This is a genomic window from Halorubrum salipaludis (assembly GCF_002286985.1).
Lineage (GTDB): Archaea > Halobacteriota > Halobacteria > Halobacteriales > Haloferacaceae > Halorubrum > Halorubrum salipaludis.
In genome coordinates this window covers 53,974-110,053 of sequence record NZ_NSKC01000003.1, presented here as the reverse complement: position 1 = coordinate 110,053, position 56,080 = coordinate 53,974, and the positions used below count along the sequence as shown (strand labels likewise).

At 71.2% G+C, this 56,080-nt stretch carries 51 protein-coding genes and 1 tRNA gene (2 of these 52 running past the window's edge); 24 read left to right on the top strand and 28 right to left on the bottom strand.

Annotated elements, in window-relative coordinates; genetic code table 11:
- On the bottom strand, window positions 1-582 hold the 5' portion of the coding sequence (locus CK500_RS06055) for a uracil-DNA glycosylase family protein (RefSeq protein ID WP_095636357.1). The gene continues 96 nt to the left of window position 1, outside the view; only the first 582 of its 678 coding nucleotides appear in the window; the start codon lies at window positions 580-582; the stop codon falls past the left edge of the window.
- A 355-nt stretch (window positions 583-937) separates the two neighbouring features.
- On the opposite strand from CK500_RS06055, the gene CK500_RS17345 reads away from it, so the two are divergent.
- Entirely contained in the window at window positions 938-1,111 is a 174-nt protein-coding gene (locus CK500_RS17345; RefSeq protein WP_198951513.1) for a hypothetical protein, read from the top strand.
- A 247-nt stretch (window positions 1,112-1,358) separates the two neighbouring features.
- Entirely contained in the window at window positions 1,359-2,090 is a 732-nt protein-coding gene (psmB, locus tag CK500_RS06050) for an archaeal proteasome endopeptidase complex subunit beta (protein ID WP_095636356.1), read from the top strand.
- A 125-nt stretch (window positions 2,091-2,215) separates the two neighbouring features.
- Here psmB and CK500_RS06045 read toward each other — a convergent pair whose 3' ends face one another.
- Window positions 2,216-3,010 carry a protein sorting system archaetidylserine synthase gene (locus tag CK500_RS06045; RefSeq protein WP_095636355.1) on the bottom strand — a complete coding sequence of 265 codons (795 nt, stop codon included), beginning with the start codon at window positions 3,008-3,010 and terminating at the stop codon, window positions 2,216-2,218.
- A gap of 136 nt (window positions 3,011-3,146) precedes the next feature.
- On the opposite strand from CK500_RS06045, the gene CK500_RS06040 reads away from it, so the two are divergent.
- Window positions 3,147-4,283 carry an SPFH domain-containing protein gene (locus CK500_RS06040; protein WP_095636354.1) on the top strand — a complete coding sequence of 379 codons (1,137 nt, stop codon included), beginning with the start codon at window positions 3,147-3,149 and terminating at the stop codon, window positions 4,281-4,283.
- Between the two features lie 177 nt (window positions 4,284-4,460).
- Window positions 4,461-5,078: a winged helix-turn-helix transcriptional regulator gene (locus CK500_RS06035; protein WP_095636353.1), complete on the top strand. Its 618-nt coding sequence runs from the start codon at window positions 4,461-4,463 to the stop codon at window positions 5,076-5,078.
- 41 nt (window positions 5,079-5,119) lie between these two features.
- Here CK500_RS06035 and CK500_RS06030 read toward each other — a convergent pair whose 3' ends face one another.
- The 3 genes from CK500_RS06030 to CK500_RS06020 all read right to left on the bottom strand — a co-directional run bounded on the left by CK500_RS06030 (window position 5,120) and on the right by CK500_RS06020 (window position 6,934).
- Window positions 5,120-5,374, bottom strand: a complete 255-nt coding sequence (locus CK500_RS06030; protein ID WP_095636352.1) for a DUF7123 family protein — start codon at window positions 5,372-5,374, stop codon at window positions 5,120-5,122.
- 190 nt (window positions 5,375-5,564) lie between these two features.
- Complete coding sequence (locus CK500_RS06025) at window positions 5,565-6,146, bottom strand: DUF84 family protein (protein WP_095636351.1); 582 nt, start codon at window positions 6,144-6,146, stop codon at window positions 5,565-5,567.
- Window positions 6,147-6,157: 11 nt separating this feature from the next.
- A complete protein-coding gene (locus CK500_RS06020) occupies window positions 6,158-6,934 on the bottom strand; it encodes a cobalamin-binding protein (RefSeq protein WP_095636350.1) in 777 nt (258 codons plus the stop codon).
- Between the two features lie 201 nt (window positions 6,935-7,135).
- On the opposite strand from CK500_RS06020, the gene CK500_RS06015 reads away from it, so the two are divergent.
- From CK500_RS06015 to CK500_RS05995, 5 genes are all read left to right on the top strand, one after another.
- Window positions 7,136-8,110 (top strand): transcription initiation factor IIB, encoded by a 975-nt coding sequence (locus CK500_RS06015; RefSeq protein WP_095636349.1) that lies wholly within the window; start codon window positions 7,136-7,138, stop codon window positions 8,108-8,110.
- A gap of 72 nt (window positions 8,111-8,182) precedes the next feature.
- Window positions 8,183-8,893, top strand: a complete 711-nt coding sequence (locus tag CK500_RS06010; RefSeq protein ID WP_095636348.1) for a type I 3-dehydroquinate dehydratase — start codon at window positions 8,183-8,185, stop codon at window positions 8,891-8,893.
- A 507-nt stretch (window positions 8,894-9,400) separates the two neighbouring features.
- Window positions 9,401-10,375 (top strand): rhomboid family intramembrane serine protease, encoded by a 975-nt coding sequence (locus tag CK500_RS06005; RefSeq protein WP_095636347.1) that lies wholly within the window; start codon window positions 9,401-9,403, stop codon window positions 10,373-10,375.
- The gene (locus CK500_RS06000; RefSeq protein ID WP_095636346.1) at window positions 10,376-11,299 is read left to right on the top strand and encodes an endonuclease V; all 924 of its coding nucleotides are present in this window, start codon (window positions 10,376-10,378) and stop codon (window positions 11,297-11,299) included.
- A gap of 86 nt (window positions 11,300-11,385) precedes the next feature.
- The gene (locus CK500_RS05995) at window positions 11,386-11,658 is read left to right on the top strand and encodes a DUF7385 family protein (protein ID WP_095636345.1); all 273 of its coding nucleotides are present in this window, start codon (window positions 11,386-11,388) and stop codon (window positions 11,656-11,658) included.
- Between the two features lie 66 nt (window positions 11,659-11,724).
- On the opposite strand, the gene CK500_RS05990 is transcribed toward CK500_RS05995, so the two are convergent.
- Entirely contained in the window at window positions 11,725-13,056 is a 1,332-nt protein-coding gene (locus tag CK500_RS05990; protein ID WP_095636344.1) for an MBL fold metallo-hydrolase, read from the bottom strand.
- A 136-nt stretch (window positions 13,057-13,192) separates the two neighbouring features.
- Between CK500_RS05990 and CK500_RS05985 the strand changes: the two genes are divergently transcribed.
- The 3 genes from CK500_RS05985 to CK500_RS05975 all read left to right on the top strand — a co-directional run bounded on the left by CK500_RS05985 (window position 13,193) and on the right by CK500_RS05975 (window position 15,335).
- Window positions 13,193-13,960, top strand: a complete 768-nt coding sequence (locus CK500_RS05985; RefSeq protein WP_095636343.1) for a nucleotide-binding protein — start codon at window positions 13,193-13,195, stop codon at window positions 13,958-13,960.
- Window positions 13,957-14,568: a hypothetical protein gene (locus CK500_RS05980; RefSeq protein WP_095636342.1), complete on the top strand. Its 612-nt coding sequence runs from the start codon at window positions 13,957-13,959 to the stop codon at window positions 14,566-14,568. The genes CK500_RS05985 and CK500_RS05980 overlap by 4 nt, the downstream gene beginning before the upstream one ends.
- A 137-nt stretch (window positions 14,569-14,705) precedes the next feature.
- Window positions 14,706-15,335: a hypothetical protein gene (locus tag CK500_RS05975; RefSeq protein ID WP_095636341.1), complete on the top strand. Its 630-nt coding sequence runs from the start codon at window positions 14,706-14,708 to the stop codon at window positions 15,333-15,335.
- A gap of 263 nt (window positions 15,336-15,598) precedes the next feature.
- Here CK500_RS05975 and CK500_RS05970 read toward each other — a convergent pair whose 3' ends face one another.
- Together CK500_RS05970 and CK500_RS05965 are read right to left on the bottom strand one after the other, a co-directional pair.
- Window positions 15,599-16,939: a PGF-pre-PGF domain-containing protein gene (locus CK500_RS05970; protein WP_095636340.1), complete on the bottom strand. Its 1,341-nt coding sequence runs from the start codon at window positions 16,937-16,939 to the stop codon at window positions 15,599-15,601.
- Between the two features lie 183 nt (window positions 16,940-17,122).
- Window positions 17,123-21,280: a S8 family serine peptidase gene (locus CK500_RS05965; RefSeq protein WP_095636339.1), complete on the bottom strand. Its 4,158-nt coding sequence runs from the start codon at window positions 21,278-21,280 to the stop codon at window positions 17,123-17,125.
- Between the two features lie 322 nt (window positions 21,281-21,602).
- Between CK500_RS05965 and ppsA the strand changes: the two genes are divergently transcribed.
- The 3 genes from ppsA (at window position 21,603) to CK500_RS05950 (ending at window position 25,956) form a co-directional block, all read left to right on the top strand.
- The gene (ppsA, locus tag CK500_RS05960; protein WP_095636338.1) at window positions 21,603-23,924 is read left to right on the top strand and encodes a phosphoenolpyruvate synthase; all 2,322 of its coding nucleotides are present in this window, start codon (window positions 21,603-21,605) and stop codon (window positions 23,922-23,924) included.
- Between the two features lie 80 nt (window positions 23,925-24,004).
- Window positions 24,005-25,072: a tyrosine decarboxylase MfnA gene (mfnA, locus tag CK500_RS05955; RefSeq protein ID WP_095636337.1), complete on the top strand. Its 1,068-nt coding sequence runs from the start codon at window positions 24,005-24,007 to the stop codon at window positions 25,070-25,072.
- Window positions 25,073-25,293: 221 nt separating this feature from the next.
- The gene (locus tag CK500_RS05950) at window positions 25,294-25,956 is read left to right on the top strand and encodes a Dna2/Cas4 domain-containing protein (protein WP_095636336.1); all 663 of its coding nucleotides are present in this window, start codon (window positions 25,294-25,296) and stop codon (window positions 25,954-25,956) included.
- A gap of 6 nt (window positions 25,957-25,962) precedes the next feature.
- Here CK500_RS05950 and CK500_RS05945 read toward each other — a convergent pair whose 3' ends face one another.
- On the bottom strand, window positions 25,963-26,451 hold the full coding sequence (locus CK500_RS05945; RefSeq protein ID WP_095636335.1) for a cupin domain-containing protein: 489 nt from the start codon (window positions 26,449-26,451) through the stop codon (window positions 25,963-25,965).
- 281 nt (window positions 26,452-26,732) lie between these two features.
- Between CK500_RS05945 and CK500_RS05940 the strand changes: the two genes are divergently transcribed.
- Together CK500_RS05940 and CK500_RS05935 are read left to right on the top strand one after the other, a co-directional pair.
- The gene (locus CK500_RS05940) at window positions 26,733-28,280 is read left to right on the top strand and encodes a (R)-citramalate synthase (RefSeq protein ID WP_198951512.1); all 1,548 of its coding nucleotides are present in this window, start codon (window positions 26,733-26,735) and stop codon (window positions 28,278-28,280) included.
- A gap of 85 nt (window positions 28,281-28,365) precedes the next feature.
- Window positions 28,366-28,677, top strand: a complete 312-nt coding sequence (locus tag CK500_RS05935; RefSeq protein WP_050026694.1) for a hypothetical protein — start codon at window positions 28,366-28,368, stop codon at window positions 28,675-28,677.
- A gap of 61 nt (window positions 28,678-28,738) precedes the next feature.
- On the opposite strand, the gene CK500_RS05930 is transcribed toward CK500_RS05935, so the two are convergent.
- Window positions 28,739-28,823, bottom strand: a tRNA-Ser gene (locus CK500_RS05930).
- Between the two features lie 141 nt (window positions 28,824-28,964).
- Here CK500_RS05930 and CK500_RS05925 point away from each other — a divergent pair.
- On the top strand, window positions 28,965-29,927 hold the full coding sequence (locus CK500_RS05925) for an AAA family ATPase (protein WP_095636333.1): 963 nt from the start codon (window positions 28,965-28,967) through the stop codon (window positions 29,925-29,927).
- Window positions 29,928-29,946: 19 nt separating this feature from the next.
- On the opposite strand, the gene pyrE is transcribed toward CK500_RS05925, so the two are convergent.
- The 5 genes from pyrE to CK500_RS05900 form a co-directional block, all read right to left on the bottom strand.
- On the bottom strand, window positions 29,947-30,495 hold the full coding sequence (pyrE, locus tag CK500_RS05920; RefSeq protein WP_198951511.1) for an orotate phosphoribosyltransferase: 549 nt from the start codon (window positions 30,493-30,495) through the stop codon (window positions 29,947-29,949).
- Window positions 30,496-30,635: 140 nt separating this feature from the next.
- Window positions 30,636-31,571, bottom strand: coding sequence for an aminotransferase class IV (locus tag CK500_RS05915; RefSeq protein WP_095636331.1), 936 nt, complete (start codon window positions 31,569-31,571; stop codon window positions 30,636-30,638).
- On the bottom strand, window positions 31,564-32,220 hold the full coding sequence (locus CK500_RS05910; RefSeq protein ID WP_095636330.1) for an anthranilate synthase component II: 657 nt from the start codon (window positions 32,218-32,220) through the stop codon (window positions 31,564-31,566). Before CK500_RS05910 ends, CK500_RS05915 begins: the two co-directional genes overlap by 8 nt.
- Window positions 32,217-33,929, bottom strand: coding sequence for an anthranilate synthase component I family protein (locus CK500_RS05905; RefSeq protein ID WP_095636329.1), 1,713 nt, complete (start codon window positions 33,927-33,929; stop codon window positions 32,217-32,219). The genes CK500_RS05910 and CK500_RS05905 overlap by 4 nt, the downstream gene beginning before the upstream one ends.
- Window positions 33,930-34,011: 82 nt before the next feature.
- Window positions 34,012-34,551, bottom strand: a complete 540-nt coding sequence (locus CK500_RS05900) for a helix-hairpin-helix domain-containing protein (protein ID WP_095636328.1) — start codon at window positions 34,549-34,551, stop codon at window positions 34,012-34,014.
- Between the two features lie 104 nt (window positions 34,552-34,655).
- Between CK500_RS05900 and CK500_RS05895 the strand changes: the two genes are divergently transcribed.
- The gene (locus CK500_RS05895) at window positions 34,656-35,114 is read left to right on the top strand and encodes a transporter (RefSeq protein ID WP_095636327.1); all 459 of its coding nucleotides are present in this window, start codon (window positions 34,656-34,658) and stop codon (window positions 35,112-35,114) included.
- 31 nt (window positions 35,115-35,145) lie between these two features.
- Here the strand turns inward: CK500_RS05895 and CK500_RS05890 are convergent, their stop codons facing one another.
- The 3 genes from CK500_RS05890 to sppA all read right to left on the bottom strand — a co-directional run bounded on the left by CK500_RS05890 (window position 35,146) and on the right by sppA (window position 38,195).
- On the bottom strand, window positions 35,146-35,970 hold the full coding sequence (locus tag CK500_RS05890) for a shikimate dehydrogenase (protein WP_095636326.1): 825 nt from the start codon (window positions 35,968-35,970) through the stop codon (window positions 35,146-35,148).
- 95 nt (window positions 35,971-36,065) lie between these two features.
- Window positions 36,066-37,193, bottom strand: a complete 1,128-nt coding sequence (locus CK500_RS05885) for a DUF373 family protein (RefSeq protein ID WP_095636325.1) — start codon at window positions 37,191-37,193, stop codon at window positions 36,066-36,068.
- Window positions 37,194-37,259: 66 nt separating this feature from the next.
- Window positions 37,260-38,195: a signal peptide peptidase SppA gene (sppA, locus tag CK500_RS05880; protein ID WP_095636324.1), complete on the bottom strand. Its 936-nt coding sequence runs from the start codon at window positions 38,193-38,195 to the stop codon at window positions 37,260-37,262.
- A 169-nt stretch (window positions 38,196-38,364) separates the two neighbouring features.
- Here sppA and CK500_RS05875 point away from each other — a divergent pair, with 169 nt between their 5' ends.
- A complete protein-coding gene (locus CK500_RS05875; protein ID WP_095636323.1) occupies window positions 38,365-39,870 on the top strand; it encodes a uracil-xanthine permease family protein in 1,506 nt (501 codons plus the stop codon).
- Window positions 39,871-40,081: 211 nt separating this feature from the next.
- Here the strand turns inward: CK500_RS05875 and CK500_RS05870 are convergent, their stop codons facing one another.
- The 3 genes from CK500_RS05870 to CK500_RS05860 all read right to left on the bottom strand — a co-directional run bounded on the left by CK500_RS05870 (window position 40,082) and on the right by CK500_RS05860 (window position 43,238).
- Window positions 40,082-41,005 carry a coiled-coil protein gene (locus CK500_RS05870; RefSeq protein ID WP_095636322.1) on the bottom strand — a complete coding sequence of 308 codons (924 nt, stop codon included), beginning with the start codon at window positions 41,003-41,005 and terminating at the stop codon, window positions 40,082-40,084.
- Window positions 41,006-41,241: 236 nt separating this feature from the next.
- Window positions 41,242-41,937: a 2,5-diamino-6-(ribosylamino)-4(3H)-pyrimidinone 5'-phosphate reductase gene (locus CK500_RS05865; RefSeq protein WP_095636321.1), complete on the bottom strand. Its 696-nt coding sequence runs from the start codon at window positions 41,935-41,937 to the stop codon at window positions 41,242-41,244.
- Between the two features lie 74 nt (window positions 41,938-42,011).
- Window positions 42,012-43,238, bottom strand: coding sequence for an MFS transporter (locus CK500_RS05860; protein WP_095636320.1), 1,227 nt, complete (start codon window positions 43,236-43,238; stop codon window positions 42,012-42,014).
- A gap of 437 nt (window positions 43,239-43,675) precedes the next feature.
- Here CK500_RS05860 and CK500_RS05855 point away from each other — a divergent pair, with 437 nt between their 5' ends.
- Window positions 43,676-44,095, top strand: coding sequence for a VOC family protein (locus CK500_RS05855; protein ID WP_095636319.1), 420 nt, complete (start codon window positions 43,676-43,678; stop codon window positions 44,093-44,095).
- Window positions 44,096-44,124: 29 nt separating this feature from the next.
- On the opposite strand, the gene metG is transcribed toward CK500_RS05855, so the two are convergent.
- The 6 genes from metG to fmdA all read right to left on the bottom strand — a co-directional run bounded on the left by metG (window position 44,125) and on the right by fmdA (window position 51,740).
- Window positions 44,125-46,281, bottom strand: a complete 2,157-nt coding sequence (gene metG / locus CK500_RS05850; RefSeq protein WP_095636318.1) for a methionine--tRNA ligase — start codon at window positions 46,279-46,281, stop codon at window positions 44,125-44,127.
- A 211-nt stretch (window positions 46,282-46,492) separates the two neighbouring features.
- On the bottom strand, window positions 46,493-46,945 hold the full coding sequence (locus CK500_RS05845; RefSeq protein ID WP_095636317.1) for a pyridoxamine 5'-phosphate oxidase family protein: 453 nt from the start codon (window positions 46,943-46,945) through the stop codon (window positions 46,493-46,495).
- An 81-nt stretch (window positions 46,946-47,026) separates the two neighbouring features.
- Window positions 47,027-47,965, bottom strand: a complete 939-nt coding sequence (locus tag CK500_RS05840; protein WP_095636316.1) for a thiamine-phosphate synthase family protein — start codon at window positions 47,963-47,965, stop codon at window positions 47,027-47,029.
- Window positions 47,962-48,603: a dCTP deaminase gene (dcd, locus tag CK500_RS05835; RefSeq protein WP_095636315.1), complete on the bottom strand. Its 642-nt coding sequence runs from the start codon at window positions 48,601-48,603 to the stop codon at window positions 47,962-47,964. The genes CK500_RS05840 and dcd overlap by 4 nt, the downstream gene beginning before the upstream one ends.
- A 128-nt stretch (window positions 48,604-48,731) precedes the next feature.
- A complete protein-coding gene (gene thsB, locus CK500_RS05830) occupies window positions 48,732-50,411 on the bottom strand; it encodes a thermosome subunit beta (RefSeq protein ID WP_095636314.1) in 1,680 nt (559 codons plus the stop codon).
- A 60-nt stretch (window positions 50,412-50,471) separates the two neighbouring features.
- Entirely contained in the window at window positions 50,472-51,740 is a 1,269-nt protein-coding gene (fmdA, locus tag CK500_RS05825) for a formamidase (protein ID WP_095636313.1), read from the bottom strand.
- Between the two features lie 239 nt (window positions 51,741-51,979).
- On the opposite strand from fmdA, the gene CK500_RS05820 reads away from it, so the two are divergent.
- Entirely contained in the window at window positions 51,980-52,504 is a 525-nt protein-coding gene (locus CK500_RS05820; protein ID WP_198951510.1) for an AmiS/UreI family transporter, read from the top strand.
- 30 nt (window positions 52,505-52,534) lie between these two features.
- Here the strand turns inward: CK500_RS05820 and CK500_RS05815 are convergent, their stop codons facing one another.
- Window positions 52,535-53,284: a YIP1 family protein gene (locus CK500_RS05815; protein ID WP_095636311.1), complete on the bottom strand. Its 750-nt coding sequence runs from the start codon at window positions 53,282-53,284 to the stop codon at window positions 52,535-52,537.
- 524 nt (window positions 53,285-53,808) lie between these two features.
- Between CK500_RS05815 and polX the strand changes: the two genes are divergently transcribed.
- Window positions 53,809-55,566, top strand: coding sequence for a DNA polymerase/3'-5' exonuclease PolX (gene polX / locus CK500_RS05810; protein WP_095636310.1), 1,758 nt, complete (start codon window positions 53,809-53,811; stop codon window positions 55,564-55,566).
- Window positions 55,566-56,080, top strand: the 5' portion of a protein-coding gene (locus tag CK500_RS05805) for a Mut7-C RNAse domain-containing protein (protein ID WP_095636309.1). The gene runs 7 nt beyond the window's last position; only the first 515 of its 522 coding nucleotides appear in the window; its start codon is at window positions 55,566-55,568; its stop codon lies beyond the right edge, outside the window. Before polX ends, CK500_RS05805 begins: the two co-directional genes overlap by 1 nt.

Here is a 56,080-nt window from a genome sequence, read left to right as displayed (position 1 = left end):
GAGCCGGTCGCCGTCGCCCGCGACCCACTCGGCGGGGTCCTTGATCGGGAGGACGAGCCACCCGGACCCGAGCAGCTCCTCGGCGTGGAGCGCGTCCATGTCGAGCTCCGTCTTGTGCGCCCGCGAGGTGTACTCCCGGAGGACGTGGTCGGTGGCGCGGGCGCCGACGGGGAGGAGGACGTGAGCGGCGATCGCCCGGAGCTCCGCGTCGAAGAACCGCTCCATGTCGTCGTACGCCGCCTCGTCCGGGACGCCGTCGGCGACGCACATGTGGAGGTACGAGAAGAACGTCCGGTCGGCGGCGATCGGGTCCGCCGCCCGGGTGTCGTCTATCAGGTCGTCGTCGGCCGCCGGCCCCTCGTCGAACCCGGCGATCAGCCCGCCATCGACCAGCGCCGAGAGGAACGCGTCCGACCACGGCTCGCCGGTGAACGGGACGCCGGCGTCGGCGCCGCCGTGGGCCCCGGGGTGATCGCCGATCACGTGGAAGTCGGCGTTGGCGTCGCCGTAGCCGGGGACGAACGACTCGCAGTCCGGGCGCATCCCGAACGGGTTCCGCGTCCTGTCCGTGACGTTCTGCACGCCGCGAGGTAGGCGACGGACCGGTTAAATCCCGTTCGGTCCGCGGCGGGACCCGGTCGGGTTTCACCCCGAACTCCGGACGCGGTTCCGGGGAACCCCGAGATACCGATCGGAACGCCGCCGAGGCCCGCGGGGACCGCACGGATGCGAGGCGCACGAGGCGCGATGGATACGCATAACTTATGGAAAAGAGTCGGATTCGCACCGCCGTGGATATCCCGAACGCGACGGCCGCCCGGTTATATTTCATAATCGTTAATCTACGACCCGAAACCGCATTACTGCGCCGGGGTCGGCGAGCCGGTAGCCCCGGAAAGTATTTATACACACCTCCGCTCGGGTCGTTCGAAGACCCATGTTCGACCGCATCCGTACGGCGGCCCTCTTCGGGCTGCACCAGGCGACCGTCGCCGTCGGGATCTCGCTGTTCCCGGTGGCCGTCTTCGCCCGCCAGCGACTCGGTATCAACGTCCCCATCGGCCGGCTCGTCGAGACCACCGGCGAGGCGTACGAGGCCACCGAGGAGTGAGCGCGCCGGCACCGTCGTGACGGTCTCGTTTTCGACCGCGTCCCTTTTCGAGAGCGCCCGCTTCGAGCGCGTCGCCGCCGGAGAGCGATCGGCGCGACAGCCGAGCTCCCGACAGAGCGAGGGCTTCCAACGGCCCGACTGCGATGGCTTTCAGCGGCCCGACCGCGACGACGAATAGACCCGTCGGAACCGGCGGTCGGTCCCCGAAGGGTTGCCTTTATCAGCGCGCCGAGCCAACGGAGGCGTAATGCGAACACCGACTGGCGACCTCTCCGACGGACCGGCCCAGGAGCTCGGCCGCGACCAGCCCGTCTTCGGACCCGAGATCGGCGAGTTCGAACACAGCGAACGCCGCGCGGCGCAGGCCGACGGCGAGGGCGAGATGAAGACCGGCACCACGACCGTCGGCATCAAGACCGCCGACGGCGTCGTGATGGCGACCGACATGCGCGCCTCTCTCGGCGGCATGGTCTCCTCGAAGGACGTCCAGAAGGTCGAGGAAGTCCACCCGCGCGGCGCCCTGACCATCGCCGGCTCCGTCTCCGCCGCTCAGAACCTCATCTCGACGCTGAAAGCCGAGACGAGCCTCTACGAGACCCGCCGCGGCAAGGACATGTCCATGGAGGCGCTGTCGACGCTCACCGGGAACCTCCTCCGTTCCGGCGCGTTCTACATCGTCCAGCCGATCCTCGGCGGCGTCGACGACGAGGGCGCCCACATCTACTCCATCGACGCTCTCGGCGGCACCACCGAGGAGGAGTACACCGTCACCGGCTCCGGCTCGCAGTACGCACTCGGTGTCTTAGAGCAGGAGTACCACGACGACGTGACCGTCGACGAGGCGACCGAGATCGCCGCGAAGGCGATCCAGTCCGCGGTCGAACGCGACCTCGCGTCCGGTAACGGGATCAACGTCGCCGTCGTCACCGACGAGGGCGTCGACATCACCCGCTACAAAGACTTCGACGACCTGCTTTAAACGCGGTCATCCGGTCGCGATCGACGCCGATTCCGCTTCTGTCGGCCTTTTTCCCCGTTTCGGTCCTCATCGTTAGAGCCGACCGGACCGATCGAACCGACCGGACGACCGGTCGACCCGACGACTCAGGCACCGCGATCCTCGACAGCGTCGGCGTCTTTCGCGTCGGTCCCCTCCTTCGCGTCCCTCACGTCCGTCGGCGACCGGATCCCGTCGCCCCAGTAGAACCGCGGGCCGAGGACGAGGTAGCCGACGGAGAGGAACAGCAGCGCGAACGCGAACCCCTCGCCGATCCACGCCGGGAGGATCGAGGTGGCCATGTGGCCGACCGGCGTCAGGATGACGGCGGCCTGGACGACGCCCATCACGAGCGCGTCCTGCGCGTGGAGGTCGGGGTACGTGACCGTCGATCCCATCAGCAGGGCGAACGCGGCGGTCCCCGCGACGAGCAGCGCGGGAGCGGTGTAGCCGGCGATGACCGCTGCCGCGAGCACCGTGGCCGCCAGCGTCGTCGGCACGCCCACCGTCACCCGCTCGTCGGTGTCGTAGGCCGTGTACATCCCGAGCCGGGCGACCGCCATGGAGACGAACAGGGCCGCGACGCCGACGGCCGCCGCGACGAAGACCGGATCGGCCGCGAACGACCGCGCGTCGAGGACGACGAACGCCACGAGCGCGGCGGGCGCGACGCCGAACGACGCCACGTCGGCCAGCGAGTCGAGGTACGGCCCGGCGTCGGTGGAGCCGCGGTGGCGCGCCACGACGCCGTCGAGCCCGTCCGCGACCGCGGCGAGCAGGATGAGGCGGGCCGCGAGCCGGACGTCGACAGCGGCGGCGACGACCGCGAGGAAGCCGACCGCGGCGTTCGCCACGGTCACCGCGTCGGCGAGCCCGAGCCGCCCGACGAACCGCAAATGCATACGGGATCGGTCTCCGAGCCGGGTTTTAGGGTTTGTTATCTGCGGAGCATCGACCGGGGGCGGCCGAGGCCGCGCCGTTCGCGGGGTTTCCCTCGTCGGGCGAAGTATTAACAACGGGATGGCCCAAGGTTGGTGCATGGACCCAATTACCCTCCAACTCGGTTTCGGCCTGGTGAGCGTCGGGCTGCTCTTCCTGTTGCTCGTGGTCGTCACGCTCTGGCAGTCGTTCGAGATCGTCGACGCCTACGAGAAGAAGACGCTCACGGTGTTCGGCGAGTACCGGAAGCTGCTCGAACCCGGGATCAACCTCATCCCGCCGTTCGTCTCCCGCACCTACCCGTTCGACATGCGGACCCAGACGCTGGACGTTCCCCGCCAGGAGGCGATCACGCGGGACAACTCGCCGGTGACGGCGGACGCGGTCGTCTACATCAAGGTGATGGACGCCAAGAAGGCCTTCCTCGAAGTGGACGACTACAAGAAGGCCGTCTCGAACCTCGCGCAGACGACCCTCCGCGCCGTCCTCGGCGACATGGAGCTCGACGACACGCTGAACAAGCGACAGGAGATCAACGCGAAGATCCGCAAGGAGCTCGACGAGCCGACCGACGAGTGGGGGATCCGCGTCGAGAGCGTCGAGGTCCGCGAGGTCAACCCCTCGAAGGACGTCCAGCAGGCGATGGAACAGCAGACCTCCGCCGAGCGCCGGCGCCGCGCGATGATCCTCGAAGCGCAGGGGGAACGCCGCTCCGCGGTCGAGCAGGCGGAGGGTGACAAGCAGTCGAACATCATCCGCGCGCAGGGGGAAAAGCAGAGCCAGATCCTCGAAGCGCAGGGGGACGCGATCTCGACCGTCCTCCGCGCCCGCTCGGCCGAGTCGATGGGCGAACGCGCCATCATCGAGCGCGGCATGGAGACCTTAGAAGAGATCGGCAAGGGCGAGTCCACGACCTTCGTCCTCCCGCAGGAGCTGACGAGTCTGGTCGGCCGCTACGGCAAGGCGCTGTCCGGCTCCGACGTGCAACAGATGGAGGGGCTCGACGGCAAAGAGTTCGACGACGACACCCGGAAGATGCTCGGACTCGACGACATCGACGAGATCCTCGGCCAGATCGAGGAGTCGGCGGAGATGGACGTCGAGGAGTTAGAGAAGGAGGCCGAAGCAGTCAAGGCCGGCGGCGCCGGCGCCGACATCAAGTCGGCCGACGAAGTCATCCAGGAGATGGACGAGGAAGCGGTCGACGGCGACGTGGAGACCGAGCGCGAGGGGTGATCGGCGGACCGGGACGGCAGGGTTCCATACCCCGGCGCGGCGCCGGCGGCCGCTCCGGTCCCGCGCGAGTGCCCGAGTAGTCGCTGTCCGCGGCCTCGCGGTCGGTACGCGTCCCCGAAACGGTCCGATACCGCCCCGAACGAAGTGCTTTTGTCGGGGCGACAACTACTTCGGTTCGTGACCGACGAGATCGACGGACGGAAACGCGAGACGCTCCGACGGTTCGCCGCCATCGGGGCCGCCGCGCCGTTCGTCGGGACCGCGAGCGCCGACTCCGGGGACGCCGGGGGCGACGCGAACGAGACCCGCGAGGCGATCCGCGGGTACGTGCCGACGACGCCCGGCGCCCACTTCTCCAAGCTCCGCGACGACCTCCGGCTCGGAACCGGCGAGGCGCAGCACCACCTCCGGAAGCTGGAGGAGGCCGGCGAGATCGAGTCGGCGAAGGACGCCGACTACCGGCGGTACTTCCCGGCCGGCCGGTTCGACGATCTCGACAAGCGCGCGCTCGGGTACCTCCGGCGCGACACGCCCCGGGGGATGATCCTCGCGCTGTTGCGCGACCCGACGGCGACCGGCGCGGAGCTGGCCGCCGAGCTCGACGTCTCTCGACCGACCGTGAGCACCGCCGCCGCCGACCTCGAAGCGGCCGGACTCCTCGACCGGTCCGACGGGTACGCGCTGACCGAGCCGGAGCGCCTGCTCACGCTCGCGATCCGGTACGCCGACTCCTTCGACGCCGACGCCGTGGCCCTCGCCGACGACGCGGCGTCGCTGGTGGCGTACGACCCGTAACCGCTCGCCTATTGTGGGGTAAGAGAGTCAGTACGATCCGGTCAGGCCGTGACCATCCACGTCGTCCCCGACGAGTACCCCCACTTCTCGACGTCGATGTCGGCCGCCGCGTCGGCGACCGCGCTCATGTTCGCGCCGACCTCCTTCGCCGAGAGGTCGAGCTCGTCGGCGATCAGTCGCGACTTGAAGTAGGTCTGATCGGCGGCGTTCTCGCGGAGGTACCGCAGGATACGCGCCTGTTTCGCGGAGAGGCCGGCTGACTCGACGGCGACCGCGTCGGGTTGGACCGTGCTCATACGGGACACAAGTCGTATCACCACATAAGGCGGTTGGTAGGTCGGGTTAACACGCCGCAGTCGTGCGGTTTTCTCGGTGAGAGGGAGCGTGGAGACGGAGCGATCCCCGCGTTTCGGTACGATCCTCGAACGCCCCAGTCGGGACCGGACGGATCCGTTCCCCGAACAGATCCGTTCCGGGCCGTCCCGATCAGTACAGGTCGGAGACGAACGGGCCCAGCGCGCCGGCGACCGCCGTCGCGAGGGCGTCGGCGCGGTCGACGCGGCCGTTCGTGAGCGCGCCCGCGGCGCCGCCGCGTTTCGCGACCCCGTTCGTGTCGAGGACGTGGTCCATCACCGGGCCGAGCTCCTCGCCGTCGTCGATCCGGTCGGCGACGGCGGCGGGGAGTTCGAGGCTCGGGCCCGCGCTGCGACCGACCCGCGAGCCGTCGGAGACGGCGGCCCACATGACGAGGAAGAGTCCGTCTGTACCATCGAATCGGGCGACGCCGCCCTCGATGCCGATTCCGAGGTCGTACTCGTCTCCCGCCGCGTCGAGAACGGCCGCGGCCCGATTCTCTGCGCCGGCGACCGTCTCGGCGTGGCCGGTCGGCTGTTCGCTCACCCCCGAGGGGACGGGGACCGCTTCGACCGCGACCGCCTCCGGGTCGCCGGGGAGCCCGTCGACGAGCGAGGGCTCGGAGTCATGTTCCGCGGCGACGCCGAGCGCCTGTTCGACCGCGCGCCGCTTCACCGGGTTGCCGCTGCCGACGCCGACTCGCATACCGACCATCGAGCGACGGGCTACGAATAGCTCTCGATATCGGGATAGAACAGTCCGGCCAGCCGCTCGACGCCGTCGATCAGGGCGGGGCTCGGCTGGTTGAGGAGGGAGTCGTCGATCACGTGGACGGGGGCATCGACGGCCCAGTCGCGTCCCTCGACGGTCGCCGGATCGATCCGGTCCCCGTGCCCGCAGACGTGGACGATCACGTGGTCGGGATCGGCTCGCTCGACGCTCGCGAGGTCGACCTCGCGGGAGCGCTCGCCCGGGTCGACGAAGGGATACCGGCCGCCGGCGGCGCGCACGGCGTCGGGGACCCAATTGCCGGCGGCCATCGGGGGGTCCGACCACTCCTCGCAGTAGACGGTCGGGCGGGGGCGGTCCGCGACCGCGTCGGCGACCGCGTCGAGGCGGGCTCGCGCGTCGGCCGCGAGGCGCTCGCCGGCGTCGGGGCGCCCCACGTCGGCGCCGCGGGCGGCGAAGGCCGAAATCGCCTCGTCGAGGGTCGACGGCTCGCGGTGGGCCACGTCGAACCCGCGGTCGCGGCAGTCGGCCGCGAGCTCCGACTGCAGCCCGTCGCTCGTGAGGACGATGTCGGGCGCGAGGTCGGCGACGCGGTCGAGGTCCGGGTTCAGCCAGCCGCCGACGGCGACGGGAGCGTCGGCCTCGTGGGCCGCGCCGGCGTCCGCCGGGAGATCGCAGTGGTGCGTGACGCCGACGAGGGTCTCGGCGGCGCCGAGGGCCGTCACGGTCGCCGTCGCGCTCGGCGCGAGCGAGACGACGCGAGGGGCGTTCATCGCGAACCGATCGGAGCGCCACCGTGCCAAGCGTTTCGGTCGGCGGGCGGGCGATCGGGCCGGTCGCCGAAAACACGTGATAGATCGTGTTCTTTCGTCGGGATTCGAGCGACACGTTCCGGTCGTTTTAAGTTCGGTTCCGCCGTCTATCGGACAAGATCGCTCTCGGGCCGTGTTCAGTTACCGAGAGGGGGTTTAGCCATGAGTGAACGATTACACACGCGGGGGAGTCGCTCCCGAACGGAGACGGACGAGACGGAATCGGAACAGACCGACGAGACGCTGAACTGTCCGGAGTGCGGCGGGAACGTCATCAACGACGAGGAGCACGGGGAGAGCGTCTGTGCGGACTGCGGGCTCGTCGTCGAGGCGGACTCGGTCGACCGCGGGCCGGAGTGGCGCGCGTTCGACTCCCGCGAGAAGGACGAGAAGAGCCGCGTCGGCGCCCCGACGACCAACACGATGCACGACAAGGGGCTCTCGACGAACATCGACTGGCGCGACAAGGACGCGTACGGCCGGTCGCTCGGCGCGCGCCAGCGCCAGAAGATGCAGCGGCTCCGCAAGTGGAACGAGCGCTTCCGCACCCGCGACTCCAAGGAGCGGAACCTCAAGCAGGCACTCGGCGAGATCGACCGGATGGCGTCGGCACAGGGGCTCCCGGACAACGTCCGCGAGACCGCCTCCGTCATCTACCGCCGCGCGCTCGACGAGGACCTCCTCCCCGGGCGCTCCATCGAGGGCGTCTCCACCTCCTGCGTGTACGCCGCCGCCCGGATGGCCGGCGTCCCGCGCAGCCTCGACGAGATCGCCGACGTGTCGCGCGTCGAGAAGGCCGAGATCGCGCGGACGTACCGCTACGTCGTCCGCGAGCTCAAGCTCGAAGTGAAGCCGGCCGACCCCGAGCAGTATGTCCCCCGGTTCGCCTCGGACCTCGAACTCTCCGAGGAGTCCGAGATGCGCGCGAAGAGCCTCCTGCGAAACGCCAAGGAGAAGGGCGTCCACTCCGGCAAGTCGCCCGTGGGCCTCGCGGCCGCCGCCGTCTACGCCGCCGCGCTCCTCACCAACGAGAAGACGACGCAGGCCGCGGTCTCCGAGGTCGCCGACATCTCCGAGGTCACCATCCGGAACCGCTACCACGAGCTGCTCGAAGCCGAGGACGGCCTCGTCGCGTAAGCGCCTCGTTTTTCGCAGGTCCGTTCCCGCCGGACGCACACACATAAGTTCCCGCCCGCGGAAGCCCCGCGTATGTTCGAGGAGTTCGTCCTGACTGCGAGCACGGCCGACCTCTCGGAGGAGCCGGCCGCCCGCGAGCACGCCGACGCGGTGGAGTTCCGGATGGACCTGGCGAGCGACCCGCTCGACCAGATCGACGACTACGGGGGCGAGCTCCCGCTGCTCGTCACGAACCGCGCGTCGTGGGAGGGGGGCGAGGCCGAGGGGATCGGGCGGTACGACGCGCTCTCGACCGCGGTCAGCCACGAGGCGGTCGCCGCCGTCGACGTCGAGCTCGCGGCGCTGCGCGGGACGCACCCCGACGGCGCCGAGGAGTCGCACGCGACCGCGCTGCGAGAGACCGCCCGCGAGGCGGGCGTGTCGGTGGTCGCGTCCGTCCACGACTTCGAGTCGACGCCGGAGCCGGGGGCCCTCGTCGACCTGCTCGCGGACGCGGCGAGCGAGGGCGACGTGGGGAAGCTGGCGACGACGGCGACCGCCCCGGCCGACGCGCTCGCGATGCTGGAGGCCACCCACGAGGCGACCGCGGCCGGCCACCGCGTCGCGACGATGTGCATGGGCGAGCCCGGGCGCCACACCCGCGCGGTCGCGCCCGTCTACGGCTCGAAGATCGGCTACGCCCCCGTCGATCCCGCGAACGCGACCGCGCCCGGCCAGTACCCGCTCGCGACGCTCCGACGGCTCGTGGACGGGCTGCGCGGCGACGGCGAAGCGGACGAGTGATCCATTTATAAGTCGTTTCCCTCGGATGCGGTGACTGTTTATAAGTGAATACGGTGCGGTGGCGCGTGCCGACGAGCGCCCGCAGGGCGCGAGTCGCACGCGCGAGGGAGTCGCTGGCGGCTATTGCCGCCAGCGACGAGGCTGGGGAGGCGTGAGGTGCGGTCGCTGTGCGGTACGGGGCGGGACTCGAAGGGGCAGTCGCGAGGCGAGCGCAGGCGAAGCAAGGACCGCAACGAGAGAGCGAACGCAGTGAGCGACCGAGTGAGGACCGCAGCGAGCGTGCGCCCGCCTCGCGACTGGGGCTTCGGTGGTGTCCGTACCGATCGACTGCTTATAAGCGGCAACGTATCGCCGAGCGACTGGGGCTTCGGTGGTGTTCTGGTCAAAGCCGATGTCACGGTCAGCGATCGGGGCCCGTCCGACTCCGAGGTCGTCGAGGGCCACCGCAAGGAACCCGATCGCGTAAAGAGCCAAACCGCTTTACGACCGCCGCCGTAAGAGCCGCCAATGGCGACGTGCGACGTGTGTGGGGAGTACGAGAACCTCCCGTACCAGTGTAAACGGTGCGGCAAGACGTTCTGCGCCGAGCACCGCCTGCCCGAGAACCACGACTGTCCGGGGCTCGCCGAGTGGAACGACCCCGGCGGCGTCTTCGACAGCGGGTTCGACGAGAGCGTCGAGGGCGGCGGCGCGGGTGGCTCGGGAAGCGGGAACGCCGGCGCGTCCGCCGGCGTCGCGGGCCGCGTCAAGCGTCGGATCGACCGCGAGACGAGCACCGGCGGGCTGGTGAGCTATTTCCGCAACAACGCGACGTACGCGATCCTGCTCGCGATGTGGGTCACCTTCCTCGCGCAGTGGGCCGTGACCATCCTCTTCGGCGAGGCCGTCCACAGCCAGATCTTCGTCCTCCGGTCTGACGCGATCGGTCGGGTCTGGACGTGGGGCACGTCGGTGCTCTCGCACTCCCGGATCCAGCTGTTCCACATCATCGGGAACAGCATCGTCATCCTGTTCTTCGGCCCGCTCGTCGAGCGCGCGGTCGGCTCGAAGCGCTTCGTCGGATTCTTCTTCGGGGCAGGGATCCTCGCCGGGCTCGGCCACGTCCTCTTCGCGATCGGGACCGGCGCGCCGACGACCGGCGTGCTCGGGGCCAGCGGCGCCGGGTTCGCGATCCTCGGCGTGCTCACCGTCTGGCGGCCGAACATGCAGGTGCTCCTCTTCTTCGTCATCCCGATGAAGATCAAGTACCTGACGTGGGGGATCGCGCTCGTCTCGGCGGTGCTCGTGATCCAGAGCGGCACCGGCGGCGTCGGCGGGATCGCGCACCTCGCGCACCTGATCGGCTTCGCGATCGGGCTCGCGTTCGGCAAGCGCAACGAGGGCCTCGCGCGGTCCGCCGGCGGGGCGGGCGGCGTCTCGATGGGGGGCGCGCGCGGGCCCCGCGGACCCGGCGGGCCGGGCGGTCCCGGCGGGCGGTTTTAAATGTCGCCGGCGGTCGATCCGGACGCAGTCGCTCGCCCGAAGTTCCTCCCGGACCCCGCACTCTCGCGCGCGGAGATGGAATCGCTCCAGCGCGAGCTGGCGGCGACGGCGACGTTCGCGGACGACCACGACCTCGACCCGAGAGCGGTCGCGATCGACGAGCCCGCGGACCTGACCGACGGGGTTCCGGACCCGCGTCAGGAGACGCTTCCGGGCACCTCGGACGCAGGCGGGTCGGCCGCCGGCAACTCCGACGCGCCGGTCGTCGTCGGGATCGATCAGGCGTTCCTGACGCCCGACGACGGCGAGGACCGCGCCGTCTCCGCCGCGGTCGCGATCCGCGGCGGCGACGTGATCGAGTACGCGAGCGCCGTCACGCCCCTCTCGATCCCGTACGTCCCGGGCCTGCTCGCGTTCCGAGAGGGGGAGCCGATGCTCGCGGCGCTCGAGGCCCTCGACGCCGAGCCCGACCTGCTGGTCTGTGACGGCTCCGGCCGGATCCACTTTCGGGAGGCCGGCGTCGCGACCCACGTCGGCGTCCTGCTCGACGTGCCGAGCGTCGGCGTCGCAAAGAGCCTGCTGTGCGGGACGCCCGACGAGTCCACCGACGGGCGGCCAGAGGGCTGGCGGACCCCGATCCGCGCGGACGAGTCGGTGGAGACGGCGAGTGCGGGCGGCGGGGCCGGCGACGCCGCCGACGCCGCCGACGGCGACACCCCCGCCGCCGTCATCGGCCACGCCTATCAGTCCCGCCAGTACCCGAACAGCCGGCGCGTGAACCCCCTGTACGTGAGCCCCGGCCACCGCGTGTCGGCCGCGACGACCGTCGAGTTCGTCGCGGCGCTGTGTGCGGGCTACAAGCTCCCGGAGCCGACCCGGATCGCGGACGCCTACGCGGACGTCGCGAAGCGGGACGCCGAGTGAAGCGAGTCGTCCCGACCCGATCCCGTGCGTGCCATCAGTTGCCACAGACACGCGGTTTTTATACGGTCCGCCGCGAATCCGAACGCATGGGAGACGAGGAGACCGAGGGCCCGATGACTGCCGAGGAGTTCCGCTCGCTGACGGACGGACTGGTTCGACAGAGCTCCGGCGGCGGGACCACCGTGTACAAGAACGCCGCGGGGGTCGGCTGTCCGAACCCGGACTGCGACCGCGGCGTCTTTCAGACGCTGTTCGTCAGCGACCACGGCTGGCAGCAGATCGGTGCGACCCGCGACGGGATCGATCTCTGCCTCTGTAACACCGAGTCGAAGCGGCTCGTCTTCATCCACGACGAGTAGCCGCCCGTCCCGTCGACGAGCGATCCAACGGCTCCGGAGGGAGGCCTAGGCCGACCGGGAGTCCGCTCAGTCGTCGTCGGCCGTCGATTCGGTCCCGGCGTCGGCGGCGCACCGGTTCGGTCCGAGCTCTAACTCGATCGCCGCCGTCTCGTCCGGCGGCGACTCGACGCCGCGGTTCGCCACGATGACCGACTCGTAGTTCGGCGGCTTCTCCGGCAGCGTCGCCGTAATCTTCTCCACGAACGACTCGCGGTCGAGTCCGAGCACGTCGAGCCCCCGGCGCGCCGCGCCCACCGTCGTCGTCACCGGTTCCCCGGGAACGACCTCCCCGGTCGTCCCGTCGTTCGCGACCGCGAAGTGACCGGGGCAGACGACGAGGTCGTCGGGCTCCGCGAGCAGCGTCCCGTGGAGCGACTCGTAGAGCCGCTCGGCGCCCGCCGCGGCGCCGGCGGGTTCGGCCTCTGGGTCGGTCGCGTCGCCGTCGGTAGCGTCACCGCCGCTCGCGTCGCCGCCCGCCTCGAACTGCAGCTCCGTTCGACCGACGCTGTCGGTGAACAGCGTGTCGCCGGTGAGCAGCGCCGACCGCCCGACGAGGTAGCTCGCGCCGTCGTCGGTGTGGCCGGGCGTCGCGAGCGCCTTCACACTGATCCCGCCGACGTCAAGCGCCTCGTTGCGGGCGAGCGGCTCGAACGCGTACGCCACGTCTCGCTCGGCGGCCGCCGCCGGGAGGAAGTAGGGAACCCCGAGCTCGTCGGCGAGGTCCCTCCCGCCGGAGAGGTGGTCGGCGTGGACGTGGGTGTCGAGGACCGCCGCGATCGACGCGTCGTGCGCGGCGGCCGCCTCCCGCCACTCGTCGCCGTGACGGGAGACGTCGACGGCGATGGCGACGCGGTCGGAGCCGTCGGAATTGGCGACGGCGACGCGGTCGGAGCCGTCGGAATCGGTTCGCTCCTCGGACGCCCGCCCGCCGACCACGAGGTACCCGAGACACCCCTTCGCGCGCCGCTGGATCTGGACGATATCGAGCGGTTCGTCGACCGCGTCGGGGAGCGAGACCGCGGTCCGATCGTACACGCCCGACCAGCCGCGCATTCCGTCGGCGACGACCGCCACGTCGTCGTAGCCCGCCGCTTCGAGCGCCTCGGCGAAGGCGAGCGAGGACTTCCCCTTCGCGCACGTCGTGACGATCGCGTCGTCCGCGGAGAGCCCGGTCGCAGCCTCGAAGTCGTCGACATCGAACTCGTGAACCGGCTTGTAGAAGTAGTGGATCGAGTCCGCGATCCGCCAGCTCTCGTAGCTCTCGCGAGGGCGCGTGTCGACGAGGGCGAACGACCGGTCGCCGCGGCGGCGCTCGTCGATCCTGTCGCGGAGCGCGTCCGCGTCGATGACGGTCGGCATGGCCGATAGTTGGAACCGAGGGGCAAAACGCTGTTCGGTGGGATCGGGTCCGGGTCGCGCGGCCCGTTCCGGGGTGGCGTCCCCCGGCCCGCCCGCGATGGACAGCTTTTAGCCCGGCGACCGGACACGTCGGCGCATGGTCGAGGCGTTCGCGGTCGCCAGCGGGAAGGGCGGCACGGGGAAGACGACGAGCACGCTCGCGCTGGGAATGGCGCTCGCCGAGGAGCACGACGTCACCGTCGTCGACGCCGACACGGGGATGGCGAACCTCCTCTTTCACGCCGGGCTCGACGACGCCGCGGTCACCCTCCACGACCTCCTCGTCGGGGGGACCGCGACGGCCGTCTCCGAGGCGACGTACGACCGGTTCGGGCTCTCCGTCGTCCCCTGCGGCACGTCGCTCGCGGGGTTCGAGGCGGCCGAACCGGGTCGCCTCCGCGAGGTCGTCGCCGAGCTCGCGAGCGACACGGACGTGCTGCTGCTGGACTCGCCGGCCGCGCTCGGCTCGAAGTCGGCGGTGCTCCCGGTCGTCCTCGCCGACCGCGTCGTGGTCGTCGTCGAGCCGACGATCCCCGCGCTCTCCGACGGGCTGAAAGTCCAGGAGTACGCGCGCTCGTACGGCACGGAGACCGCCGGCGTGCTGTTCAACAAGGTCCGCGACGACGCCGCCGACGTGGCCGAGCAGGCGGAGCGTCGCTTCGGCGGTCCCGTCCTCGCCAACGTCCCCGACAGCGACGCCGTCAGGGGCGCGAGGCGCGCCGGGAAGCCCCTGCTCGCGCACGCCCCGGAGAGCGAGCCGGCCGCCAGCTACAGGCGGGCCGCGGCCCGGCTCGACGTGCGCGACGGCGACGAGGGGGCCGTCGCCGACCGCTTCCGGAGCGCGGTCGTCCCCGACACGCCATGACCGGGACCGCGGAGCCCCCGGAGCTGCGGATCCCCCGCGGGGACCTGCTGCGCTCGCGCGTCGTCTCGGACGTGGGCACGACGCTCGCCCGGGCGCTCGACCGGGAGCTGACCGGCTACGCGACGCTCGTCCCCCAAGAGACGCTCCTGCTGGAGGGCGACGCCCGCGGCGTCGTCACCTTCGCGGACGGCGTCCCCGTGCTCGCGTACAACACGGTGAGCGACAGCGGCGGTCCGGACGCACTCGCCGAGCTCGCGGTCCCCGGCCCCTACCGGGTCGAGCTGTACGCGGTCGCGGACGGTGCGCTCGAGACCGCCCACGAGGAGGCGGCGCTCCGCGTCGCGCCCGGCGCCGCGGCGACCGAGCTCGCGGACGACCAGGCGCTCGCCGACCGCACCCGCGAGGCGGCGCCCGAGGAGCGGCTGGACGCGGGCGACGACGACGGCGACGCGGTCGCCGCGTTCCTCGAGGACGACGAGCGGATCGAGGCGATCCGCGAACAGGCGCGCTCCGAGGCGGCCGAGCGCGCGTCGAAGTGGGGACTCGACGACGCGCTGGCGGACGGGAGCGAGGCGGGGAAAAGCCGGCTCGACAACTTCGACAGCTGAACCGCCACAGCAGTTAGGTCGCTCCGCCCCGTACCGCTGTCATCACCGTCCTCCGCCTCCTCCGCCTGACGGCGCCGAACGACTTCGCCGACTGGTACGCCGCGAGCCGCGCGTACACCCGCCACGTCGCCGAGGGCATGGGGTTCGCGGGGACCGACGCCCTCGACGGGACGCGGGTCGTCGCCGACCTCCGCGAGGGCCCGTCGGCGCTGTCGCCGGCGGCGGCCCGCTCCGTGGCAGCGACGCTGCTCGCCGACGGCCGGTTCTCCGAGCCGTACTGCGAGTGGCTTCCGACGTGGTACGAGCTCGCCCTGATCGCGCCGGTCCGGTACGGGGAGTGGCGGCTCCGGCGCGTCGCCGGCGCGGTCGCGGAGGCCGCGAGCGTGACCGTGACCGCGCCGCGCTTCTCCCGGCCGCGGGACGTGACCGTCGACGGCGAGCCGGCGCTCGCACGCGTCTCCGGCTTCGGGGAGCGGTTCCTGCTCGCCGACGCGCTGTTGCACCTGGAGTGGTTCGAGCACGTCGCGGCCGCGGACGGCATCGAGGTCCCGACGGCGCTCGTCGAGCGGACCCGAGCGGAGTCGCTGTCGTATTACGGCGGCGACCGCGAGCGGCTCTCCGAGCCGGTGCGGCGGTTCCAGCGGCTGCTGTTCGCCGACGACGCCTGGGTCCGACGAGTGGACGAGGACTACGGACTGGACAGCAGCCTGTTCGGCCTCTGGGAGCGGATCCTCCGCGCGGAGCGAGAGCGGCTCGCGCCGGCGTGACGGCGGTCGAGACCCGGAGATCGGCGCCCGTCGACGAGATCCCCTGGTTTGTGCCGGGCGAACGCGACCGCCTCGCGGTCGAGAGGTGGTGTTACAGGCCCTGTAACACGTTGTCGGTGGTGTTGTTCGATCGGGAGGTAAGTATTCCAGTGAGTGACCCGTGAAGAGATGTACGAGCCGTCGACCGGTTCGTCGTTCCCCGAGACGCTTCGGCCCTCTACCACGTTTCGGACCGCCGCGTCGGAAACGGAGACGGACGCCGCTCAGCGGCGCCCGAGCGCGACCCCTGCGACCGCGAGCACGACGAGAGCGAAGAGCCCGGCGAGCGCGACGAGGCTCCCGCCGAACTGCTCGACGACGGCCTCGCCGCTGGTGCTCCCGACGGTCTGATCGGACGCCGCAGAGCCGTCCTCTCCTCCGTCAGTACCGTCCGCGTCGGCGTTCGCTCCGTCGTCCCCATCGGTCCCGTCGTCGCCGGACGCGGCGCCGTCCTGGTTCGTCGCGCCGTCGGACCCCGACCCGACCGCGAACACGGAGAACCCGGGCGTCGCGGCGGTGTACGTCCCGTCATCCTCCGCGGTCGTCTCCAGCTCGTTCCACTCGCCGTCGGCGAACCGGAACAGCGTCACGTCCTCCGGGGCGGCGCCGATCGCCTCCGCGTCGGCGGTGAACGCGACGGTCGCCGAGGAAACGTCCTCGCTGTCGAAGCCGGCCGTCTCGAACTCGACGTACGAGACGGAGCCGGCGCCGTCGAGCGCCGGCGTTCCGTCCGGGAGGTCGGCCGCGTCGAGCGCGCGGGCGTCGACAGTCACCGAGTCGAGGTCGCTCGCCGTCTCTATCGAGAGGCCGTCGACGGTGACGGCGTCGTCGCCGACCGCGTCGCCGAAGTCCGCCTCGACGGTCGCGCCCGCGGCGACGTCGGTCGCCGAGAGGCTGGCGCCGGCGGCCGTCGCGGTCACGTCGGCCTCAACCGACGGCGCCGCGTCGTCGCCGGACGGCGCGCCGCCGGTCCCGCCGTCGCCGCCGTCAGCGCCGCCGGTCCCGCCACCGGGACCTCCGGCGTCGCCGCCGTCGCCGCCGTCTCCCCCGCCGTCGAGCGTGACGCCGTCCCGTCGGAGATCGGTGACGGCCTCGGCCTCGCTGGTCGCGACGAGCGAGTCCGCCGCGACGAACGTCACGTTGGTCGGGGCGTCGGCCGCCTCGAAGGTGATCGTCGCCATCGTCGGCGCGTCCGTGCCGACGGAGCTGTCGTCGGCGACCTGATTGAGGTGCACGGAGCCGTTCTCGTTGTCGACGGTGGCGACCGGATCGGCCGAGAAGGGGGGTTCGCCGCCGGAGACGCTCTGGACGGCGGTCGCCTCGGGGTCGAACTGGAGGTGCGCCTGATACCCCGCGACGTTCTCGGCCGTCGTCGAGAGCGTCAGGGTCACCGTGTCGTCGGTCTCGTTCGTTACGTCCAAGGTCAGTTCGCCCGCCGGATCCGCCTGTTCGACCGTCGTCGAGCCCGTCGCGGCCGCGGCGGGACCGGCAGTGAGCGCGGCCATCGCGACCGCCGCGACGACGAGACAGGCGACCGGGCGTTCGAGTGGCGTGTGTGGCGTCATTCGTTGGTGTGTGTCGGCGTCCGGGGCGGAACCCGGACCGGGTCCGCGGCGTCGAAAAGCCGTTTCGGCTACCGCCGTACGAAAATCGCCGCGCGAGCGGCGACGGGTGCGCGGTAGCGTGCGGTACCGAAGCGCGGAGCGTGCGACCGCGCTACGAGGCGGTCACGCGGATCGCGAGCCCCGTTACGCCGGCGAGGCGGCCAGCGAGGCCGCGCCGGTACCGTTCACCCCCGTTCCGGCCGCTCCCGGCGAGGTCGAGTCGTTGCCGGCGGTGACTTCGTCGAGGATGGCGATCACGTCGGCGATGTCGACCGAGCCGTCGCCGTTGACGTCGGCCAGCGCCGCGTTGAAGTCGCCGGCCGGCTCCTGGTCGGCGAGGTACTGCTGCGTCAGGATGGCGTCGGCGACGGTGATCTCCCCGTCGAGGTTGACATCGCCGAGTTCGCCGCTCGTGACCGTGCCGTCGCTGTAATCGACGTCCAGCGTCTCGGTGTCGGCGTTCAGCACCTCGGAGTCCTCGCCGTCGAACGCGAGCTCGGCCGATTCGCCCTCGTCGCCCACGTAGGTGACGTCGAGTTCGAAGAGGACCGGCTCGGAGACGCCGTTCGCCGCCGCTTCCGCGACGGTGACGGTGCCGTTCTCGTTGTCGATGTTCCGCGAGATCGATCCGGAGAGGTTCGCGCTCTCGGCGCTCTCGACCTCGATCTTCGCCGGATCGAACTCGAGTTGGAGCTCGTAGCCGGCCACGTCTTCCGCGTCTGCCTCGACGGTCAGCGTGGTCGTCTCCTCGGGACCGACCACGTACTCGTCCTCTCCGAACCGGACCGTTCCGTCGCCCTCGGGGGCGGCGTGCCGGACCGAGTTCGCGAGGATCGCGTCGGCGGCGCCCGTGTACTCCGCGTCGCCGGCGAACGTCGAGTAGCCGAGCGAGGAGGCGAGCACCGTGTTGTTCGCCTCGTCGACGGCGAACGCGTCGCCGGCGACCGTCGCGCCGCCGTCGGCGGCGACCGACGCGAGCACGTCGGCGTCGGTGCCGTTGAACCACGTGTGGTCGCCGAACGACCCGGTGTGGATCGGAACCGACTCGCCCGGCTCGGCGACGCCGTCGAAGATCGGGTGGTCAGCCTGGACGGTGTAGGCGATCGGCGTCGGCACGCCGTCGCCCTCGAACGTCTCGGCCGGGTCGCCCGTGACGGACGACCGCGCGGGGACGCCGTTGCTTTCGCCGCCCCACTGGTCGAGCCAGACGGCGCCGACGCCGCTCCCCTCGACCGCGTCGACGAGGGCGGGCGCGGACGTCGGCGCGACGTTCTGGACCACGACCACGTCGGCGTCGGCGTCGCCGTTCGCGACCGCGTCCGCCGTCGTCGTCGAGACGTCGTAGTTCGCCGGAAGCCGGTCGTCGAGCGTGCCGGCGACGCCGTCGCCGAACTCGCCCGCGTCGTCGACGACGGCGACGGTCCGCGTCGGCACGTCGCCGACGACGATCGGTGCGGTCTGCCCGTCGTCCGCGGTGAACACGCCGTGTTCGAACGTCCCGTCGGTGTCCGGCAGCCCCACGTCTTCGAAGGTGACCGTCCGGGTCTCCTGCGAGTCGAGCGAGACGTTCCGGCTCGCGGCGACGGCGCCGTCGAACACGAAGTCGACGGACTGCTCACCGCTCGCCTCACCGACGTTCGTCACGTCGGCGCTCACGTCGATCGAGGCGCCGGCGTCGGCGCTCTCGGGCGCCGTGAGGTTACTGACCCGGAAGGACGTTCCCTCCGCGACGACCGCGAACGGAGCGGTCGCCTCGTCCTCGACGACCGGGTCCGGAGGCGCCGTCGGGTCGAGGCTCTCGCCGACCTGCTGGACCGCCTCCAGCTCGTCGCCCGGACCGAACTCCGTACCGAGCGCGGCGTTGATGGCCGCGATCGAGCCGAAGTTGGTCTCGAACGTCTGCGTCTCACCCGGCGCGAGGTCCGAGACGTCGCTCGGCGGGAAGAAGACGAAGTTCTCGTCGCCGCCGGTCTCGGCGTCCTGAATCGCCGTCAGCGTCTGCGTCGAGCCGGTCTGGTCGCCGACGTTCTCGACGGTCGCCGTGATGAGGATCGACTCCTCGGGCGTGACCGCGTCCTGAACGTCGATCGACGTGACCTCGAACTCCGGCCCCTGCAGTTCGTCGACCGTCTCCGTGGGACCGGTCTGAACCGTCACCTCGTCGCCGAGGCCGGCGAAGGTGTGTTCGAGCGCGAACGTCTCGCCGGTCGGCGCGTCGTCCGCGATCTCGACCGTGACCGGAACGGCGTCGGCGGAGAGCCCGCCGAGTTCCGTCTCGTTGCCCAGATCGACCTCGTCGCCAGCGACCGAGACCGTCAGGTCGGACTCGTTGAGCCCGGAGTCGTCGGAGAGATCGATCGTCAGCGAGTCGAGGTTGCGCACGTCGACGACGAGTTCGACCGATCCGCCGGTCTCCGCGAACGCCGGTTGTCCCTCGATCAGGTCGACGGCGAGTTCGGGCTCGAGCGCGACATCGGTCGTCGCGCCCCCGCTCGCCTCGGTCGTCTGCGCGGCGTAGCCGAACTGGTCGACCGTGACCGTCGCCGGCTCTTCGGTGGTTTCGAGGACGTACGAGCCGTTCTCGTCCGTCGTCGTCAGGGCGCCGGCGTCGGTGCCGACGGTCGCGCCGACGATCGGCTCGCCGGTCGCGTTGTCGGTGACGGTCCCCGCGACCGTCTGCGTCTCGTTCAGCGCCTGCGCGGCCGCGTGCACGTCCACGACGCCGGTTCCGTACCGGATGTCGCGTCCGTCGGCGCTCGGGAACTCGTTGTCGGGCTTCTCTGCGGTCTCCGCGAGCGCCGCCTGTATCACCCCGGGCGAGAGGTCCTCGTCCGTGGCCGACTGCAGCAGCGCGACGGCGCCCGCGTAGTGGGGGGCCGCCATCGACGTGCCGCTGGCGGTGGAGTACGTCGCGTTCGGGTCGCCGATGTCGCCGCCGAGCGGCCCGGAGCTCAACACGTCCTGTCCGGGGGCCGAAACGTCCGGCTTGACGTACTCGTGCGGGAAGGTGTCAGGGAGCTCCCCCTCGCCGACGACCTCGACGCGGTCGTCGGTGACGACGGCGCCGCTTGAGAACGCCGCGATGTCGCCCGCGGCGGTCGAAGCGCCGACCGTGGCCGACCGGAAGTTCGTGGCCGGCGAGGTGACCGGCCCGCCGGCGTCGCCGCTGCCGGAGTTGCCCGCCGAGACGACCGCGACCGTTCCGGCCGCGTTCACGTCCTCGATCGTCTCGACGTAGGCGGGCTGGAACGTCGACTGCCCGGTCGAGGAGGGGAGGCCGAGGCTGAAGCTCGCGGCGTCGGCGTCGTTTTCGGCCGCCCACTCCATCGACGCGATGATGTCCTCGGTGTACGCGCCGCCGCCCGCGAACACGTCGGCCATCAGCAGGTCGGCCTCGGGCGCGACGCCGTACCGCGGCACGTCGCCGGCCGGATGCGCCGCGCCGGTCGCGGTGCCCGCGGTGTGTTCGCCGTGCGCGCCCTCGGTGCCGCCGACGAGGGTCCCCTCGTCGACGGTCCCGTTCGCGACGATCGCCTCCTCGGCGAACTCGAGATCGGGATGCCCCTCCTCGGGGTTGCTGATCCCGTCGTCGCCGATCATGACGGTGGCGCCCTCGCCCTGGACGCCGAACTCGTCTTCGAACTCGGGGACCTCGATCTGATCGAGGCCGTAGGTGACCTCGTCGTCGTGGCTCGCGGCGTCGACACCGCCCTCCGCGCCGGCCGGCGGATCGGGCCGCACGTATCTGACGTTCGGCGACACAGCTTTGACGCCCTCGATGGCCGTTAATCGCTCGGCGTCGGTCGCGTCGAAGTCGACCTCGGCGGTGACGACGTTCCCCGCCCAGAACTGGTTCCGGACGTCGGCGCCGAGGGTGTTCAGCGCGTCCACGACCGGTCGTTGGGTCGCCCGTGAATCGGCCTTGATCCGGTCGAGCGCCGCCGACTCGTCGGCCGACAGCGTCCGCGGATCGAGACCCCGCTCGACGGTGATCACGACCACCGTCTCGCCGCTGGCCGACCGGAGGGCTGGATGGATTCCCGACCGGTCCGACCCGGGTGCGAGCCGCGTCCCGCGGTCGAACGCCTCGGCCTTCCGCTCGGCTCGCTCGCTCTGGTTCGTCGCCGGTGTGGTTTCTGTCTGTGGCTGTACGTCTGCGTCGATAGCGGACGGTCCGGCGTCGAGCACGTCGCCGCCGTCCTGGTCCATGACCGCCGCCGCACCCGCTGTCGGCGCGAACATGGACGCGACCATCACGGCCGCGAAGAGGGTGGCAAAGACTCGTTTCGTGGTGTGTGTCATCGATGGGTCGCCTCCGCTGTCGGAGGTAGCGAACAAATAGCACGATTAGAATATGATTATTGAGTGAATACGGCGTTTTCACTCGGATGGAACGGGAGTATAGACGGATTTCGCGGCATGGCTTTGAACATCTCGGTGACGGACAACCGGTCGGCCGGCGGAACGGCGCGGCTTCCCGGCCGGGGGAGCGCGTCGGCTCGGAGCGATCGTATCGGAGACGCGTCCGGGTGGCGGCGATCACTCGACCGCGAGTAATCTTTTATTCACAGTTGCGCAGTCCGGAAGCTTCATACGTCGGCTCGCGGATCCTCCGAGCACACGAATGGCAGTACTCTGGCTCGAGGATGTCGACGCCGACGACGTGGGAACCGTCGGCGGGAAGGCGGCTTCGCTCGGCGAACTCATCGGCGCGGGACTCCCGGTTCCCCCGGGGTTCACCGTCACGGCGGGCACGTACCGCACCTTCATCGAGGAGGCGGAAATCGACGAGGAGCTGTTCGCCGCGGTCGACGTCGACCCAGAGGACTCCGCCGCGCTCCGGGAGGCCGAGGAGACCGCGGCGGAGCTGATCTTGGAGACGCCGCTCCCAGACGACGTCCGCGAGGAGATCATCGAGCGGTACCGGGCGATGGGCGACGACGGCGAGGAGGCGTTCGTCGCCGTTCGTTCCTCCGCGACCGCCGAGGACCTCCCCGACTCCTCGTTCGCCGGCCAGCAGGAGACCTTTCTCAACGTCCGAGAGCAGGACCTGATCCGGCGGGTGAAGGAGTGTTGGGCCTCGCTTTTCACCCAGCGCGCGATCTACTACCGCCAGCAGCGGGGGTTCCCGCACGCGGAGGTCGACATCGCGGTCGTCGTTCAGCGGATGGTCGACGCCGAGAAGTCCGGCGTGATGTTCACTAGCCACCCCTCGACCGGCGATCCGCAGATCACGATCGAGGCGGCGTGGGGGCTCGGCGAGGCGGTCGTCTCCGGAACGGTCTCGCCCGACAACTACGTGTACGACCGCGAACGCGGCGTCGTCGACGAGGTGACGGTCGCGGACAAGAAGGTGGAGATGGTCAAAGACGACGAGACGGGCGAGACCGTCACGCTGGACGTCGACGACGACCGCCGGAACAGTCGGGTGCTCTCGGACGCGGAGATCGGGGAACTCGTCGAACTCGGCAAGCGCGTCGAGGACCACTACGGGACGCCACAGGACGTGGAGTGGGCGATCTACGACGGCGAGGTGTACATGCTGCAGTCGCGTCCGATCACGACGATCCGGGCTGACGACGAGGGCGACGACGAGAGCGACGCGGCCGGGAGGAGGACGGACGCTTCCGACGACCGGGGCGCGGGTGACGCGGACGGCGACGACGCCGACGTGCTCGTCGACGGCCTCGGTGCCAGTCCGGGCGTCGTCTCCGGGACCGTCCGGATCGTGCACAAGCTCGACCACCTCGACCAGGTGCAGGAGGGAGACGTGATGGTGACCGAGATGACGATGCCGGACATGGTCCCCGCGATGAAACGGGCCGCCGGGATCGTCACGGACGAGGGCGGGATGACGAGCCACGCCGCGATCATCTCGCGGGAGCTCGGCGTCCCGGCCGTCGTCGGCACCGGAAACGGGACCCGACTCCTGAGCGACGGGCAGAACGTCACGATCGACGGCGACAAGGGCACCGTCCGCGCCGGCGCCGACGAGGACGCCGAGTCCGGCGAGGAGTTCGAGCCGGTCGAGGCCGCGCGGCCGGAGACCCCCGTCAAGCCGATGACGGCGACGGAAGTGAAGGTGAACGTCTCGATCCCGGAGGCCGCCGAGCGCGCCGCGGCGACGGGCGCCGACGGCGTCGGGCTGCTCCGGATCGAACACATGGTGCTGTCGCTCGGCAAGACCCCCGAGAAGTACATCGCCGACCACGGCGCCCGCGCGTATCAGGACGAGCTCATCGAGGGCGTTCGGCGGGTCGCCGACGAGTTCTATCCCCGACCGGTCAGGGTCCGGACCATCGACGCCCCGACCGACGAGTTCCGAGAGCTGGAGGGGGGCGAAGGCGAGCCCGCCGAACACAACCCGATGCTCGGGTGGCGCGGGATCCGCCGGAGTCTCGACAAGCCCGAGCCGTTCCGCCAGGAGCTGGCCGCGTTCGCCCGGCTCTACGAGATGGGATACGACAACCTGGAGGTGATGTTCCCCCTCGTCAACGACGCGAAGGACATCGAGGGGATCAAACGCCACATGCGCGAGGCCGGGATCGACCCCGAGACGCACCGGTGGGGCGTGATGATCGAGACGCCCGCGAGTGCGCTGCAGATCGATGAGCTGGCGGCCGCCGGGATCGACTTCGCCTCCTTCGGGACGAACGACCTCACGCAGTACACGCTGGCGGTCGACCGCAACAACGAGCACGTCGCCGACCGGTTCGACGAGCTGCACCCCGCGGTGTTACAGCTCATCGGCGACACGATCGAGACGTGCCGGGAACTCGGCGTCGACACCAGCATCTGCGGACAGGCCGGGTCGAAGCCGGAGATGGTCGACTTCCTCGTCGAGGAGGGCGTCTCCTCCATCTCGGCGAACATCGACGCGGTGCGAGACGTGCAACACGAGGTGAAGCGGACCGAACAGCGGCTCCTCCTCGACTCGGTCCGCTGACGCCGTCGCGGGGGCGAGCCGTCCGAGCGGGGGCGCCCGGAGCGGAACGGGTAAGACCCTCCGCGGCAACGTTCGGTCGAATGCAGCAGCCCGAGCCGCAGTCGTTCGACCGGGTGCTCTCCTCGATGTGCACCGAGCCGCATCCCGCGGCCCGGGAGGCGGCCGAGCGCTTTCTCGCGACGAACCCGGGAGATCCGGCCACGTACGAGGCAGTGGCGTCGCTGGAGGAGCGCGCGGTCGAACTGCTCGCGACGCTCGCGGACCACCCGACCCCCACCGATGCCGCGGGCTACGTCACCTCCGGCGGCACCGAGGCGAACGTACAGGCGGTCCGGTCGGCGCGGAACCGCCACGACGCGGGTGACGTTAACGTCGTCGTCCCCGAGAGCGGCCACTTCTCGTTTCACAAGGCCGCGGAGCTGCTCGACGTCGAGCTGCGAACGGTCCCCGTCGACGACGACTTCCGGGCCCGAACCGACGCCGTCGAGGCGGCCGTCGACGACGCGACGGCGCTGGTCGTCGGCGTCGCCGGGAGCACCGAGTACGGCCGAGTGGACCCGATTCCGGAGCTCGCCAGAATCGCACACGAGGCGGGCGCGCGGATGCACGTCGACGCGGCGTGGGGCGGGTTCGTGCTCCCCTTCGCAGACGCCGAGTGGTCGTTCGGCGACGCCGCCGTCGACACGCTGACGATCGACCCCCACAAGTTCGGGCAGGCGGCGGTGCCGGCCGGCGGGCTCCTCGCCCGCGACGACGCCGCGCTGGACGCGCTCGCGGTCGACACGCCCTACCTCGAGACGCGATCGCAGGCGACCCTGACCGGGACCCGGAGCGGCGCTGGCGTCGCCGGAGCGGTCGCCGCGATGGAGGCGCTGTGGCCGGACGGCTACCTCGACGCGGTCGAGCGCGCGACCGCCAACGCCGAGTGGCTCGCGGCAGCGCTCGGCGATCGCGGGTACGACGTGGTCGACCCGGAGCTGCCGCTCGTCGCCGCGGCGCTCCCCGAGTCGGAGTTCGACGCGCTGCGGGAGGCGGGCTGGAAGGTCTCGCGGACGGGCCGCGGCGAACTCCGCGTCGTCTGTATGCCCCACGTGACGCGGGAGGCGCTCCGGGCGTTCGTGGCGGACCTCGATCGGATCCGGGAGTGATCGGCGGGGGCGGTGCGGTGGCCGACGGGGAACCGCTCGGCGGCGCGGTCGATATGGCGAACAGGCGGCGCTCGTCGGTCCCGGGCGGCTCGCCGCGCGACCGCCTCGACCGCGCCGGGACGGGGGTCAGATCACGAGGGGGTTGGTTCCGGTATCCCGGATAAGGGATCGGAGTCACCGTCGTCCCGACCCTTTTCACCCGAACCGCGGCCATCCCCGCCGTGATCCCCTTCAGCGACCTCGCCCGCGCCGCCTACTGCCCGCGACAGCTCTACTACGCGCGCCGCGACGACGGCCGGGAGGTTCCGGACGACGCGCGCGCCCGCATCGATCTCGCCTTTCGGTATCCGGCGCTCGTCGGCGCGCCGGACGCGACGCTCCGGCGGCTCCCGATCCGCCGGTCGCCCGCCGCGTACCGCCGGAACCTCTCGCGGCTCCGCGAGCGCGACGACTACGAACAGCTCGCGGAGCCGGAGCGCGAACGCCCCTTTCGGTCCGGAAAGGACTGCCACGGGACGGTGCACAAGATTCTCTCCGGAGAATCGGGCTCCGATCCGCCGGTCCCCACCGTGGTCTCACCGGGCGAGCCGCCGAAGAACGGCGTCTGGGAGCCGCAGGCGGTCAGGGCCGTCGCCGTCGCCAAGGCGGTGGCGTGGGAGCGCGGGCGCGAGGTGCCGCGCGCGCTCGTCGAGTACCCGAGCGTCGGGACCGTCCGCGAGGTCCGGCTCACGACCCGGAAGAAGGCCGCCTACCGGCGGGCGCTGCGGGCCGCCCGCGCGATCGACGGCCCGCCGTCGCGCGTCGACGACGACCGGTGTTCGGCCTGCGACTACCGGGACCGATGCGGCACCGGTCGGCGGTCGTTCCGGTCGCTGTTGGGCTGAGCGCTCCTACGGCGAGAAGGAGGTGCCGCACTCGTTGCACGTGAACCGGAACCGTCCGTCGTCGGTCAGTTCGGTGGCGTGTGTGCGCTCCTCCCCGCACTCGCGGCACTCGATCACCGACTCGATCTGGTCCCAGTCGTGGCGCGCGCCGGGCGCCCCGAACGCCCACGCGACGACCTCCTCGTCCGCGTCCTCGCGCACGAAGCCGGACTGGAACTCACCCGGCGCGAACCGGATCAGCTCGCCGGCCTCCACGTCGACCTGCTCGCGCTCGCGGCCCACCTCGAACGTGGCGGTCCCAGAGAGCACGTAGAAGATCTCCTCCTGATCGCCGTGCGTGTGGAGCCCGCCCGAGAAGGCGTCGCCGGGGGCGAGCTCGAAGTAGTTCATCGCGACGTGGTCGGCCCCGAGCGCTCGGGAAACCGGCTTCCGCACGTCGTGGACGCCCATCGGATTCGTGACGACGTCGACGTCGTCGATCGCGGTTTTCCGCATACCGATCCGTCCGAGGGCGGCCGTATAACCGTGTCCCCGGCAGGAGAGCGAGCGCGTCGTGACCTCTGCCCGGCCAAAGCTGTCGCGACCCGACGACTTATCCGTGTGAGACTCGTCGGCACGGACACGAATGACACGAGACGATCGTGATCGTTCGGGGGATAGAGGAAGTCGCCTCGCGGCGGCTGGCCGCGAAATTCTCCGACGATAACGACTCCGGGGCGCGACCGCCCCGCGGCGGTACCGGCCCCGAACCCACCGACGAGCCGACGGACACCCTTTTGACCCGAACACAACTCACCGCACTCGACGAGGTACAGCTGTTAGACACCACCCTGCGCGACGGCGAGCAGATGCCCGGCGTCTCGCTGACGCCGGCCGAGAAAGTCGACATCGCCCGCGAGCTCGACGCGGCCGGGATGCACCTGATCGAGGCCGGCTCGGCGTGCACCTCGGAGGGCGAACGCGAGGCGATCCGCCGAGTCGCCGACGAGGGGCTCGACGCGACCGTGACGAGTTTCGCCCGCGGCGTGAAGCGAGACATCGACCACGCGCTCGACTGCGGCGTCGACGGGATCAACCTCGTCGTCCCCGCCTCGGACAAACACGTCGAGACGAAGGTCGGCTCGACCCGCGACGACGTGGTCGAAACGACGGTCGAGCTCGTCGAGTACGCCAAAGACCACGGGCTGTGGGTCGAGGTGCTCGGCGAGGACGGCTCCCGCGCCGACCTCGACTACCTCGAACGCCTGCTCGGCGCGGGGCTCGACGCCGGCGCCGACCGGATCTGCTACTGCGACACCGTCGGCGCGGCCGACCCGGAGCGCACCGCGGAGGTCGTCTCCCGGCTCGCCGACCGCGGCCCGACGAGCCTCCACACGCACGACGACCTCGGCTTCGGCGTGGCGAACGTCCACGCCGGCCTGAAGGCGGGCGCCGACACCGTCCACGGAACCGTCATGGGCGTCGGCGAGCGCGCCGGCAACGTCGCCCTAGAGGAAGTCGCCATCGCGCTCGACCAGTCGTACGACGTCGACACGGTCGAACTGGAGCGGCTCTACCGGCTCTGCCGGACCGTGAGCGAGGCGACCGGCGTCGCGCTCCCGCCGAACAAGGCGGTCTGCGGCGCCAACGCCTTCGCCCACGAGTCGGGGATCCACACCGACGGAACCCTGAAGGACGGGACGATGTACGAGCCGTACCCGCCCGAGACGGTGGGGCGCGAGCGGCGGCTCGTCCTCGGCAAACACGCCGGGCGCGCGGGGGTCAAGGCGGCCCTCGCGGAGCACGACGTGGCGGTCGACGACGACGAGCTGAGCGAGGTCGTGAGCCGCGTGAAGGAGCTCGGCGACCGCGGGAAGCGCGTCACCGACGCCGACCTGCTCGCGATCACCGAGGACGTGCAGGGCCGCGAGCGCGACCGACACGTCGAGCTCGTCGACCTGTCTGCCACCTCCGGCGGGAACCTCCCGACGGCCTCGGTCCGGCTCCGCGTCGGCGACGAGGAACGCGTCGCCTCCGGCACCGGGTCCGGCCCCGTCGACGCCGGACTGGAGGCGGTTCGGGCCGCGCTGGCCGGCGACGGCGCCGGCGAGGGCGTCTCCTTCGAGCTCGACTCCTACCACGTCGACGCGATCACGGGCGGCACCGACGCCGTCGTCACCGTCGAGGTCGACCTCTCGCGGGGCGACCGGTCCGTGAGCGTTTCCTCGACCGACGCCGACATCACCCGCGCCAGCGTCGTCGCGATGGTCGACGGGCTCGACCGCCTGCTGGCGGCGGCCGCCGACGCCGCGGACGCGGATCCGGGCGCGGTCGCGGACGACTGACGGCGGCAACGCCGCAGGGACTGACCGGCCCGCCGGCCGCCGCCGTCTGACGAGGTTTTTAAGCGATGCCGCCCGAACGGCGTCCGTGAGCGTCGTCGTCGCGGTGAAACCCTCAGCCCGCAAGCGCAACGCGAAGGTGGGCCGACTCGTCTTCGAGGACGGCTCCCGCCACGCGTTCGAGAGCCGCGCGGCCGCCGAGCGCTGGGCCGACGACCTCTCGACGGGCGACGGCCACGTCTGGGTCGCGAGCGCGCACCCCCGCGACGGCGACGACGCCGACCTCTACCTCGTCTCGCGGGCGACCAACGCGAAGCTCGAAGCGGCCTACGACAAGCGCCGCCGGCGGCTCCGGGGCGACACCGCGCCCGAGCAGGAGTCGCTGGGCGGGGAGCCGTAGGCGGCCGTCGCGATCGGCAGAACGAGCGCCGTCGCTCGCGGGTTGAGCGTCCGGAGAGAAGCGCCGAGGCGGAGATTTGAACTCCGGTGTCCGAATGGACAGTAGATTTCGAATCTACCGCCTTGGCCAGGCTAGGCTACCTCGGCTCATTCATCGGTTGGCCGGTTCCGCTGTTATGCGTTTCGATCGCCGACGGCGGTGTCGGCGCCGTCCCGCGACCGGGGTACCCGCCGGCAACGGGGCGACCCGCCGGCAACGCTTTTCGGCGCGGATCGCGTGGTGGCGGTATGGACGTCCCCGAAGCCGCGGCGGCCTGCTCCCGCGTCGTCGACGAGGTCGGCGGCGCGGTCGTGGCCGACCGCGAGTTCCTCGACCGCGTCACCCTCGGCATCCTCGCTCGCGGCCACGTCCTCCTGGAAGACGTGCCCGGCACCGGAAAGACCCTCTCGGCGCGCTCGTTCGCGGCCGCGCTCGGACTGGAGTTCTCGCGGGTCCAGTTCACGCCCGACCTCCTCCCGAGCGACGTGACCGGGACCAACGTGTTCGACGAGCGCGACGGCTCCTTCTCGTTTTCCCCCGGGCCGATCTTCGCGAACGTCGTGCTCGCCGACGAGATCAACCGCGCGCCGCCGAAGACGCAGGCGGCCCTGCTGGAGGCGATGGAGGAGGGACAGGTGACCGTCGACGGCGAGACCCACGACCTTCCGGACCCGTTCTACGTCATCGCGACCCAGAACCCCGTCGAGAGCGAGGGCGCGTTCCCCCTCCCAGAGGCCCAGCTCGACCGGTTCGCGATCAAGACGTCGATCGGCTACCCCGACGACGAGGGAGAGGTCGAGCTGCTCCGTCGGCGGGCGGGCCGCGTCGCGCAGGCCCCGACGGTCGAGCGCGTGCTCGATCCGGACGCCGTGGCCGACCTCCGCGAGGTGCCCGAGACGGTCCGCGTCGACGACGACCTGCTGGAGTACGCGGCGTCGGTCGCCCGGGCGACCCGGACGGATCGTCGCGTCGACGTCGGCGTCTCCCCCCGCGGCACGCAGCGGCTCTTCGAGACGGCGCGGGCGGCCGCGGTGATCGCCGGCCGGGAGTTCGTCACGCCGGACGACGTGAAACGCGTCGCGGAGCCGACGCTCGCCCACCGGCTCGTGTTGACGCCGGACGCCGCCGTCAACGACGCCGACAAGCGCGACGTGATCGCCGACGTGCTCGACCGGGTCGCGGTGCCGACGGTGGACGCCGCCGAGGCGTGAACCAGAAAGAAGGCGCGGATTACTCCGCGTCCCGCTCCGCCAGCAGTTCCGTCGCCGTCAGCAGCGACTCCAGTTCGATGTCGTGCTCGGCCAGCAGTTCCTCGGCGCCCTCCTCGCGGTCGACGACCACGAGCACGCGGTTCACCGTCGCGCCCGCCTCGCGGAGCGCCTCGACGGCGTCGACCGCGGACTGCCCGGTCGTGGCGATGTCCTCTAACACGACGACCTCCTCGCCCTCGTCGAGCCGGCCCTCGATGCGGTTCCCCGTGCCGTACTCCTTCGCCTGCTTGCGCGCGATGACGTAGGGGCGGCCCATCTCGGCGGCCGTGACGGCCACGAGGGGGACCGCGCCGAGCGCGACGCCCGCGAGCTTCGCGTCCGTGTCGGCGAGCCGGGCCGCGAACGCCTCGCTCACGAGCCGGAGCGCGTCCGGATCGGTCTCGAAGAGGTACTTGTCGACGTAGTAGTCGCTCGTTCCGCCGTGCGAGAGCTCGAACTCGCCGAACCGGACGGCGTCGGCCGCCCGCAGCGCGGCGATGAGCTCGCTCCGTCGCTCGTCGTCGGTCATACCGAGACAGGGCGGGTCGGTGACCATAAACGGGTCGGAACGCGGGCGGGGCGACGTCGCGGGGCGGTGTCGGGGGTCGCCGACCGGAGGAACGACGCCGACACCGTCGTCGAGCCCGCCACCGGAGCCGCGGAGCCCCCTCACAACCGTTCGCCGTCGTAGTGCCGCGCTTCCACGCGGCGGTCGAACAGCCGCGAGAACAGCGCGGTGAGAGGGCCCTCGACGCCCTCGCCGTCGCCGCCGACCGCGATGCCGTCGACCGTCTCGACGGGCCGGATCTCCCACGTCGAGTTGGTGAGAAAGACCTCGTCGGCCTCGCGCACCGCGTCCGGGGCGTACGTGCCCTCCTCGACCGGGATCTCCTCTTCCTCGGCGATCTCGATCACGGTGCGCCGCGTCACGCCCGGGAGGATCGGCCCGTCCAGCGAGGGGGTCTTGAGCGCGGTGCCGTCGACGAAAAAGAGGTTCGAGGTCGCCCCCTCGGCGACGTTGCCCGCCGGGTCGAGCATCAGCGCCTCGTCGGCCCCGGTCACGCGCAGCTCCAGCCGCGCGAGGATTCCGTTGAGGTAGTTGTGCGTCTTCGCGTCGGCCGGGAGCGCCCGCGAGTCGGGTTTGCGGGTCTTCGTCGTCTGGAGCGCGGCGGGGCCGTCGTGGACCGGCTCCGAGTCGACGCCGCCGCGGGGGAGCGGCTTCGCGATCACGACGACGGTGGGGTCGACCTCGGGCCGCGGGTCGAGGGTGCCGGGCTGGACCCCGCGGGTGACGGAGAGCTTCACGTACGCGTCGGCGAGGTCGTTGGCCGCGAGCGTCTCGTCGATCCGGGCCTTCAACTCCGAGTCCGAGAGGCCGTGGTCGAGCCCGAGCGTCTCGCAGGTGTCCGCGAGCCGCGCGGCGTGGTCGTCCCACCGGAAGACCTCCCCACCGTACGCGCGCAGGGTCTCGAAGGCGGCGTCGCCGTAGGCGAACCCGCGGTCCTCGACGGAGACGGTCGCCTCCGAGGCGGGCACGATCTCTCCGTCGACGTGGTATCGAAGCTCCTCGCCCTCGCTCCCCGCACCGCCTCGTTCCTCACTCATCCCCGCACGCCTCCACGAAGTTCTCCACCATCGCCTTCCCGCGCGGCGTCAGGATGCTCTCGGGGTGGAACTGGACGCCGACGTGGGGCTTCTCGCGGTGGCGCACGCCCATCACGACCTCGCGTTCGTCCTCCGTGCGCGCGGTCTCCACCAGCTCGTCGGGGAGGTCCTCGCGCTCGACGCAAAGCGAGTGGTACCGCCCCACTCGGAGCCGGTCCGGGAGCCCGGCGAACACGCCCTCGCCGTCGTGGGCGATCGTCGACGGCTTCCCGTGGACGACTTCGGGCGCGTGACCCACCCGACTCCCGCGGCTGGCGCACAGCGCCTGGTGGCCGAGACAGACCCCGAACACGGGGCGGTCGAGCGCGAAGGCGTCGATCGAGACGCCGGCCTCCGCGGGGGTGCCCGGACCCGGAGAGACGACGACGCCGTCCGGATCGAGCGCCCGGATCCCGGCCAGGTCGACCGCGTCGTTGCGCCGCACCGCGACCGCGCCGGCGACCTCGCCGACGTACTGGACGAGGTTGTACGCGAACGAGTCGTAGTTGTCGACGACGAGGATCCGGGCCTCGGCGTCGCCCGCGCCGGAGCGCCAGCCGTCGCCGGCGCGGTCCTCGCCGACCTCGCGCGCCGCCTCGCCGCCCGTCATCGCTTGCCCTCCTCGACCGCCATCCCGCCCGCGGCGAGCGCCTCGTCGACCGCGGTCACGAGCGCCCGGGCCTTCGCGAGCGTCTCCTCGTACTCCGCGTCGGGCTCGGAGTCGTGGACGATCCCCGCGCCGACGCGGAGGTGGTACTCGGCCGCCCGCCGCACCAGCGTGCGGATGACAATGTTGAGCGTCGCCCGCCCGTCGAAGCCGGCCGCGAGCATCGAGCCGGTGTAGGGACCGCGCCGCGTCGCCTCCAGCTCGTCGATGATCTCCATCGTCCGCGGCTTGGGCGCGCCCGTGATCGTCCCGCCGGGGAAACACGCCGCGATCGCGTCGGCGAGGCCCACGTCCGGCCGCGCCTCCCCCTCGACCAGACTCACGAGGTGCATCACCTCGCTGTACCGGTCCACGCGGCGGTACTCCGCCACGTCGACGGTGCCGAACCGCGAGACCTTCCCGAGGTCGTTGCGCTCCAAGTCCACGAGCATGGCGTGTTCCGCGCGCTCCTTCGCGTCGCCGGTCAGCTCCGCCTCCAGGTCGGCGTCCGCCGCCGGCGTGTCGCCCCGCGCTCGGGTGCCCGCGATGGGCTCCGTGACGAGGCGGGCGCCCGAGTCGGGGTCCGGGCTCGGCTCGCGCTCCAAGAGCAGCTCCGGACTCGCGCTCACGAGGTCGACGCCGGACGGGGGATCGTCGCCGTCGGCGGCGTCGTTGCCGTCGCCCTCGCCGTCCTCGTTGTCGTTGTCTTCGCCGTCCTCGCCCGCCTCTCCCTCCCGCGAGAACTCGATCAGTCCGGAGTACGGCGCCGGGTTCACCCGCCGGAGCGCGTCGTACGCCTCGACCGGGTGGACCGCGGCCGGGGCGCGCAGCCGCTGGGAGACGTTCGCCTGAAAGGTGTCGCCGTCGCGGACGTACGCCTTCACCCGCCGGACCGCCTCGGCGTACCCCTCCCGTCCCGCGTCGCTCTCGAAGGTCGCCGTCGACGCGTCCGGGTCGGGAGCCGGACCGACCGCGGGGTCGCCCGACTCGATCCGGTCGATCAGGTCGGCCGCGCGGGACGCCCCCTCGTCGAAAACGCCGTCGAGCGCGTCGCGGTCCGCATCGGGGTCGTCGAGCCCCTCGGGGACCCGCGGGCAGGCGGTCACGCGGAGGGTGACGGCGTCGGCCGAGTCGTCGCCGTCCGCGGATACCGGACACTCCCACGCCGCCACCCGGTCGAAGAGGGCGACTTGGAGCCGCGGGAGCCCCCGGTCGTCGACCGCGCCGGGACCCGCCGGCGCCGGCTCCGGGAACGACTCCAGCTCGCGGGCGGCGTCGTACGAGAGCCACCCGAACGCGCCGCACGGATAGGGAACGTCGCAGTCGCCGCGCGCCAGAGTCTCGCCGTCGATCAGGCCCTCCAGCGCCGCGAGGGTGGGACTCGGACGCCGGTAGTCGCCGGCGGAGCCCTCCCCGTCCGCCCCGCCCGCCGCGACCGCCGCGTCCGCGGAGACGGTGAGCCGCTCCACCGGGTCGACGCCGAAGTACCCCCAGCCGGACTGGCCGCCGGTGGTCTCGTAGAAGACCCCGCCCGGCCCGTCGCGGGCGCGTCGGTAAGCCGCGAAGGGGTCGTCGACGGCGACCCGGCGCTCGACTGGGACGCGGGCGCCCGCGGGCGCCGCGGCGGCGACCTCGCGGAACCGGTCCCGGTCGGTGTGTACCGATCGCTGCATGCCTTCCGGTTCGGCGGCGCCGACGAAACAGTTGCGGTCGGCGGTGTCGGCGGCAACCGCGGAACCGGTCGCGGTCGCGGCGTCAGAACTCCTTGGCGCGGTCGATCCACGTCGCGGCCCGCTTCTCGCCGACGCTCGCTCCCTCGGCGACCGCCTCGGCGTCGGCTGCCGCCAGCTCCGCGACGGTCTCGATCCCGATCTCGGCGAGCCGCTCCGCGTAGGCCGGCCCGATCCCCTTCAGCTCCTCGACGTCGGCGCCCGCGTCGTCGCCGTCGACCGCGACCTCCTCCTCGCCGGTCTCCGCGGCCTCCGCCGGCTCGGCCGCCTCGGCCGGGTCCTCGGCGGCTTCCTCGTCGACCATCGACTCGGTCGAGGCGGCCGCCTCCGTCTCGGTTGCGACCGGTTCGTCGACGCTCGGTTCGTCGTCCGACTCCTCGTCCGCCGCGTCGTCGGCGTCGTCCGTCGGTTCCGGTTCCGCCTCCGGCTCCGACTCTCCGTCCGACTCGACCTCCGACTCCGGTTCCGGTTCGTGCTCGACGGTCACTTCCGGGTCCGTCTCCTCGCGTTCGGCGCGACCGCTCCCGAACCCGAGCTTCTCTTTGAGCTTCTGCAGTAGGGCCATCGTCGGCAGGTACGAACGTCGGATATTTAAAAGCCGTCGCCGCCGGAACGGCTCACCGAGCGCGTCCCGCCGGTTTATAAGGATCACCGGCGCGTACGGGTGGTATGAACGCTCTCAACCCGGTCATGTGGTCGGTCCACGTCGCCTTCGCGGTGCTGTGGACCGGCGGCGTGTTGTTCGTGGCGCTGGCGGTGCTTCCGCCCGCGCTCCGCGGCGAGATCGACGGCGGCGCCCTCGGATCGATCGTCGGCCGGCTCCGGTGGATCAGCCGGATCGCCGCGCTCGCCTTCATCGCCACCGGCGGCCACATGGCGGGCACGCTGTACACCTTCGAGTCGCTCACCGGGAGCGCCCGCGGCTACCTCGTGGTGACGATGATCGTCCTGTGGTTCCTGATCACCGGCCTCGTCGAGGTCGGCAGCGGGAAGCTCCTCGACGGGATCGACGCCGGGAAGCTCCGCGAGCCCGCCCGCGACGCGAAACCGTTCCTCTACGGCGCCGCCGGACTCTCGGTGGCGCTCATCGTCGCGGCCGGCCTGCTCGCGAGCCCGACGCTGTTCTGAGGCGGTCGCGGACCGCTCGTTTTCCGATCGATTACTCCAACTCCGCCCGCAGCGCCGCGTTCATCGTCTCGACCGGCGCGTCGGCGCCGGTCCAGATCTCGAACGCCTCGACGCCCTGGAACAGCAGCATCCACGCCCCGTCGATCGCCGTCGCGCCCGCGTCCGCCGCCTCCCGCAGGAGCCGGGTCTCGATCGGCGCGTACACCGCGTCGAGCACGGCGAGGTCGCCGTGGAGGTGGTCTGCGGGCACCGGCGTCGCCTCGGGCTCGTCCATCCCGACGCTGGTCGCGTTGACCAGCACGTCGGCGCCGGCGACGCGGTCGCCCAGGTCGTCGAGCCCGCCGCCGGTCGCGCCGGGGACCGCCTCGGCCAGCTCGACCGCGCGCTCCGCGGTGCGGTTCGCGACGTGGACCGTCGCGCCCGCGTCGGCCAGCGCGAACGCGGCCGCCCGCCCGGCGCCGCCCGCCCCGACGACGACCGCGTCGCGCCCGTCCAGCTCGACGCCGTGATGAGAGAACGCGCGTTTCACGCCCGCGGCGTCCGTGTTGTGGCCGCGCGGGCGGTCGGCGTCGCCGTCGCGGACCGGCGCGAAGTCGACCGTGTTGACCGCCCCGATCCGTTCGGCGAGCGGCGCGGGATCGACCGCCTCCAGCGCGTCCTCCTTGAACGGGACCGTGACGTTGAGCCCGGCGACCCCGAGCGCGCCGGCGCCCTCGATCGCCGCGGCGGCGTCGTCGGGATCCGGTTCGAACGTCACGTAGCGCGCGTCGATTCCGAGCGCCCCGTAGCCGGCCTCGTGCATCGGCGGCGACAGCGAGTGACCGACCGGGTTCCCGATCAGTCCGTACACGTCCATGCCCGCCCACGCGGCCGCGACCGACTAAAGAGGCGCGGTCGCCCAGAGCGACCCCGAGAAACTGGGGCACGGTCGGCTCATCCACGCCGTGCGCCTCACTCCCCGTCCGTCTCGCGGTCCGCGTCGATCACGTCCTCCAGCGTCTCCGTGCCCACGTCGCTCGCGACCTTGACGCCCGCGAGCGAGACCACGATACCGCCGACGATGAACGCCGCGAGCTGCTGGACCGGGGTGACGGCGACGCCGGCCAGCTCGAACGGGTCGAGGATCGCCTCCTGCGCGAGGAAGTAGCCGGCGAACCCTCGGACGACGAGGGCGACCGCGGCGATGACGAAGGGGAGGTTGAGGTACGGCGTCCGGATCCCCTCGTCGCGGATCAGCTCGTCGAGCAGCCGCCCGACCGCCGCGGTCACGCCCGCGACCGCGAACCACGGGACCGCCGCGTAGACGAACTCGACCGCCCCCACGAGCCCCGGGGCGTCGCCCAGGTCCGACGCGGAGAGCACGCCGAAGAAGCCGCCGACCAGCGCGAGCCCCCCGGCGACCACGTAGGTCACGATCGACACCTGGCCGGCGTACAGCGCCTCGCGGACACGCTCCGGCATCCCCGCGACGAACCGGTCGATCGCGAGCCCCTTGTATAAGAGCGCGGCCCCGAGCAGCCCGGCGACGCCCGCGACCGCCTCGGCCGCGGAGAACCGGTAGAACAGCGCCGGCAACAGCAGCAGCGCCACGCCGAACGGGACGAGGATCGTCGACCGGAGCTGCTCGTCGGCGAGGAACTGCTTGAGCAGGTAGTAGGTCGACTCGATGTCGCGGGCCTGTCGGACCACCACGCGGTCGACGGAGTCGACCGGGATCCGCGACTCGACGATCGGGAGCACCTGCTCGTCCTCGGCGGAGTCGACGACCGCGATCGCGGCCCGGGGGTCGTAGCGGTCCACGAGGTCGTCGAGCTGGGCCGCGATCGAGCGGTCAGCGCCGACCGCGCTGTCGCTCTCGGCCGACACGACCGCGACGACCGCCTCCTCGCGCTCGTCGCGGAGGTCGCGGGCGACCCGCAGCGATTCGAGCAGGCAGTTGACGCTGGCGTCCTCCGGGTCGCTCAGCCCGGCGTCCGTGACGAGCGAGCGGACCGCCTCCCAGCCGGCGACCGGCATCGGGACGTTGGTGGCCCGCCCGATCGCCCCGGACCGGTCGATACAGATGACCAGCGTCGTCACGTTTCGACCCTCTATCCGCCCGGATAAAAAGCTCCCCGTCGCGGGGATCGCGGGAACCGACTCGGGTTACCGCAGCTCGACGTCCACGTCGCCGCCCTCGCTCGCGAACACGCTCGCGACGCCGCTCCCGGCCGCGTACGCGACGCGCTCGGCGCCGATCCCGAGCCGCTCGGCGATCCCCCGCTCCGGCGTGAACTCGCGGACCTCCGGCTCCGCGCCGATCAGCGCTTCGAGCCGGTCCTCCACGTCGTCCTCGGTGCCGAGCTCGTCGACGAGGCCGATCTCGGCCGCGTCGCTGCCGAGGTAGACCCGCGCTTCCGTCTCCCGGATCGCCTCCGGGTCCATGTCCCGACCCTCGCTGACCGTCTCGACGAACTGCTCGTAGTAGCCGTCGATGATCCCCTGGAGGTACTCGCGCTCGTCCTCCTCGATCTCCCGGAGGGGAACGCCGGCGTCCTTGTACTCGCCGGCGGTGAACTGCTCGTAGGAGATGCCGAGCTTGTCGGCGAGCCCGGCCGCGTTCGGCCGGGAGCCGACGACGCCGATCGAGCCGACGAGGCTCGCGTCGCGCGCCCACAGCTCGTCGCAGCCGCTCGCGATCCAGTAGCCGCCGGACGCGCAGGTGTCGGTGGCGTACGCCAGCGTGGGGCCGTCGAAGTCGGCCGCCGCGCGCCGGATGTCGTCGCTCGGGAGCACCTCGCCGCCCGGGGTGTTGAGCTCGACGACGAGCGCCTCCACGTCCTCGTCCTCGTCGGCCGCCTCGATCTGTTCGACCACGTCGTCCGCGGTCGTCCCGCCCGGTCCCGAGAGGGGGGACGGGCGGCCAGCGTCGCGGGTGATCGGTCCCGAGACCCTCACCTTCGCCGCGTTGTACTCCTCCGCGTCGCCGAATCGACCGCGGGTGAGTCGAGCGATGAGCCGCTTGCCGGCCATCGTCGCGGTCGCGCCCACCACGGCGGCCGCGAAGAGACGCTTCCCGTTCGAGCGGGGGTTGCCTTCCATGCCTCCGATTACGCGCGTGGCCGTTTATAAGCTGTCGACGGCGCGCGCCTCGTCGCGGGCGGCGTCGCAGACCCGCCTCGTCGCGGCGGCGACCCAGCGCGACGCGGCCGGTGGCGCTCCGCGCTCCATAGCGGAGTTTTTGTAGCCCTGTACTGACCGACTCACAAGGATGGCAGAGAGCGAGGACGAGAACGCGTTCGTCGAGTACGGTATCAACGATAAACCCCCGCTCGGGAAGTCGCTCCTCCTGGGCGCCCAGCACTACCTCACGATGGTGGGCGCGAACATCGCCGTCCCCCTCATCCTCGCCGGCGCGATGGGGATGCCGGACGCGGTCATTCCCCGCTTCGTCGGCACGTTCTTCGTCGTGTCGGGAATCGCGACCCTCGCGCAGACGACGTTCGGCAATCGCTACCCGATCGTGCAGGGGGCGCCGTTCTCGATGCTCGCGCCCGCACTGGCGGTCATCGGCGTCGTGACGGCGAACCCGCCGGAGGGGATCGTTGCTTGGCGGGCGGCGCTCCTCCAGCTCCAAGGCGCGATCATCGTCGCCGCGCTCGCCGAGGTCGCGATCGGCTATCTGGGACTCGTCGGCCGGCTGCGAAGGTACCTCTCACCGGTCGTCATCGCGCCGGTCATCGCGCTCATCGGACTGTCGCTGTTCAACTCCCCCGACATCGCGACGGCGGATCAGAACTGGTGGCTCCTCGGGCTGACGCTGGTCGCCATCGTGTGGTTCTCGCAGTACCTCGGCGACGCGCACACGATCTTCCGACTGTTCCCGGTCCTGCTCGGTATCGTCGTCGCGTGGGCGATCGCCGCGGCCCTCTCGGCGCTCGGGGTCTTCGCACCCGACGCGCCCGGCTACATCGACCTGGCGAGCGTCGCCGCGGCCGACCCGGTCTACCCCATCTATCCGCTCCAGTGGGGCGTCCCGACCGTGACGCCGGCGTTCGTCATCGGGATGCTCGCCGGCGTCGCCGCCTCGATCGTCGAGTCCATCGGCGATTACCACGCCGTCGCCCGCCTCTCCGGGATGGGGGCGCCAAGCAGCGAGCGCATGAGTCACGGCATCGGCATGGAGGGACTCATGAACGTCTTCTCCGGGCTGATGGGCACCGGCGGGTCGACCTCCTACTCGGAGAACATCGGCGCCATCGGCCTCACCGGCGTGGCCTCGCGCTACGTCGTCCAGATCGGTGCCGCGCTCATGATACTCGTCGGCTTCGTCGGCTACTTCGGCCAGCTCGTCGCCACGATCCCCGGCCCGATCATCGGCGGCCTCTACGTCGCGATGTTCGGTCAGATCATCGGCGTCGGCGTCTCGAACCTCAAATACGTCGACCTCGACTCGTCGCGGAACATCTTCATCATCGGCATCTCGCTCTTCTCCGGACTGGCCGTTCCGGAGTACATGCGGAGCGTCGGGAGCGCGAACGCCTTACAACAGGGACTGGCCGAAAGCTTCCTCGTCGGCCCCCTCCTCGGGGCCGACGTCGTCGCGAACACCGTCTACGTCATCGGAACGACGGGGATGGCCGTCGGGGGACTCGTCGCGCTCGTCCTCGACAACACCATCGACGGGACGGCCACGGAGCGCGGCCTCGCCGCGTGGGAGGACGCGACCGAATCCGACGCCGACTTCGACTCCGCTTACGAGCGCTTCTTCGGGTGAGAAACCGGTCCGGGCGGGCTGAGGTCGTTCGAAGCGGGCCTCCTCGAACCCGACCTCCTCGAACCTGACCTCCTCGAGCCCGACCGAGCGCGACGACCTCGCCGGAGTCCGGTTCGTCGAAGGGCACCCGCGGGCCCTGAGCCGACCGCTCTTCCGCGAGCCGGTCGCTGGGGGCCTCTCGAAAGAACCGCAGAAAATCGATTGGACCGAACTACAGCAGGCCGGTCTTCTGCAGCTTCATCAGGTCCTCGGTGTCGAGCGTCTCGCCCTCCTTGAACTTCTGGTAGATCTCCTCGGCCTCTTCCTTCTCCTCCTCGCGCTTCTCGGCGCGCTCGTCCTTGCGCTCCTCCTCCTCTTCCTTGTCGAGCTCGCGCAGGCGCTTCTGGACGCGCACGAAGTCCTCGTGGTGCTGGTCGGCGGCCTCCTGGGCCTCGACGAACAGCTCGTGCATCTCGTCGGCCTCGTCCCGGATGTCGTCGGCCTCGCGGTAGGCCTCGATCATCTGGTTGTGGTGCTCCTGGGCCTTGTCGGCGAGCTCCGTCACCTTCTGGTGGTGCTGGGACGCCTCGGAGCGGACCTCCTCGGCCTCCTCGACGAGCTCGTCGAGCTCGCTGGTGTCGTCGACCTTCTCCTTCTTCTCGGCGAGCTTCTCGCGCTTCTCGTCGATCTTCTCGATGAGCTCGCGCTCGTCCTCGGCGTCGAGGACCTCCGTCTGCTGACGGAACTCGAGGTCCTCGATCTCCTCTTTGAGCTCCTCGATGGACTTGCCGGAGCCGAGCTCCATGTCCGATTTGAGCTCCTCGACCTCGTCGAACAGCTCGTTGGCCTCGGCGTTGAGCTCGTTGCGCTTGTCCTTGTGCTCCTGGACCTGCTCGTTGAGCTCGTCGCGCTTCTCGCGGTGTTCCTGGGCCTCGTCGACCTTCTCGCGCGTCTTCGCGTTGAGGTCGTCGCGCTTGGAGGCGCGCTCGGAGGCCATCTGGTTCAGCTCGTTGCGTCGGTCTCGCAGCTGACCGGCGCGTTTGATGAGCTGACCCTTCGACCCGTTCTCAAGGTCGTCCTCAGAAAGGTCCACGTTGTCCGCCTCGTCCATCGCCTCGATATCGTACTGTTCGATGACTTCTTCTTTCGTTACCATTTTTTATCTCTCCATCACCGCTCCGGGGATGGCGAGCGCTCGCCGTCGTGCGTCGAGCCGTTCACAAGAGCTCCCGTTCATTTCAGCGTGCGATCCCACCAGCGCCGGAGGCGTTCTGGTACCAGATCCTACCACGGGCCGACATATAAAGACTTCGGTGAATCGAGTGTAAGACGGTAGCACGGACCGTCTACTCCCGGATCCGTGATTAACGATCACACACCTATCGCTCCGTATCAGCCGTCCCCGACCTCGTACGAGAGCACGATCCCGTCGTCGAGCCGCTCGGTGTCGACCAGATCGAGCCGCGGAAACGACTCGGTGAACCCCTCGCCGTCGGCGAGGGTCGGCGCGTCCCGGCCGCCGATCACCATCGACCCCACGTAGGCGTGGAGCTCGTCGACGACGCCGGCCTCGAAACACGAGTAGATCACCTCGCCGCCGCCCTCGACCATCAGCCGGTCGATCCCGCGCTCCGCCAGCGCGTCGATCCCCGCGGCGAGGTCGACGTGGTCCGCTTCACCGTCGGATTCGTCGGCTCCGCCCTCGACCACCACGACCTCGGCGCCGGCGGCATCGAGCGCCTCGCGTCGCTCCTGGGGGGTCGCCGGGGAGACGAGCAGGTAGGTCGTCGCCGCGTCGTCGAGGATCCGGGCGTCGGTCGGCGTCCGCCCGGTCGAGTCGACGACGACGCGGGCGGGGTTGCCGGGGCGGCCGTTTCGGAGGCGCTCGACGCGGCGGTCCTCCTCGTCGAGCGTGAGGTGCGGGTCGTCCGCGAGGACGGTCCCGACCCCGACCAATACCGCGTCCGCGGCCGCCCTGACGCGGTCGACCCGGTCGAAGTCCTCCGGGCCGGATATCCGGAGCTGCTCCCGGCGTCGGGTCGCGAGCTTCCCGTCGACGCTCTGGGCCGCGTTGACGACGACGTGCATACCCGAGGGTCACGCGGGCGGGGAATGGTCGTTTCGGTCGGCGTTTCGGCTGACTGCGAGTCGGTCGCTCCGCCCTACTCGGTGACCCACAGCCCCGCGGTCACACCCGCCGCAAGCGCCAGGGCTCCGGCGAGCAGGCCGAACGCGGGCCGGAAGCCGGACGCGTCGGCGACGGCGCCCACGGTCGCGGGGGCGAGCGCGCCGGCCGCCATCAGCAGGGTGCGGACCACGCCGAGCCCGCCGCCGGCCAGCCGGTCGGGGAGCGCCTCGATCAGGTACGCGCCCCGGACCGGGCGGAACCCGTGCGAGCCGAGCCCGAACGCGACGACGAGTCCCCCGAGGGCGACCGGTCCCGCCGCCGCGAAGGCGACGACGCCGACGAGCGACGACGCCGCCAGCGCGAGCGCGGCGACCATCACGGGGAACCGGCCGAGGCGGTCGGAGAGGTCCCCGGAGACGAGCTGGACGAAGGTGACCGCGAACAGCGCGGAGTACAGCAGGTTCGCGGTCGCGCTCGACAGCCCGCCGGCCCGCGAGAGGTACAGCGGGAGGAAGGCGACGGCCCCGTTGTACGCGAACGAGCCGGCGACCGTCGCGAACACGAACGCACCGAGCCGCCGGTCCTCGAACAGCGCGAGGTAGTCGCGCGCGTCCGGCGTCGGGCCGTCGCGCTCCGGGCCGCGGTCGGCGTCGGCCGGGAGTCGCTCCGGGACGCGGAGCGAGAACGCCGCCGCCAGCGCGAGCGCCGCGGCGCCCGTGACGACGAACAGGCCGCGCCACGCCGCGCCCGGGAGCCGCGCGAGGAGCGCGGCGAGGGCGGGCGGCGCGGCGACGAAGAGGGTGACCGCCGCCGGCGCGGCCACCCCGCCCAGCGCGCCGAGGGTGTCGTGGGCACCGAGCGCGCGCCCGGTCCGGACCGGGTACACCCGCGAGAGCAGCCGCACCGCGACCGTCTTGTGCGCGCCCGTCCCCGCGCCGATCACGAGCATCACCCCCGCCAGCACCGCGAAGGGGGTGTCGACGACCAGCGAGAGGGCGCCGACGCCCGCCACGGCCGCCCCCGCCGCGATCACCCGAACCGCGCCGACCCGGTCGGCGATCGCCCCGCTCGGGAACTGGAGGAGGGCGTAGACGGCCATGAAGCCCGAAAAGGCCGCGCCGACCGCGGCGTTGCTCACCCCGTAGCTCGCCTGCAGGGGCTCGAACAGCGGCGGGAACGCGTACCGGACGAACTTCCCGAGGAACCAGATCAGGGCCGTGAGCACGAGCACGTCGTACTCCTGGGCCCGGCCGAGGTTCATCGACCATGGGTTCCGCGGTGACGCGTATAAACGGACGGAACCGCCCGAATGGTGCCGGTCGTCGATCGGCGAGGGGACGGCGACGGGGGGCTCTTTATAAACCACTGCGGTGGCGCGTGCCGAGGAGCGCCCGGAGGGCGCGACTCGCACGCGCGAGGGAGTCGCTGGCGCCTTATAAGGCGCCAGCGACGAGGCTGGGGAGGTGTGAGGCGCGGTGCGGTACGGGTGGGACTCAAAGGGACAGTCGCGAGGACGAAGACGCGCGACGTAAGGACCGCAGGGAGGGAGCGCTAGCGACCGACAGAGGACCGCAACGAGCGCATCGAGTCCTCGCGGCTGGGGCTTTGGAGGTGTTCCCTGCCGGGCCATCGACCACGCGGGTACGCTTCACGTACGGGGTCGACACCGTTTTCTCGCCGACCGCCGATCCACCGAGCGTGTCCGACCCAACCGCGCACCACGTCGGGATCACCGTCGCCGACCTCGACCGCGCCGTCGACTTCTACACCGAGACGTTCGACCTCGACCTCCTCTCGGAGTTTGCCGTCGGCGGCGAGGCCTTCGCCGAAGCGGTCGCCGTCGAGGGCACGTCGGCCGCGTTCGCGCACCTCGACGCCGACGGCGTCCGCGTCGAGCTCGTCGAATACGACCCCGCGGGCGACGGGGACGCCGACCCGGAACTGAACCGCGCCGGCGCGACGCACCTCGGGCTGTCGGTCGACGATGTCGAGGCGTTCTACGACGGCCTCGACGACGAGGTGGAGACGCTGAGCCCGCCGCGGACCACCGAGAGCGGGACGACGATCCTGTTCGTCAGGGACCCGGAGGGGAACCTGATCGAAGTGCTCGACGCCTGAGAGGTGCGGAGTCGGCGACGACTACGGCCTCACTTCACCTTCGTGCCCGGCCCGGCGTCCTCGTAGGTCGTGAGGAGGTCGGCCTCCTCGCCGGCGGCCAGCACCATCCCGTTCGACTCGACGCCGAACAGCTCGGCCTTCTCCATGTTCGCGAGCACGACGACCTTCGTGCCGGGCAGCTCGTCGACATCGTGGAGCTGCTTGAGCCCCGCGACGATCGTCCGGGTCTCGGCGCCGAGGTCGACGCCGAGCTTCAGGAGGTCGTCGGCGCCCTCGATGCCCTCCGCCTCCTCGATCCGGCCGATCCGGATGTCCAGTTCCTGGAAGTCGTCGAAGCTGATTCGGTCGTCGCTGAGGGGTTCGATGTCGGTCATGTCGTCGGTGTCGGTGTCGGTGTCGTCCGCGGTGTCCTCGGTGTCGTCGCTCTCGTCGCCATTCTCACCGCTCTCACCGCCGTCCTCACTGCTCTCGCCGTCGGCCTCCGCGTCGGCGACGCGCGCTTCGAGCTTCTCGTTGAGCGCCTCGACGCGCTCGTCTTCGATCTGCTCGAACAGCTCCGTCGGCTCCGCGAGGTCGCCGTCGGGGCCCTCGCGGGCCGCCTCGACGGTGGCCTCGTGGACCGAACCGTCCTCGCCGAGCTGGTCCCAGAGGCGCTCGGCCTTCTCGGGCGCGATCGGCTCGAACAGGACCGCGATCGCCTTCGCGATCGCGACGCAGTCGTGGATGACCTGTTCGGCCTCCTCGGGGTCGTCGTCCACCAGGTTCCACGGCTCGCTCCGCTGGATGTACTCGTTGCCGAACCGGGCGAGGTCGGTGACAGCGTCGCCGACCGCGCGCACGGAGTAGTCGTTGACGGCGGCCTCGAAGTCGGCGATCGCCTCCTCGATCCGCTCGTCGACCTCCTCGCTCGTCGCGTCCGAGATCGGCGCGTCGTCGTAGTTTCGGTGGGCGAAGAGGAGGGATCGGTAGAGGAAGTTCCCGACGGTCCCCACCAGTTCGGTGTTGACGCGGTCGCGGAACTTCTCCCACGAGAAGTCCACGTCCTGCTGGAACCCGCCGTTGGTCGCGAGGTAGTAGCGCAGCGGGTCCGGGTGGAACCCCTCGTCGAGGTACTCGTCGGCCCAGACCGCGCGGTCGCGGCTCGTCGAGAACCCCTTGCCGCCGAGGGTGACGAAGCCGCTCGCCATCACGGCGCGGGGCTCGGCGTGGCCGGTCGCCTCTAACATTGCGGGCCAGAAGATCGTGTGGTGCTGGATGATGTCGCGGCCGATCACGTGGACGATCTCGCCGCCCTCGGGGTGGGCGTCGCTCGCGCCCTCCTTCCACGCGGCCTCCCAGTCGAACGCCTCGGCGCCGACGCGCTCGGAGTACTGCTTCGTCGAGGCGATGTACTCGATCGGCGCGTCGACCCAGACGTATAAGACGAGGTCCTGCGGGTTCTCGCCGGGGTACTCCACGCCCCAGTCCATGTCCCGCGTGATACACCAGTCCTGGAGCCCCTGCTCGATCCACTCGCGGGGCTGGTTCCGGGCGTTCGAGGTCCCCTCCAGCCGGTCGAGGAAGTCGGAGAGGTACTCGGCGAACGCCGAGACCTCGAAGAACTTGTGGGTGCGCTCGCGGTACTCCGCGGGGTTGCCCGTGATCGTCGACTCGGGGTCCTCGACCTCGCCGGGTTCGAGGTGGCGCTGACACCCCTCGTCGCACTCGTCGCCGCGGGCGTGCGCGCCGCAGTACGGGCAGGTCCCCTCGACGTACCGGTCCGGCAGGTACTGGTCGTCGACGGGGTCGTACGCGACCATGATCTCCTTCTCGTAGAGGTGGCCGGCCTCGTCGAGGTCGCGCACCAGCTCCTGAGTGAGCTCCGTGTTCGTCTCGTCGTGAGTGTGCCCGTAGTTGTCGAACTCGACGTTGAACTTCGGGAACGTCGCGGCGTACCGCTCGTGCCAGTCGAGCGCGAACTCTTCGGGGGAGACCCCCTCCTGCTCGGCGTTGACCGCGACGGGGGTGCCGTGCATGTCCGAGCCGGAGACGAACGCGGTCTCCTGACCGAGTCGTTCGAGCGCGCGCCGGTACACGTCGCCGCCGACGTAGGTGCGGAGGTGACCGATGTGGAGGTCGCCGTTGGCGTACGGCAGTCCACAGGTCACCACCGCCGGATCGTCGGTGGGGAAGTCGTCGTGGCTCATGTGTGTGTATGTCGTGTGTCGGTCGATCGGGTCTAAAGCCCCCTGATTTCCGGGTGAGATCGAGACGGGCCGGATCGAGACGGGCCGGATCGAGACGGGCCGGATCGAGACGGGCCGGATCGAGACGGGTCGGCCGGGCCTGCGGGAAACCGCCGCCGATCAGCGACGCGGTCTTCTACGCGACTCCTCGGCGACGGTGCCGAGGCGCCCCTCAGGGGTCCATCGGTCGTTCGACGCGACCGGTGATCCGGTCCGGATCGAGCCGGTAGAGCTCGAACTCCACCTGGCTCGTCGGCTCGCCGAAGACGTCGACTATCGGTATCCGTCCCGTCCGTTCGAGCCCCGCGAGCGACTCCGCGGAGATGGACTCGTCCGTCGTCGACACCAGCCGACCGCTCCCCACAACGCTCATCCACCGGCCGTCGCGTTCCCCGTAGGTGACGAACGTGACGCCGCGATCCGTGGGGTCCGCCTTCTCGCTGCCGGCTCCGACGGCGAGTCGGAAGTAAAACACCGCCTCGACCGGGTCGTACCCGTACGAAACCGGGACCGAGTGCGGTGAGTCGTCGGCGCCCGTCGACAGGGAGAGCACTCCCGTTCCCGACCGCCCGAGGAACTCGTCGCGCTCGTCGTCTCCCATCCGAACCGCGTCGGGACCAGTCATACGCGCGATTGGACGGGCACGATAATGAAGGTCCGCCACGGACCGCGGGCGGAAGGGAAGCGCGTCGCTCCGGCGCGTCTCTCACACGATCGCTCGGACGACCCGCGCCGCGTCGGCCGCGGTGGGCGCGAGCACGTAGACGATCGGCTCGACGCCGACCGCGCCCGTCTGGTAGAGCACGAGGGTCCCGTCGGCGTCGTCGCCCGAGCGCTCCGCGTCCCGGAGGTCGGCCGCGCCCGCCTCGGAGACCGCGTCGGCGACCGCCTCGCGGGTCGGGGCCTCGGGGTCGAACTCCACGGTCGGATGCGACTCCGCGAGCGCCGCGACGGTGTCGGGATCGTACCGGATGTTCACGGCGCCGCGAGCGGTCGCGCCGGCCTCGCGCGCGGCGAGCAGGACCGTCGCGACGTGCTCGCTCACGCCGAACTCGGGCTCGCCCGGGACCATCGCCTGCCCCTTCACGTCGACGAGGCGCCCGGGCACGGCCGCCACGTCGTCGATCGTCCGCGCGCCGTCGAGGCACTCGGCGACGTTGGCGCCGACGTTCGGGATGAGCCCGGCGAAGCCGGAGGCGTTCGTCAGGGTGCGGAGCCCGCGCCGGACCGAGGAGAGGACGCGCTCGCGCTCGCGGAGCCCGCTGTCGGGGTCGTGGACCGAGAACTCCACCTCCGCGTCGGCGAGCGCGGGCATCGCCTCCTCGTGGAGGTCCGCGAGGAGGTCTCCCTCCTCCAGCCGCCGGATCAGCACCTCGATCTCGACGAGCGCCGCGACCGGGGTCATCTCCCCCGCCGCGAGCCCCTCGCCCACGCGCTCGACGAGCTCGCGGACGCGCTCGTCGGCGACGATCCGGTCGTGGCGGGCCACGTCGCCGTGGGCGTACTTCGAGACGGCCGACTGGGAGATGCCGAGCGCGTCGGCGACCTCGCGCTGGGTGAACCCGCGGTCGCGGAGGTCCTCCGCCAGCATCGAGCGCACCGTCGGGAGGAACTCGTCGACGACGACCTCCTCGATGAACTTCATGCGTCGTCCCCCTTCGCGCCGGCCGCGTCTCCCTTCGTCTCGTCCCCCTTCGCGCCGGCCGCGTCGAACTCCGGATCGGAGCCGATCCGGGAGGCCTGCGGGCCGTCCTGGTCCTGGTACTTCGAGCCGCGCTCGACCCCGTAGGGCCGGTTCGCGGGCGACTTGAGCTCCGTGAAGATAAGCTGCGAGACGCGCATCCCGGGCGTGAGCGCGACGGGCGCGGTGCCGAGGTTCGACAGTTCGAGCGTGATCTGCCCTTTGTACCCCGGATCGACGATCCCCGCGGTGGCGTGGATGACGATCGCGAGCCGTCCGAGCGACGACCGGCCCTGCACCGTCGCGAGCAGGTCCGGCGGGATCTCGACGCGCTCGGTCGTGGTCCCGAGCACGAAGTCGCCGGGATGGAGGATGAACTCCTCGCCCTCGGGAACGGTCGTCTCCGTGACGTACTCGCCGACCTCGTCGGCCTCGGTCGGGTGGATGCAGGGGATGTTCGTGCGCTGGAACTCCAGGAACCGCTCGCCGAGCCGCAGGTCGACGCTCGCGGGCTGGACCTGCTGGTCGACGTCGTCGAGCGGCTCGACCACCAGGTCCCCGTCCGCGAGCCGGTCGAGGATGTCCGCGTCCGAGAGGATCATGTCTGAAAGGCCGGGGGGCGGTCGGCTTAAATCACGACGGTCTGCCCCGACCGCCGCGTGCGGGCGGCGCGGTGCTTCCGGTTCGCACGCAGGGCGGGGTTTCGCCCCGATCGGTGTTCCGGGTGCCCTCAGTGGCTGAGTGCCCACGGATATCCGCCGCCGTGGTCGGCTGCATGGCCCCCGTGATTCCCCGTCTGGCTCCCGTGCCCGCCGGTCCCGGTCGGTCCGCCGTGTGCGTGCCCCTCGGACGCGCCGTCTGCCGCCGATTCCGCCGGGAGAACCTCGTCGATCCGTAGGATGCGGGCGGTCGTCTCCAGCGCGTTCGCGAGACAGGCGTCGACCACCGTTACCGGTTCGAGGACGCCGGCGGCGCGCATGTCCCGGAGGGAGCCGCCGGCGTCGACGCCGACCGCCCGATCGCCGTCGTGGTGGCGCGACCGGAGTTCGGCGAGCGCGTCGATCGGATCGAGGCCGGCGTTCTCGGCGAGCACTCGCGGAACCGCCTCGAGCGACTCCGCGAACCCCTCGGCCGCGAGCTGCTCGCGTCCGTCGAGCGCGTCGGCGCGCGCGGAGACGTCCCTCGCGAGCGCCAGCCAGGACGCGCCGCCGCCCGGGACCACGGCGCCGTCCCGGCGGGCCTGCCGGACGACGTCGACGCAGTCCGTGACGATCCGGCGCGTCTCCGCGGCGACGTGCGGCGTTCCCCCGCGGAGGACCAGCGAGGCGTGGGTCTCTTCGGGGCAGTCGGTGACGACCAGCAGCGAGGATCGGCCGACCGACCGCCGCTCGACCGCGCCCCCTCGCCCGAGCGCGTCGGCGTCGAGCGCGCCGGCGTCCATCACCCGGGACGCCCCCGTCGCGCGGACGATCGCGTCGAACTCGTCCTGTCGGGTGCGCTCGACCGCGAGCACGCCCCGGCGCGAGAGCGCCGTCCGGACCGCGTCGTCGATCGACTTCTGACAGAACAGCACGTCCGTGCCCGCCTCCGCGACGGACTCGACCAGCGCCGCCCGCGAGTCGCGCGCGTACGCCCGCATCTCCGCGAGGTCGTCAGGGTCGTCCAGCGAGAGCGTGCCAGACGCGTCCGCCGCGTCGGGAGTGATCTCGGCGTCGACCGCCGCGATCGCGGGGGCAGTGTACGACCGCGGCGTCCCGGCGTCGATCCCGTCCACGGCCGTCGAGGACGCGTCCATGTCGACGGCGATCCCGTCGATCAGCGACGAGTCGAACAGGTCCCCTCCGGGGGCGTCGTGGAGCGTGAGCCGCGACACGTCGAAGTCGACTGCGCGGAGCGCGGAGAGGGTGTACTCGGCGAACTGTCGGGCGGCGGCCTCGTCCCAGCGGCCGGTGACCGCGGTCATCGCCACCCGCCGCAGCGGTCCCTCGTCGCCCCGGTCCAGCGGTACCGCGTACTCCTCAAGCCGCTCGCGGGCGTGTCCGGCCGCTCGTTTGTAGCCCGCCGCGACGGCGGTCGGGTGGACACCGCGATCGAAGAGCGACCGCGCCGTCGAGAGGAGCTCGCCGACGAGGAGGACCTGGGTGGTCGTCCCGTCGCCGACGCGCCGGTCCTGGGCCTCGGCCGCGCCGACGACGACCCGCCCGATCGGGTCGTCGACCTCGAGCCGATCGAGGATGCTCGACCCCGTGTTGGTGACGATCACCGTCCCGTCGCGGCCGACGATCATCTTGTCTCGTCCGTTCGGGCCGAGCGTGGAGCGGACGGTCTCGGCGACCGCCACGCCGGGAGCGATCGTGTCGGTTCCGGGGTCGGTGCGGTCCGTGTCGCTTGTGTGTGCGGGTGGACTCATGGATTCGGAGAACGAATAACGGGTCGGTCGGAGACGGTCCGCCGGTCGAGCGGTACACGCTCAGAGCGGATCGTCGGTCACGACGAGGTCGCCGCGGTCGGCGCGGTTGTCGAGGTTGCCCGGAGTGATGTCGAACTCGAAGACGCCGGTCGGCAGCGCGAGCGTCGAGCAGGCGTTCGGCACGTCGACGACGCCGCTCTGCCGGCCCTCCGCCGGGACCGTGCCGAGGATGTGCAGGGCCTGCTGTCCGGTGTACCCGAACTTCTTCAGGTAGTCGATGGCCTGGAGACACGCCCGACGGTACGCGACGTGCGAGTCGATGTAGCGCTGCTCGCCGTCCTCCGTCACCGAGTAGCCGCAGAACGTGACGTAGTCCTCGAAGTTGGGACCGCGGTGGCCCGGCTCGAAGATCGGGTGATCGACGCCGTACTCCTCCATGCCGTTCTCGACGATGTCGAACTCGGCGTCGACGTAGCCCGCCATCTCGATGGCGCCGCAGAACGTGATCTCCCCGTCGCCCTGCGAAGCGTGGAAGTCGCCGACCGCGAACATTCCCCCCTCGACGTAGACGGGGAAGTACACCGTCGAGCCGATCGAGAGGTCCTTGATGTCGTGGTTGCCGCCGTGTTCGCGCGGCGGGACGGTTCGGGCCGCCTCCTCGGCCGCCGCCTCCGCCTCCTCGGAGTCCATCTCGCCCATCTGCGCCCCGTCCGGTGTCGGCGGGTTCGCGACTCCCGGTTCCTCCTCTCCGGTCGGGTGGTTCGGTACGGAGTCCGGGTCTTCCTCGTATCGGTCGATGAGCTCCTGCTCGCGTTCGTTCCACTCCTCGAGGAGCTCCTGGCTCGGGAGACAGCCCGCGAGCCCCGGATGGATCTTCCCTTCGTACCGCACGTCCGGAACGTGGCGGGAGGAGACGGTGTAGCCGTCGATGTCCCAGATCGACTTCGCCGCGTCGGAGAAGTGATCGGTCAGGAATCCGCCCCCGTTCTGCTGGGAGAACGTCCCGGTGAACCCGAACTCGGACCGGTCGTTGAGCGGTCCCATGTCGTGGAACTCCACCTTCAGGAGGTCTCCGGGCTTCGCGCCGTTCACGCGGACGGGACCGGCCAGGTAGTGGACCTGATTCAGGTCGACGTCGCGGATGTCGTTCGGATCGTCGTTGTCGCCGATCTGTCCGCCCGTCCAGTCGAGGGCTTCCAGGCGGATCGTCTCTCCGGGGTCGACTTCGACGGCCGCCGGGATGTCCGGATGCCACCGGTTGAACGGATTCGCTCCGGGCTGTTCGTCCGGCGGGTTATCGACATCGACCTCGAATTTCACTTCGGGCATGCGAGGTATGATCACTCACATTCGGCATAAAGCTGTTGTCCTATTATCATTTCAGGGAGTTCCATCCGATGAGAATACCTGATATTGTCTTAATTATCTCACCACTACTTAGCAAACAGGTCACGTTGATCCTATATAAGTGGATATTCGGGGAAGATATATACGAAATGGTATAGATTCCGCACTACGATGATTTGTCAGATAGATAGATACGACGGTCACGGTTCGGGTGCCAGTCGATGTCAGTAATAACGACTCTCGGGATGGGTTTGCTGTTCGTGGGCGGCGTCCTGTTCGTCAACGGGCTGTGGCTTCGCGGAACCGGGGCGGACGAAGATGTCGCGGTGTTCAACTTCCTCACCGGCGGAATCACGTTTCTCATCGTCCTCTGGTGGGCCTTCGGCGGCGACGCGACCAACGGGACGGCGTTCGACGCGGCGGGGACGCTCCTGTTTTCGTTCACGTACTTGTGGATCGGGGCGAACGCTAGCCGCGGTGTCGAAGACCAGCGGTCATTCGGGTTCTACTGCGGGTTCGTCGCCTGCACAGCGATTCCGACCGGATTCCTCGTGTTCCAATCGGGCGATGTCGGACTCGCCGGGCTGTGGTGGCTCTGGGCCGCGCTCTGGGCGGCCTTCTTCGTGTTGCTCGGCTTAGAGCGAGACGGAATCACGGCCCCCGTCGGGTCGTTCACGGCGATCGTGGGTGTCGTCACCGCGGTGGCGGGGTACCTCATGGCGGCCGGATTCTGGCCGGTCGTCTGAGGACGGCGCGCCACGCCTCAACGACCTCGGTCACACTGCCGCGATCAGGAACCCGAGCACCGCGAAGCCGCCCGCGACCGCACCGGCGACCCCCCGATCGAGGTCGTGGTACGCCTCCAGCCCGCCGACGACCACGACCCACTGGACCGCGATCACGACCGCGGAGGCGGCCAGGAGCGGCCCCTGCATCGCCGAGATCGCCGCGACGAGCTCGTTCGCGATCGCCTCCATCGTTGTCCCCTGAACCGTCGTCGTCGCGAGCCCGTACCAGATCGCGGCGAGGCCGGCGACCAGCCGGGCCAGTTCCGCGGCGATCGCCCACGCAGCGATGGCGAACGAGTCGCCGACCGACCCCGATCCCCCCGCGAGGCGCGCCCCGCCGTGGAGCGCGAGCGCGAAGACCGCCCACCAGATCGGCACGCCGATCAGCGCGTAGCCGACGTAGCCGTCCGCCGCACTCCGAAGCTCCTCGCCGACGTCGACGTCGACCCGCTCCGGCTCGTCGCACCGCTCGGCGACGAGCGAGCCGTCGTCCTCGCCGAACGCCTCGCAGGTCGTCTCCGGCGGGCGGTCGGGGTTGTCGACCGTCACCTCGCGGTCGATCGTCGCGTCGAAGGCGGCGCCGAGCGCGACGACGCCGACGGCCGTCGCGACCGTGACGAGGACGACGACGCCGACGGTGAGCGCGTGCCCGCCCGTATCGAGCCGACGGAAGCCGGCGCGGGAGCGATCGAGGAGGCCACCGACGAGTCTGGCGGGGAGGGCGAGCGGGGAGGGCATACGCGGGGGATCAGTGAGCTCCGACAAGTGTCTTGTCCGTCGATCGCTTCGAGACGAGACGAGGCGACTGCGACTCGATATAAACCACACTGCAGTGGCGCGTGCCTCCGAGCGTGCCGCCGAAGGCGGCCGCGAGGAGCACGCGCGAGGGAGTCGGCCGGCGCTTATAAGCGCCGGCCGACGAGGCTGGGGAGGTGTGAGGCGCAGTGCTGTGCGGTCGGGTGGGACTCAAAGGGGCAGCCGCGAGGCCGGCGCAGGCGACGCAAGCACCGCAACGAGAGAGCGAACGAAGTGAGCGACCGAGTGAGGAGCGCAGCGAGAGTGCGCCGGCCTCACGGCTGGGGCTTTGGAGGTCTCGTCCGCGTCGATCTGTGATTTATAAGCAACTACGTCGTCGTACAGCCGAGCAGCTGGGACTTCGGTGGTGTTCTCCCTCCCATCCCCGGTCAACCGCCCAGAAACGGCCAACCGCTTCGTCTCGTTCGCTTTCGGTTTTTAGTACCGCCCGCTCGAACCCACACGCAATGAGCCGTAACGACGAGGTCGCCGGCCTCTTAGAGGAGTTCGCCGACCGGCTCGAAGCGACGGGCGTCGAGTACAAGCCGACCGCCTACCGCCGCGCCGCGGAGAACGTCCGCGAGCACACCGCGCCGATCGAGAACCTCGCGGGGGAGGGCGAGGAGGCGGTCGCCGAGATCGACCGCGTCGGCGACGCGATCGCCGCGAAGATCGTCGAGTACTTCGAGACCGGCGCGATCGAGGAGCTGGAAGCGCTCCGCTCGGAGCTGCCGGCCGACATCGAGGCGCTGACCGCGGTCGAGGGCGTCGGCCCGAAGACGGTCGGGAGCCTCTACGAGGCGCTGGGGGTTACCACACTCGACGAACTGGAGGAAGCAGCCGAGGCGGGCGAGATCCGCGAGGTCTCCGGCTTCGGCGCGAAGACCGAGGAGAACATCCTCGACAACATCCCGTTCGCGCGCGAGGCCCGGAAGCGCACCCGCCTCGGCGACGCCCGCCCCGTCGCGGACGCCGCGCTGTCGTACCTCGACGGCCTCGACGCCGTCGCGTCGGCCGCGGTGTGCGGCTCGATCCGGCGCTGGAAGGACACCATCGGCGACATCGACCTCCTCGTCGCCAGCGACGCCCGCGAGCCCGTGATCGAGGCGTTCACCGACTGGCCCGAGGCGGACGCGACGATCGAGGCCGGCACCGGGAAGGCGAGCGTCCGCGCGAGCGGCACCCGGGTCGACCTCCGGGTCGTCGACGGCGACGAGTTCGGGGCCGCGCTCCAGTACTTCACCGGCTCGCGCGCCCACAACGTCGCGGTGCGCAACCGCGCGATCGATCGCAGCCTGAAGCTCAACGAGTACGGCCTGTTTGACATCTCCGACGTCGACGACCCCGACGCCGGCCAGCGCGTCGGCCAGCGCGTCGCGGGCGCGACCGAGGACGGCGTCTACGAGGCGCTCGACATGGAGCCCGTCCCGCCCGAGCTCCGCGAGGACAACGGCGAGGTCGCGGCGGCCGCGGACGGCGACCTCCCCGACCTCGTCGAGACGGACGAGATCCGCGGCGACCTCCACACCCACACCGACTGGTCGGACGGCGGGTTCTCGATCGCGGAGATGATCGAGGCGGCCGCGGAGCGCGGCTACGACGTGCACGCGGTCACCGACCACGCCGCCGGACCGGGAATCTTCGGGAACACCGGGCTCGACGAGGCCGAGATCGCGGAGCAGGCCGAGGCGGTCGCGGAGGCGGCGGAGGAGGCGTCGGCGGACGTCGAGGTCCTCCACGGGGTCGAGGCCAACATCGACGCCGAGGGGGCGATCACCACCGACGACGAGACGCTCGCCGACCTCGATATCGTCGTCGCCTCGCCGCACTCCGCGCTGGGACAGGACTCCGACGCCGCCACGGAGCGGCTGATCCGGGCGGTCGAACACCCGCACGTCGACGTCCTGGGTCACCCGACCGGCCGGATCATCAACAGCCGGCCGGGGATCGCGCCGGACATCGAAGCCGTCGTCGAGGCCGCCGCGGCCGCCGGCACCGCGATCGAGGTGAACGCGAACCCGGCCCGGCTCGACGCCGACGGCGACATGGTCCGGGCCGCGATCGACGCGGGCGCCGCGATCGCGGTCGACACCGACGCGCACGCGCCCCGCGAGCTCGACAACGCCCGGTACGGGGTCCACACCGCGCGGCGCGGCTGGGCCGAGACGGCGGACGTGCTCAACGCGCGCTCGCCGGAGGGGATCCGGGCGTTCCTCGACGGCTGATGCCCCCGCGCGTCCTCCTCGACGTCATGTGCGGCACGCTCGCGACCTACCTCCGGATGTGCGGCTACGACGCCGCCTACGCGCTCGATCGCGAGATCGAGGACGACGACCGGCTCCTGTCGGTCGCGGCCGCCGAGGACCGGACCCTGATCACCCGTGACCGCGAGCTCGCGGCGCGCGCCGAGCGCGGCGACGGGACCGACGCCGTCCTCCTCGCGGAGCGCGACGTGCTCGACCAGCTGCGCGAGGTCGCCGACGCCGGGTACCCCGTCGAACTCGCCGACGAGCCGACGCGCTGCGGCGCCTGCAACGGGCCCGTCGAGCGCGTCCCGGATTCGGACCCGGGTACGGGCGACCCGGACCCCCCGGAGTACGTCCCCGACGACGTGGGGGCGGCGGCGGCCGGCGGCTCCGAGCGCGACGCCGACGTCCGCCCCGCGTGGCGCTGTCGCGACTGCGGGCGCTGGTTCTGGAAGGGGAGCCACTGGGAGTCGGTCGCCGCGCGGCTCGACGC

Excerpts from the sequence above, each read along its gene's own strand:
- CK500_RS06010 (WP_095636348.1), top strand. The coding sequence starts at position 8,183 with ATGTTCGAGGAGTTCGTCCTGACTGCGAGCACGGCCGACCTCTCGGAG.
- ppsA (WP_095636338.1), top strand. The coding sequence starts at position 21,603 with ATGGCAGTACTCTGGCTCGAGGATGTCGACGCCGACGACGTGGGAACC.
- metG (WP_095636318.1), bottom strand. The coding sequence starts at position 46,281 with ATGAGCCACGACGACTTCCCCACCGACGATCCGGCGGTGGTGACCTGT.
- fmdA (WP_095636313.1), bottom strand. The coding sequence starts at position 51,740 with ATGCCCGAAGTGAAATTCGAGGTCGATGTCGATAACCCGCCGGACGAA.
- CK500_RS05890 (WP_095636326.1), bottom strand. The coding sequence starts at position 35,970 with ATGGACGTGTACGGACTGATCGGGAACCCGGTCGGTCACTCGCTGTCG.
- psmB (WP_095636356.1), top strand. The coding sequence starts at position 1,359 with ATGCGAACACCGACTGGCGACCTCTCCGACGGACCGGCCCAGGAGCTC.
- CK500_RS05980 (WP_095636342.1), top strand. The coding sequence starts at position 13,957 with ATGACCGGGACCGCGGAGCCCCCGGAGCTGCGGATCCCCCGCGGGGAC.
- mfnA (WP_095636337.1), top strand. The coding sequence starts at position 24,005 with ATGCAGCAGCCCGAGCCGCAGTCGTTCGACCGGGTGCTCTCCTCGATG.
- pyrE (WP_198951511.1), bottom strand. The coding sequence starts at position 30,495 with ATGACCGACGACGAGCGACGGAGCGAGCTCATCGCCGCGCTGCGGGCG.
- CK500_RS05945 (WP_095636335.1), bottom strand. The coding sequence starts at position 26,451 with ATGCGGAAAACCGCGATCGACGACGTCGACGTCGTCACGAATCCGATG.
- CK500_RS05900 (WP_095636328.1), bottom strand. The coding sequence starts at position 34,551 with ATGGCCCTACTGCAGAAGCTCAAAGAGAAGCTCGGGTTCGGGAGCGGT.
- CK500_RS05990 (WP_095636344.1), bottom strand. The coding sequence starts at position 13,056 with ATGCCGACCGTCATCGACGCGGACGCGCTCCGCGACAGGATCGACGAG.
- CK500_RS06045 (WP_095636355.1), bottom strand. The coding sequence starts at position 3,010 with ATGCATTTGCGGTTCGTCGGGCGGCTCGGGCTCGCCGACGCGGTGACC.
- CK500_RS06030 (WP_095636352.1), bottom strand. The coding sequence starts at position 5,374 with ATGAGCACGGTCCAACCCGACGCGGTCGCCGTCGAGTCAGCCGGCCTC.
- CK500_RS06005 (WP_095636347.1), top strand. The coding sequence starts at position 9,401 with ATGGCGACGTGCGACGTGTGTGGGGAGTACGAGAACCTCCCGTACCAG.
- CK500_RS06015 (WP_095636349.1), top strand. The coding sequence starts at position 7,136 with ATGAGTGAACGATTACACACGCGGGGGAGTCGCTCCCGAACGGAGACG.
- CK500_RS06040 (WP_095636354.1), top strand. The coding sequence starts at position 3,147 with ATGGACCCAATTACCCTCCAACTCGGTTTCGGCCTGGTGAGCGTCGGG.
- CK500_RS05865 (WP_095636321.1), bottom strand. The coding sequence starts at position 41,937 with ATGCACGTCGTCGTCAACGCGGCCCAGAGCGTCGACGGGAAGCTCGCG.
- CK500_RS06025 (WP_095636351.1), bottom strand. The coding sequence starts at position 6,146 with ATGGTCGGTATGCGAGTCGGCGTCGGCAGCGGCAACCCGGTGAAGCGG.
- CK500_RS05910 (WP_095636330.1), bottom strand. The coding sequence starts at position 32,220 with ATGACGGGCGGCGAGGCGGCGCGCGAGGTCGGCGAGGACCGCGCCGGC.
- dcd (WP_095636315.1), bottom strand. The coding sequence starts at position 48,603 with ATGATCCTCTCGGACGCGGACATCCTCGACCGGCTCGCGGACGGGGAC.
- CK500_RS05915 (WP_095636331.1), bottom strand. The coding sequence starts at position 31,571 with ATGAGTGAGGAACGAGGCGGTGCGGGGAGCGAGGGCGAGGAGCTTCGA.
- CK500_RS05815 (WP_095636311.1), bottom strand. The coding sequence starts at position 53,284 with ATGCCCTCCCCGCTCGCCCTCCCCGCCAGACTCGTCGGTGGCCTCCTC.
- CK500_RS06000 (WP_095636346.1), top strand. The coding sequence starts at position 10,376 with ATGTCGCCGGCGGTCGATCCGGACGCAGTCGCTCGCCCGAAGTTCCTC.
- CK500_RS05845 (WP_095636317.1), bottom strand. The coding sequence starts at position 46,945 with ATGACTGGTCCCGACGCGGTTCGGATGGGAGACGACGAGCGCGACGAG.
- thsB (WP_095636314.1), bottom strand. The coding sequence starts at position 50,411 with ATGAGTCCACCCGCACACACAAGCGACACGGACCGCACCGACCCCGGA.
- CK500_RS05820 (WP_198951510.1), top strand. The coding sequence starts at position 51,980 with ATGTCAGTAATAACGACTCTCGGGATGGGTTTGCTGTTCGTGGGCGGC.
- CK500_RS05870 (WP_095636322.1), bottom strand. The coding sequence starts at position 41,005 with ATGGTAACGAAAGAAGAAGTCATCGAACAGTACGATATCGAGGCGATG.
- CK500_RS05875 (WP_095636323.1), top strand. The coding sequence starts at position 38,365 with ATGGCAGAGAGCGAGGACGAGAACGCGTTCGTCGAGTACGGTATCAAC.
- CK500_RS05905 (WP_095636329.1), bottom strand. The coding sequence starts at position 33,929 with ATGCAGCGATCGGTACACACCGACCGGGACCGGTTCCGCGAGGTCGCC.
- sppA (WP_095636324.1), bottom strand. The coding sequence starts at position 38,195 with ATGGAAGGCAACCCCCGCTCGAACGGGAAGCGTCTCTTCGCGGCCGCC.
- CK500_RS05925 (WP_095636333.1), top strand. The coding sequence starts at position 28,965 with ATGGACGTCCCCGAAGCCGCGGCGGCCTGCTCCCGCGTCGTCGACGAG.
- CK500_RS05840 (WP_095636316.1), bottom strand. The coding sequence starts at position 47,965 with ATGAAGTTCATCGAGGAGGTCGTCGTCGACGAGTTCCTCCCGACGGTG.
- CK500_RS05975 (WP_095636341.1), top strand. The coding sequence starts at position 14,706 with ATGGGGTTCGCGGGGACCGACGCCCTCGACGGGACGCGGGTCGTCGCC.
- CK500_RS05970 (WP_095636340.1), bottom strand. The coding sequence starts at position 16,939 with ATGACGCCACACACGCCACTCGAACGCCCGGTCGCCTGTCTCGTCGTC.
- CK500_RS05895 (WP_095636327.1), top strand. The coding sequence starts at position 34,656 with ATGAACGCTCTCAACCCGGTCATGTGGTCGGTCCACGTCGCCTTCGCG.
- CK500_RS17345 (WP_198951513.1), top strand. The coding sequence starts at position 938 with ATGTTCGACCGCATCCGTACGGCGGCCCTCTTCGGGCTGCACCAGGCG.
- polX (WP_095636310.1), top strand. The coding sequence starts at position 53,809 with ATGAGCCGTAACGACGAGGTCGCCGGCCTCTTAGAGGAGTTCGCCGAC.
- CK500_RS06020 (WP_095636350.1), bottom strand. The coding sequence starts at position 6,934 with ATGAACGCCCCTCGCGTCGTCTCGCTCGCGCCGAGCGCGACGGCGACC.
- CK500_RS05995 (WP_095636345.1), top strand. The coding sequence starts at position 11,386 with ATGGGAGACGAGGAGACCGAGGGCCCGATGACTGCCGAGGAGTTCCGC.
- CK500_RS05860 (WP_095636320.1), bottom strand. The coding sequence starts at position 43,238 with ATGAACCTCGGCCGGGCCCAGGAGTACGACGTGCTCGTGCTCACGGCC.
- CK500_RS05985 (WP_095636343.1), top strand. The coding sequence starts at position 13,193 with ATGGTCGAGGCGTTCGCGGTCGCCAGCGGGAAGGGCGGCACGGGGAAG.
- CK500_RS05965 (WP_095636339.1), bottom strand. The coding sequence starts at position 21,280 with ATGACACACACCACGAAACGAGTCTTTGCCACCCTCTTCGCGGCCGTG.